The organism is Streptomyces sp. NPDC111656 (assembly GCF_055656965.1).
The window spans coordinates 288,358-343,761 of the sequence record NZ_JBVKCA010000007.1; the positions used below are offsets into that span (position 1 = coordinate 288,358).

54 protein-coding genes, 1 tRNA gene and 1 pseudogene (1 of these 56 only partly in view) are annotated in these 55,404 nt (G+C 67.9%); 30 read left to right on the forward strand and 26 right to left on the reverse strand.

Annotation, left to right across the window (positions count from 1 at the left end; all coding sequences use genetic code 11):
• Positions 1-350 precede the first annotated feature (350 nt).
• Positions 351-1,466, forward strand: a complete 1,116-nt coding sequence (locus tag ACZ7M3_RS22835; RefSeq protein ID WP_472065481.1) for an SRA domain-containing endonuclease — start codon at positions 351-353, stop codon at positions 1,464-1,466.
• Positions 1,467-1,484: 18 nt separating this feature from the next.
• Here ACZ7M3_RS22835 and ACZ7M3_RS22840 read toward each other — a convergent pair whose 3' ends face one another.
• Complete coding sequence (locus tag ACZ7M3_RS22840; RefSeq protein ID WP_472065482.1) at positions 1,485-2,330, reverse strand: DUF6602 domain-containing protein; 846 nt, start codon at positions 2,328-2,330, stop codon at positions 1,485-1,487.
• 243 nt (positions 2,331-2,573) lie between these two features.
• Here ACZ7M3_RS22840 and ACZ7M3_RS22845 point away from each other — a divergent pair, with 243 nt between their 5' ends.
• Positions 2,574-5,735 carry a DEAD/DEAH box helicase gene (locus tag ACZ7M3_RS22845; RefSeq protein ID WP_472065483.1) on the forward strand — a complete coding sequence of 1,054 codons (3,162 nt, stop codon included), beginning with the start codon at positions 2,574-2,576 and terminating at the stop codon, positions 5,733-5,735.
• Between the two features lie 3 nt (positions 5,736-5,738).
• On the opposite strand, the gene ACZ7M3_RS22850 is transcribed toward ACZ7M3_RS22845, so the two are convergent.
• On the reverse strand, positions 5,739-6,401 hold the full coding sequence (locus ACZ7M3_RS22850; protein ID WP_472065484.1) for an ATP-binding protein: 663 nt from the start codon (positions 6,399-6,401) through the stop codon (positions 5,739-5,741).
• A 213-nt stretch (positions 6,402-6,614) separates the two neighbouring features.
• Between ACZ7M3_RS22850 and ACZ7M3_RS22855 the strand changes: the two genes are divergently transcribed.
• The 7 genes from ACZ7M3_RS22855 (at position 6,615) to ACZ7M3_RS22885 (ending at position 13,245) form a co-directional block, all read left to right on the forward strand.
• Positions 6,615-7,460: a helix-turn-helix domain-containing protein gene (locus ACZ7M3_RS22855; protein WP_472065485.1), complete on the forward strand. Its 846-nt coding sequence runs from the start codon at positions 6,615-6,617 to the stop codon at positions 7,458-7,460.
• Positions 7,460-7,660, forward strand: coding sequence for a DUF397 domain-containing protein (locus ACZ7M3_RS22860; protein ID WP_472065486.1), 201 nt, complete (start codon positions 7,460-7,462; stop codon positions 7,658-7,660). Before ACZ7M3_RS22855 ends, ACZ7M3_RS22860 begins: the two co-directional genes overlap by 1 nt.
• Before the next feature lie 152 nt (positions 7,661-7,812).
• Complete coding sequence (locus ACZ7M3_RS22865) at positions 7,813-8,454, forward strand: HAD family hydrolase (protein WP_472065487.1); 642 nt, start codon at positions 7,813-7,815, stop codon at positions 8,452-8,454.
• Between the two features lie 106 nt (positions 8,455-8,560).
• Complete coding sequence (locus ACZ7M3_RS22870) at positions 8,561-9,748, forward strand: helix-turn-helix domain-containing protein (protein ID WP_472065488.1); 1,188 nt, start codon at positions 8,561-8,563, stop codon at positions 9,746-9,748.
• Between the two features lie 94 nt (positions 9,749-9,842).
• Positions 9,843-10,040: a hypothetical protein gene (locus ACZ7M3_RS22875; protein ID WP_355616933.1), complete on the forward strand. Its 198-nt coding sequence runs from the start codon at positions 9,843-9,845 to the stop codon at positions 10,038-10,040.
• Between the two features lie 663 nt (positions 10,041-10,703).
• Positions 10,704-11,309 (forward strand): DUF5753 domain-containing protein, encoded by a 606-nt coding sequence (locus tag ACZ7M3_RS22880; RefSeq protein ID WP_472065489.1) that lies wholly within the window; start codon positions 10,704-10,706, stop codon positions 11,307-11,309.
• 580 nt (positions 11,310-11,889) lie between these two features.
• On the forward strand, positions 11,890-13,245 hold the full coding sequence (locus ACZ7M3_RS22885; protein ID WP_472065490.1) for an HNH endonuclease signature motif containing protein: 1,356 nt from the start codon (positions 11,890-11,892) through the stop codon (positions 13,243-13,245).
• An 11-nt stretch (positions 13,246-13,256) separates the two neighbouring features.
• On the opposite strand, the gene ACZ7M3_RS22890 is transcribed toward ACZ7M3_RS22885, so the two are convergent.
• A complete protein-coding gene (locus ACZ7M3_RS22890) occupies positions 13,257-14,432 on the reverse strand; it encodes a hypothetical protein (RefSeq protein WP_472065491.1) in 1,176 nt (391 codons plus the stop codon).
• A gap of 169 nt (positions 14,433-14,601) precedes the next feature.
• Between ACZ7M3_RS22890 and ACZ7M3_RS22895 the strand changes: the two genes are divergently transcribed.
• The 3 genes from ACZ7M3_RS22895 (at position 14,602) to ACZ7M3_RS22905 (ending at position 19,641) form a co-directional block, all read left to right on the forward strand.
• A complete protein-coding gene (locus ACZ7M3_RS22895; RefSeq protein ID WP_472065492.1) occupies positions 14,602-14,805 on the forward strand; it encodes a hypothetical protein in 204 nt (67 codons plus the stop codon).
• Between the two features lie 322 nt (positions 14,806-15,127).
• Positions 15,128-19,240, forward strand: a complete 4,113-nt coding sequence (locus ACZ7M3_RS22900) for a discoidin domain-containing protein (RefSeq protein ID WP_472065493.1) — start codon at positions 15,128-15,130, stop codon at positions 19,238-19,240.
• A gap of 98 nt (positions 19,241-19,338) precedes the next feature.
• Complete coding sequence (locus tag ACZ7M3_RS22905) at positions 19,339-19,641, forward strand: hypothetical protein (RefSeq protein ID WP_261687074.1); 303 nt, start codon at positions 19,339-19,341, stop codon at positions 19,639-19,641.
• A gap of 70 nt (positions 19,642-19,711) precedes the next feature.
• Here ACZ7M3_RS22905 and ACZ7M3_RS22910 read toward each other — a convergent pair whose 3' ends face one another.
• Complete coding sequence (locus ACZ7M3_RS22910) at positions 19,712-20,737, reverse strand: GlxA family transcriptional regulator (protein WP_472065494.1); 1,026 nt, start codon at positions 20,735-20,737, stop codon at positions 19,712-19,714.
• Positions 20,738-20,951: 214 nt separating this feature from the next.
• Between ACZ7M3_RS22910 and ACZ7M3_RS22915 the strand changes: the two genes are divergently transcribed.
• Both ACZ7M3_RS22915 and ACZ7M3_RS22920 read left to right on the forward strand, forming a co-directional pair.
• Positions 20,952-21,494, forward strand: coding sequence for a DUF2269 family protein (locus ACZ7M3_RS22915; protein ID WP_472065495.1), 543 nt, complete (start codon positions 20,952-20,954; stop codon positions 21,492-21,494).
• Positions 21,495-21,510: 16 nt separating this feature from the next.
• Positions 21,511-22,041, forward strand: a complete 531-nt coding sequence (locus ACZ7M3_RS22920; RefSeq protein ID WP_472065496.1) for a levansucrase — start codon at positions 21,511-21,513, stop codon at positions 22,039-22,041.
• A 91-nt stretch (positions 22,042-22,132) separates the two neighbouring features.
• On the opposite strand, the gene ACZ7M3_RS22925 is transcribed toward ACZ7M3_RS22920, so the two are convergent.
• From ACZ7M3_RS22925 to ACZ7M3_RS22935, 3 genes are all read right to left on the reverse strand, one after another.
• Positions 22,133-22,657: a hypothetical protein gene (locus ACZ7M3_RS22925; protein ID WP_472065497.1), complete on the reverse strand. Its 525-nt coding sequence runs from the start codon at positions 22,655-22,657 to the stop codon at positions 22,133-22,135.
• A 112-nt stretch (positions 22,658-22,769) separates the two neighbouring features.
• Positions 22,770-24,263 (reverse strand): MFS transporter, encoded by a 1,494-nt coding sequence (locus tag ACZ7M3_RS22930; protein ID WP_472065498.1) that lies wholly within the window; start codon positions 24,261-24,263, stop codon positions 22,770-22,772.
• A 94-nt stretch (positions 24,264-24,357) separates the two neighbouring features.
• On the reverse strand, positions 24,358-25,785 hold the full coding sequence (locus tag ACZ7M3_RS22935; protein WP_472065499.1) for a DUF445 domain-containing protein: 1,428 nt from the start codon (positions 25,783-25,785) through the stop codon (positions 24,358-24,360).
• 296 nt (positions 25,786-26,081) lie between these two features.
• Between ACZ7M3_RS22935 and ACZ7M3_RS22940 the strand changes: the two genes are divergently transcribed.
• Complete coding sequence (locus ACZ7M3_RS22940) at positions 26,082-27,416, forward strand: SGNH/GDSL hydrolase family protein (RefSeq protein WP_472065500.1); 1,335 nt, start codon at positions 26,082-26,084, stop codon at positions 27,414-27,416.
• A 111-nt stretch (positions 27,417-27,527) separates the two neighbouring features.
• Here ACZ7M3_RS22940 and ACZ7M3_RS22945 read toward each other — a convergent pair whose 3' ends face one another.
• From ACZ7M3_RS22945 to ACZ7M3_RS22960, 4 genes are all read right to left on the reverse strand, one after another.
• Complete coding sequence (locus ACZ7M3_RS22945) at positions 27,528-28,433, reverse strand: DUF1707 SHOCT-like domain-containing protein (protein WP_472065501.1); 906 nt, start codon at positions 28,431-28,433, stop codon at positions 27,528-27,530.
• Between the two features lie 10 nt (positions 28,434-28,443).
• On the reverse strand, positions 28,444-29,445 hold the full coding sequence (locus ACZ7M3_RS22950; protein ID WP_472065502.1) for an ABC transporter ATP-binding protein: 1,002 nt from the start codon (positions 29,443-29,445) through the stop codon (positions 28,444-28,446).
• 6 nt (positions 29,446-29,451) lie between these two features.
• A complete protein-coding gene (locus tag ACZ7M3_RS22955) occupies positions 29,452-30,228 on the reverse strand; it encodes an ABC transporter permease (RefSeq protein ID WP_472065602.1) in 777 nt (258 codons plus the stop codon).
• A 115-nt stretch (positions 30,229-30,343) separates the two neighbouring features.
• A complete protein-coding gene (locus ACZ7M3_RS22960; protein ID WP_452971514.1) occupies positions 30,344-31,144 on the reverse strand; it encodes an ABC transporter permease in 801 nt (266 codons plus the stop codon).
• Between the two features lie 209 nt (positions 31,145-31,353).
• On the opposite strand from ACZ7M3_RS22960, the gene ACZ7M3_RS22965 reads away from it, so the two are divergent.
• Positions 31,354-33,837 carry a transglycosylase domain-containing protein gene (locus ACZ7M3_RS22965; protein WP_472065503.1) on the forward strand — a complete coding sequence of 828 codons (2,484 nt, stop codon included), beginning with the start codon at positions 31,354-31,356 and terminating at the stop codon, positions 33,835-33,837.
• Between the two features lie 32 nt (positions 33,838-33,869).
• Here ACZ7M3_RS22965 and bcp read toward each other — a convergent pair whose 3' ends face one another.
• On the reverse strand, positions 33,870-34,337 hold the full coding sequence (bcp, locus tag ACZ7M3_RS22970; RefSeq protein WP_067379715.1) for a thioredoxin-dependent thiol peroxidase: 468 nt from the start codon (positions 34,335-34,337) through the stop codon (positions 33,870-33,872).
• 145 nt (positions 34,338-34,482) lie between these two features.
• Here bcp and ACZ7M3_RS22975 point away from each other — a divergent pair, with 145 nt between their 5' ends.
• The 3 genes from ACZ7M3_RS22975 to sugE all read left to right on the forward strand — a co-directional run bounded on the left by ACZ7M3_RS22975 (position 34,483) and on the right by sugE (position 35,748).
• Positions 34,483-34,821, forward strand: coding sequence for a DUF3618 domain-containing protein (locus tag ACZ7M3_RS22975; protein WP_351297841.1), 339 nt, complete (start codon positions 34,483-34,485; stop codon positions 34,819-34,821).
• Between the two features lie 127 nt (positions 34,822-34,948).
• Positions 34,949-35,251 (forward strand): GroES family chaperonin, encoded by a 303-nt coding sequence (locus ACZ7M3_RS22980; protein WP_187285621.1) that lies wholly within the window; start codon positions 34,949-34,951, stop codon positions 35,249-35,251.
• Positions 35,252-35,427: 176 nt separating this feature from the next.
• Positions 35,428-35,748, forward strand: a complete 321-nt coding sequence (gene sugE / locus ACZ7M3_RS22985; RefSeq protein WP_095854410.1) for a quaternary ammonium compound efflux SMR transporter SugE — start codon at positions 35,428-35,430, stop codon at positions 35,746-35,748.
• Between the two features lie 19 nt (positions 35,749-35,767).
• Here the strand turns inward: sugE and ACZ7M3_RS22990 are convergent, their stop codons facing one another.
• Positions 35,768-36,253, reverse strand: a complete 486-nt coding sequence (locus ACZ7M3_RS22990; RefSeq protein ID WP_472065504.1) for a GNAT family N-acetyltransferase — start codon at positions 36,251-36,253, stop codon at positions 35,768-35,770.
• A gap of 182 nt (positions 36,254-36,435) precedes the next feature.
• On the opposite strand from ACZ7M3_RS22990, the pseudogene ACZ7M3_RS22995 reads away from it, so the two are divergent.
• The 3 genes and pseudogenes from ACZ7M3_RS22995 to ACZ7M3_RS23005 all read left to right on the forward strand — a co-directional run bounded on the left by ACZ7M3_RS22995 (position 36,436) and on the right by ACZ7M3_RS23005 (position 37,867).
• Positions 36,436-37,088: pseudogene (locus ACZ7M3_RS22995) on the forward strand (HNH endonuclease signature motif containing protein).
• A complete protein-coding gene (locus ACZ7M3_RS23000) occupies positions 37,085-37,747 on the forward strand; it encodes an HNH endonuclease signature motif containing protein (protein WP_472065505.1) in 663 nt (220 codons plus the stop codon). Before ACZ7M3_RS22995 ends, ACZ7M3_RS23000 begins: the two are co-directional and overlap by 4 nt.
• A 35-nt stretch (positions 37,748-37,782) precedes the next feature.
• Positions 37,783-37,867, forward strand: a tRNA-Leu gene (locus ACZ7M3_RS23005).
• 42 nt (positions 37,868-37,909) lie between these two features.
• On the opposite strand, the gene rdgB is transcribed toward ACZ7M3_RS23005, so the two are convergent.
• From rdgB to ACZ7M3_RS23025, 4 genes are all read right to left on the reverse strand, one after another.
• Positions 37,910-38,512 (reverse strand): RdgB/HAM1 family non-canonical purine NTP pyrophosphatase, encoded by a 603-nt coding sequence (gene rdgB / locus ACZ7M3_RS23010; RefSeq protein ID WP_472065506.1) that lies wholly within the window; start codon positions 38,510-38,512, stop codon positions 37,910-37,912.
• Positions 38,513-38,559: 47 nt separating this feature from the next.
• Positions 38,560-38,952 carry a hypothetical protein gene (locus tag ACZ7M3_RS23015; RefSeq protein WP_452971530.1) on the reverse strand — a complete coding sequence of 131 codons (393 nt, stop codon included), beginning with the start codon at positions 38,950-38,952 and terminating at the stop codon, positions 38,560-38,562.
• Positions 38,953-39,075: 123 nt separating this feature from the next.
• Positions 39,076-39,810 carry a ribonuclease PH gene (gene rph, locus ACZ7M3_RS23020; protein ID WP_095854406.1) on the reverse strand — a complete coding sequence of 245 codons (735 nt, stop codon included), beginning with the start codon at positions 39,808-39,810 and terminating at the stop codon, positions 39,076-39,078.
• A gap of 127 nt (positions 39,811-39,937) precedes the next feature.
• Complete coding sequence (locus tag ACZ7M3_RS23025; protein WP_030569190.1) at positions 39,938-40,171, reverse strand: PTS sugar transporter subunit IIB; 234 nt, start codon at positions 40,169-40,171, stop codon at positions 39,938-39,940.
• 174 nt (positions 40,172-40,345) lie between these two features.
• Between ACZ7M3_RS23025 and ACZ7M3_RS23030 the strand changes: the two genes are divergently transcribed.
• Positions 40,346-41,635 carry a PTS transporter subunit EIIC gene (locus ACZ7M3_RS23030; protein ID WP_472065507.1) on the forward strand — a complete coding sequence of 430 codons (1,290 nt, stop codon included), beginning with the start codon at positions 40,346-40,348 and terminating at the stop codon, positions 41,633-41,635.
• A gap of 231 nt (positions 41,636-41,866) precedes the next feature.
• Positions 41,867-43,117 (forward strand): PTS transporter subunit EIIC, encoded by a 1,251-nt coding sequence (locus ACZ7M3_RS23035; RefSeq protein ID WP_261687089.1) that lies wholly within the window; start codon positions 41,867-41,869, stop codon positions 43,115-43,117.
• A 77-nt stretch (positions 43,118-43,194) separates the two neighbouring features.
• Here ACZ7M3_RS23035 and ACZ7M3_RS23040 read toward each other — a convergent pair whose 3' ends face one another.
• Positions 43,195-43,893, reverse strand: a complete 699-nt coding sequence (locus ACZ7M3_RS23040) for an SDR family NAD(P)-dependent oxidoreductase (RefSeq protein ID WP_472065508.1) — start codon at positions 43,891-43,893, stop codon at positions 43,195-43,197.
• Between the two features lie 317 nt (positions 43,894-44,210).
• Between ACZ7M3_RS23040 and ACZ7M3_RS23045 the strand changes: the two genes are divergently transcribed.
• The 3 genes from ACZ7M3_RS23045 (at position 44,211) to ACZ7M3_RS23055 (ending at position 46,557) form a co-directional block, all read left to right on the forward strand.
• Positions 44,211-44,657, forward strand: a complete 447-nt coding sequence (locus ACZ7M3_RS23045; RefSeq protein WP_095854402.1) for an Rrf2 family transcriptional regulator — start codon at positions 44,211-44,213, stop codon at positions 44,655-44,657.
• Between the two features lie 230 nt (positions 44,658-44,887).
• Positions 44,888-45,304 (forward strand): nuclear transport factor 2 family protein, encoded by a 417-nt coding sequence (locus tag ACZ7M3_RS23050; protein WP_472065509.1) that lies wholly within the window; start codon positions 44,888-44,890, stop codon positions 45,302-45,304.
• Positions 45,305-45,492: 188 nt separating this feature from the next.
• The gene (locus tag ACZ7M3_RS23055) at positions 45,493-46,557 is read left to right on the forward strand and encodes an MBL fold metallo-hydrolase (RefSeq protein WP_472065510.1); all 1,065 of its coding nucleotides are present in this window, start codon (positions 45,493-45,495) and stop codon (positions 46,555-46,557) included.
• A gap of 60 nt (positions 46,558-46,617) precedes the next feature.
• On the opposite strand, the gene ACZ7M3_RS23060 is transcribed toward ACZ7M3_RS23055, so the two are convergent.
• Entirely contained in the window at positions 46,618-47,370 is a 753-nt protein-coding gene (locus tag ACZ7M3_RS23060) for an MBL fold metallo-hydrolase (protein WP_261687093.1), read from the reverse strand.
• A 260-nt stretch (positions 47,371-47,630) separates the two neighbouring features.
• Here ACZ7M3_RS23060 and ACZ7M3_RS23065 point away from each other — a divergent pair, with 260 nt between their 5' ends.
• Positions 47,631-48,122 carry a type II toxin-antitoxin system PemK/MazF family toxin gene (locus ACZ7M3_RS23065; protein ID WP_472065511.1) on the forward strand — a complete coding sequence of 164 codons (492 nt, stop codon included), beginning with the start codon at positions 47,631-47,633 and terminating at the stop codon, positions 48,120-48,122.
• 212 nt (positions 48,123-48,334) lie between these two features.
• Here the strand turns inward: ACZ7M3_RS23065 and ACZ7M3_RS23070 are convergent, their stop codons facing one another.
• From ACZ7M3_RS23070 to clpS, 7 genes are all read right to left on the reverse strand, one after another.
• Positions 48,335-49,285, reverse strand: coding sequence for a PLP-dependent cysteine synthase family protein (locus ACZ7M3_RS23070; protein WP_472065512.1), 951 nt, complete (start codon positions 49,283-49,285; stop codon positions 48,335-48,337).
• A gap of 17 nt (positions 49,286-49,302) precedes the next feature.
• Complete coding sequence (locus ACZ7M3_RS23075; RefSeq protein WP_381944211.1) at positions 49,303-49,581, reverse strand: MoaD/ThiS family protein; 279 nt, start codon at positions 49,579-49,581, stop codon at positions 49,303-49,305.
• A gap of 122 nt (positions 49,582-49,703) precedes the next feature.
• Complete coding sequence (locus ACZ7M3_RS23080; RefSeq protein ID WP_472065513.1) at positions 49,704-49,805, reverse strand: putative leader peptide; 102 nt, start codon at positions 49,803-49,805, stop codon at positions 49,704-49,706.
• Positions 49,806-49,952: 147 nt separating this feature from the next.
• A complete protein-coding gene (locus ACZ7M3_RS23085; protein ID WP_095854396.1) occupies positions 49,953-50,375 on the reverse strand; it encodes a M67 family metallopeptidase in 423 nt (140 codons plus the stop codon).
• 99 nt (positions 50,376-50,474) lie between these two features.
• Positions 50,475-51,935: an amino acid permease gene (locus ACZ7M3_RS23090; RefSeq protein ID WP_472065514.1), complete on the reverse strand. Its 1,461-nt coding sequence runs from the start codon at positions 51,933-51,935 to the stop codon at positions 50,475-50,477.
• A 425-nt stretch (positions 51,936-52,360) separates the two neighbouring features.
• The gene (locus tag ACZ7M3_RS23095; protein ID WP_067379761.1) at positions 52,361-52,966 is read right to left on the reverse strand and encodes a DUF2017 domain-containing protein; all 606 of its coding nucleotides are present in this window, start codon (positions 52,964-52,966) and stop codon (positions 52,361-52,363) included.
• A gap of 98 nt (positions 52,967-53,064) precedes the next feature.
• Positions 53,065-53,382, reverse strand: coding sequence for an ATP-dependent Clp protease adapter ClpS (clpS, locus tag ACZ7M3_RS23100; protein ID WP_351315667.1), 318 nt, complete (start codon positions 53,380-53,382; stop codon positions 53,065-53,067).
• Between the two features lie 119 nt (positions 53,383-53,501).
• Between clpS and ACZ7M3_RS23105 the strand changes: the two genes are divergently transcribed.
• Positions 53,502-54,830: a nicotinate phosphoribosyltransferase gene (locus ACZ7M3_RS23105; protein WP_472065515.1), complete on the forward strand. Its 1,329-nt coding sequence runs from the start codon at positions 53,502-53,504 to the stop codon at positions 54,828-54,830.
• A gap of 274 nt (positions 54,831-55,104) precedes the next feature.
• Positions 55,105-55,404 carry the 5' portion of an isochorismatase family protein gene (locus ACZ7M3_RS23110; protein WP_267061955.1) on the forward strand. It continues 285 nt past the right edge of the window, so 300 of the gene's 585 nt are visible here — the first part of the coding sequence; its start codon is at positions 55,105-55,107; its stop codon lies beyond the right edge, outside the window.

Below are 55,404 nucleotides of genomic sequence, written 5' to 3' on the forward strand. Positions count from 1 at the left end.
AGGCACGACTCCCAGTGATCACGGAGCGTCGAATTCACTGCTCCCCACAACGGAAGACCGCGCCTGCTGCGTCAGCGTTGCTCATGCCCGCCGGGCTGGGCCAACTCGCCGGATCCGGTCCGCTCCGGTGAACTGCCCGACCTGCTGGACTGGCTGCGCCGGCTGCCCGACTCACGCCGTCCGAGGGGCGGGCACCACCCGCTGCCGTACGTCCTGCCCCTGGCCGCCTGCGGGGTCTTGGCTGGAACGAAGCCACGCACCAACACCCGCGGAACCTTCCCCGAACTCGCCTGCTGGCTCAGCACCAACACAACTCAAGTCACCGCCTTGGTAGTTGTTAGAGTCATGACATGGAGACAAAAGTTGACACGATTGTTCCTGGAAATGTGCACACGCGAGCAGAGATCATCCAGGCGTTCGGAGGAAGCACGCAGGGCGGCATATGCCCCTCAGTCGAAAAGCGTAGCGTCAACCTCTACTCGGACCCCTCCGTCGGAGAGGCCAACGGCTACTACGACGGTTGGCTGGCAGAGGAAGACGACCTGGGGCCCATCTTCGAGTACACCGGGGCTGGAAAGTCTGGCAATCAGACGTTCGCCGGACTCGCTGGCACAGGCAACCGAGCCATCCTGCGCCACGCTGAACAGGGCCGCACACTACGAGTTTTCACTCAGGTCGGCCGGGTTCCCAAAAGCGACACCAAGACGCATCGGTACCTCGGGGAATTCACTCTGGACGCATTGGAACCTTATGTGTGGCGCAGAGTGCACGGCGAGGATGGAAAACAACGCAATGTCATTGTTTTTCGCCTTCGACCGGACGGGGAAGTCCAGCACTCTTCAAAGAACCTAATCCCACCCGCAAAAGAGACCACATGGGAACTCGTCCCATTCGAGGTAGTTACTGCAGCGACCCTTCAAACCGATCCTGCAACTACTGGGGTGCTGTCAACTTCCAAGCAGCGTAGAAAAAAATCCAGCTCTTCGCGAAAGGCTAACGAGAATGCCGCTACCAGCGGCTCGTTCGTCACTTCGGAGGCCTTCAATAAGAAGATGAGTCTTCGCGCGTCGGCCGCAGCCCACATCGTTGTGCGCCGGGAAGCCGAGTTGACGCGCACCTACATGGCCTATCTTAAATCTATGGGACGCAAGACTGGTGCCTTCCAGATTAAAGTCAAGGGTCTTACGTCCACTCTGAGGACAGATCTCTATGACGCAACGGAACACGTACTCTACGAAGCTAAGGGATCTAGCGCCCGCGAGGACGTAAGGATGGCTCTCGGTCAGATTCTGGACTACAGCCGCTATGTGCGGACTAAGGACCACACAGAGCCACCCAAGCGTGTCATCCTCCTCCCCGCAGAACCTGATCTGGATATGTTCGATCTGTGCGAATCGTGCGGGGTAGAAATAGTTTACAGATCAGAAAATGGAAGCTTCATCGGAGAATCCGTGCCAGCCGAATAAATCTTCGGAGCCTTCTGCTCATAAGCCTTCCAACATCTTAGGGGGCCTACCTGCGGGAGTCATGCGCCATCGACGTGAAATGACGCCAAGGCGAGCGGCTCCCGCATATGGTACGAGGTCGATCGGATTCATCCAGGCATCGGAAAAGTGAATGTTCAAGTGTAGTGCGAGAGCTAGGAGAATGTCCTGAGATGCATCAGCATCGATTTGCGCGAGTAGAGACCCCGGCTCGGGTGAACGTTCGATAAGATGATTGTCAGGGTTCTGCCATTGCAGATGCCCCTTACCTAGCACCCACACACTGTCAGGCCATTCGACTGGAGGCCGATTCTGACACCAGTCCATAAGATGGCTACCGATGGTCTCTAATTTCAGACTATCAAAAGCGACGATAATCCCAGAGGTTGGGAAAAAGTCGTAGACTTTCCCATACGCCGACGTTTTCCGCGGTATAAGGCCAGGCGTCGGACGATAGGAACCCTTCGACATGTGCCGCAGTTTGCTGATCTTGTTGCACGCGTCTACGAGTTGTTCCTTATCCAGTTTGGTCTTCACTTCAACGACGCCATAAACGCACTCATTTGGGAGGATTCGGTACCCGTTCAGAGTAGTGAAGGGTGGAGTTCCTCGATCCGCGAGAACGATGTCACATTGAGGAGAGGTCTCACCTGAGGCAGTGATGATTTCGGCATTATGCACCGTTTCCACGTGGGACGGTAAATAGCTAGCGAGAAACTCGCGAACCAGAGCTTCTCGGGAAGTTCCCGCTTCGCCGTTGTGGCTGAAATTCCTTGATTGCTCAAAATCTGCACGCATTCTCATGGCAACTGAGCCGAGTATTCTTCCAAGTTTCTCTTGAGGCATGAAATGATTCTAGGGTAGTCAACAGGTTTCTGCAGCCAAGAAAGGCAACCCAGCCGGGACCGGGGTCGGTCGGGTCCCTAGCGTCACCTAATCAACGATGGACACGGCACGGCTCTCGCGGCGATCGTGCTTCTGTCCGACGAAACACAGTTGGGTACGTCCAGTGGTCGGTCATAGCCTGCCCACTGTCAGCGGCATCTGTTACACATGGGCACAGCTGTCTGAGCGATCAAGGGAGCCAGAGTGTCCGAGTCGGGGGATCTGACGCAGCCTGCCGTGGGGGTGTACGAGGAGCTCATCACGGTGCGCTTCGAGCAAAAGTTGAAGGAGTTCGCGAGCCTCGGGTGGCATCCGACGAGCGACACGGTGGGAGCCGAGTCCGTTCCCCATGTTCTGGCAAGACACATCGCCCGGACGGTGCGCCGCGTTCTACAGAGTCTCCCTGCCGAGGAGCGGGTATACGCGGCGAACCACATCCTTGAGTCCATCAGCACCCTCGACGGAGCACGGGAGTGGGTGGATCTCGTGGCCACAGGTCCTCGCCAACTTCTCGCCCTGACAAGACAAGAGGCGCCCGGCGTCTTCGCTGTCCGTCCAGCCACCCCGCTGTCCGATACGGCTCTGATCACCAACTCCCCGGACGATCCGAGCCTCGGCTTTGAGCTTCGTGCTGAGCTCGCCACAGCCGACCGCGTGGACTTGCTCTGCGCCTTCGTTAAATGGCATGGGCTACGCATCATCGAGCAGTCGCTCAGAGCGGCTCATGAACGAAACGTTCCCATACGCGTCATCACGACGACCTACATCGGGGCAACCGAACGACGGGCGCTGGACAGGCTAGTGCGGGAGTTCAACGCCGAGGTCAAGGTCAACTACGAAACGCGGACGACACGTCTCCACGCCAAGGCGTGGCTCTTCCGTCGCAACAGTGGATACGACACTGCCTACGTCGGTAGCTCCAACCTCTCCAAAGCCGCATTGCTCGACGGCTTGGAGTGGAACGTCCGGCTGTCGTCCATCGCCACGCCTGACGTACTGCGGAAATTCGATGCCACCTTCGACGCCTACTGGAACGACCCGTCATTCGAGACGTACGACCCCGACGCTGACGGCACCAGGCTCCAGGAGGCGTTGGCCATTGCGGGCGGAACATCGTCCATCGCAGCCGCGGACCGCAGGATCACTCTGTCCGGCCTGGAGGTACGCCCGTACCCGCACCAGCGCGACATGCTGGAGCGCTTGGACGTGGAGCGAGAGGTACACGATCGGCACCGGAATCTCCTAGTTGCCGCGACGGGGACCGGGAAGACGGTAATGGCGGCGCTCGACTACAAGAACCTACGCAAGAAATACGGCCGGGATCTGCGCCTGCTGTTCGTCGCGCACCGCAAGGAAATCCTGCAACAGTCGATGCGGACTTACCAAGATGTCTTGGTGGACGCAAACTTCGGCGAGTCACTCCACAGCGGGGAGATCCCGGAGCGCTGGACCCACGTCTTTGCCAGCGTTCAGTCGCTTAACGCTAGAGCACTGGATCAGCTCGACGCCAGCCACTTCGACGTGATCGTAATCGATGAATTCCACCACGGCACATCACCGACGTACCGAAAGATTGTTGATCACTTCCGGCCGATGGAGCTGCTGGGGCTGACCGCGACGCCCGAGCGCATGGACGGCAGGAGCATCCAGGACGAGTTCTTCGGCGGCCGCATCGCTGCCGAGATGCGCCTGTGGGAGGCCCTGGAGAACGAGCTCCTCAGCCCTTTCCACTACTTCGGAATCAGCGACAACACCGACTTGAGTGCGGTGGAGTGGAAGCGCGGCGCCTATGACGACGCCGCCCTGAGCAACGTCCTGACCGGCAATGACGCGCGGGCGCGACTCATCGTGAAGGCCGTCGAGGAGAAGCTCGTCGAGCCTGGCGCCATGCGAGCGCTGGGCTTCTGCGTCTCGGTCGCGCATGCCCACTTCATGGCCGAGTACTTCCGCTCCGTTGGTCTGAACGCCGTGGCCCTCTCCGGCGAGATTCCGGCCGAACAGCGTAGGCAAGCCCTCGCTGACCTTAAGTCCGGCGCGCTGCAAGTGATCTTCTCCGTGGACCTCTTCAATGAGGGACTCGACATCCCCGACGTAGACACCCTGCTCCTCTTGCGCCCTACCTCCAGTGCAACCGTGTTCCTCCAACAACTCGGCCGAGGTCTTCGCCGAAGTGAGAACAAAGCGGTGCTCACGGTGCTCGACTTCATCGGACAGCACCGCAAGGAGTTCCGCTTCGAGAACCAGTTCCGGGCCCTGACGAACCTCACGCGCAAACGGCTCCTGGACAACATCGAGCATGACTTCCCGCAGCTTCCCTCCGGTTGCCAGATCATCCTTGAGGAGAAGGCCAAGAAGGCCGTCATCGACAACATCAAGGATCAGATCGGTGTCAACGTCACCGCCCTAGCCCGCGAAGTCGCGACCTACGCCGAGCCTCGGCTGAGCGCCTACCTCTATGAGAGCGGCCGCGAGTTGAAGGAGTTGTATCGCGGCAATGGCAACTCCTGGACGGGACTGCTCCGGCGTGCCGGAGTCCTCAAGGGCGAGCCTCCAGAGGGCGAAGCAGTTCTGCTTAAGCGCGTGCATGCCTTCATCCACGTTGACGACCCTCTGCGCGTCGATGCGTACACCCGCATCTTGGAGGATGACGCCCCTTCGTACGGCGAACTCGACGAGCGGGGGCAGGCCTACGCTCGGATGCTCTTCTTCCAGCTCTGGCCACTCGGAGGCGTCACCCGCAAAGGATTCATGGATTACGAGACTGGCTTCGCAACACTCCGAGACCAGCACGCCCTACGCAGCGAGCTTCGCCAGGTGCTTGAGTACAACCTCGCCCATACCGAGCACATCCCGATCCCGCTCCTTGGCATCGGCGGCCAGACCGGTCTGCCGTTGACCATCCACGCCTCCTACAGCAGAGAGGAGATCCTCCCCGCGCTCGGCCAGTCCTACATCGGCGGCTTCATGCCGGGAGATTTTCGCGAGGGCGTGAAGTGGTGCGAGTCCACAAAGACCGATGCCCTGATGATCACTCTGGACAAGGACGAAAAGGACTTCTCTCCCCAGACCCGCTACCACGACTACGCGTTGAGCGAGAACCTCTTCCACTGGGAGTCCCAGAACCAGACCTCGGCCACATCCGCCACTGGCCTGCGCTACCAACACCACACAGCGGAAGGCAGCCACGTCCTCCTATTCGTCCGCCGCTATAAGAGCACCGACATCGGCGGCGCCCAACCGTGGATGCTGCTCGGCCCGGCTGAGTACCTCGAACACAAGGGCAGCAAACCGATGGCGATTACGTGGAAGTTGGCACACGAAATCCCAGCGGACGTCTGGACGTACTCCGCCATTGCTGCTGGTTGATGCTCACTCCTCACCTCCTGTCTGCTCCGCCTCCGACTCGACGCGCATCTGGGCTCGGTCGAGGGCCTCATCGGCATCAAGGCCATGCACGCGAAGCCAGTGGAGAAGGTCGGCGATGACGTCAATCGCTGCCTCCTGCGCTACGGCCACGCTCAGCGGGCTTGGGCCCTGAGGGCCAGGTGTCTTCGCTGCGCCGTAGAAGGCGAGCATCGACCCTGTTCTTGCCACACGAGCACCCCCGCTGTGGCCATTGGGCGAGGTCAGCCCGGTGGACAGCTCGCACCAGGTGACCTTTCGGTCGGGGTGGAGTTGGACACCCCAGCGGTCGGCGGTGGCATCGACGAGAGCCATGCCCCGTCCGCCTTCAGAGTCGACTCCCGCCCGGATGAGGGTTGGCAGGGCACGGGTGTCGGGGTCCTGGACCTCAATGCGCAGGTAGGTGCCGGTCATGGAGACGGCGAGCGTGGTCGGGGTGCCGGCACCCACGTGCGTGATGACGTTGGAAACCAGCTCGGTGACGCACAGTTGTGCTGCCTCGGTGATCTCATACAGTCCCCAAAGGCCCAGAGAAAGCCGCATGATGCGGCGCAGAGCTGACACTCCCCTCGGCTCCGCTACGAACGGGATGTCCCACGACTTCCTCGGCACACAACCCGCACAGCCCATGCCTTAAGTCCTCTCCTCGCACGTCGAGTTGCACCTTGCAATCGATGCAACACTGAGAGTGACATTGGAACTCTCAAAATGGAACTCTCATCACGTGATTGAGGGGAGCGCCCAGGAGCGCAGCCACCCTTCGCGCGCCCCGGCGCACGCCGTGTTGCTGTCACGATCGGGCAGGCAGCAGGATCTGAGAGATCAACACGAAAGGTGTGGGGTATGCCAGTTGGGCCCACCACTCGCAGACGCCAGCTTGGCGCCGATTTGCGCCGCCTCCGTGAACGCAAGGGCCTGACCCTGGAGGACGCCGGCGCACGGGTAGGCATCTCAAAGGCGACGCTCAGCCGCTATGAGACCAAGGAAGGATCAGTCAAGTGGCCTGCCGTTGACGCACTGTGCCGTGAGTACGGCACGTCCGAGGAAGAACGCCTCGCACTCGTCGAACTCGCGAAGGGCGCCAAGATCCAAGGCTGGTGGAGGTCGCTCGCCGATCCCATCCCCGAGTCCATGAATCTCATGCTCACGCTTGAGGACGAGGTGGTGCGCGAAGACCACTACGCCTGCATGTACATCCCTGGCCTCCTCCAGACCCGCGCCTACGCCGAGGCCGTACACCGCGCCTCAGAGATGCAGTGTTCAGAGAGGGAGGTGCAGCACATGGTCGACATCCGTATGAAGCGACAAGAGCTCTTTCAGCGCGATGAACCGCCGCACATCTGGTGTGTGATCGACGAGGCGGCGCTTCGTCGCAGCGTCGGCGGACGCGAGGTCATGCACGAGCAGCTTCAGCATCTTCTGACCGTGTCGGAACTGCCCCACGTCACCGCGCAAGTACTCCCGTTCTCAACGGGAGCCCACGCAGCAGCAGTTGGCAGCTTCGCGGTCTTGCGCGGCCCATCGCCTGAGCTGGACGTGGTGTACGTAGACATCCTCGGCGGTGGGCTCTTCATGGAGAAGTCACAGGAACTGGGGCGCTATAGATTGGCGTTCGAGTACCTCAGCGCTCAGGCACTCGATCTCGAATCCTCCGCAGCGCTCGTCTACCGCATAAGCAAGGAGTCCTGATGCCCGGACCGCTGGCGCCCCACTGGTTCAAGTCGTCCTACAGCGGCGGCAGCGGCACCGAATGCGTCGAGTGCGCCCCTGGCGATGGCGGCACCCTCGTGCGCGACTCCAAGAAGCCCCACGCTCCAGTCGTTGCCATACGTAACCACGCCTGGCAGGCATTCGTACGGGCCGTGGGCGCGGGGCTGTTGGAGCGTTGAGGGCAGAGACGTTCGGCGGCTGTTAGGGCACTGCCGACTCCTCCATGGGCAGCAAAAGAGCGCCCGTGTTCGTGGCCCCAACATATGCCCCTATCGCCAACAGGGCGCTCAGGTCTCCTCGTACCAGAGCATGACGCCGTAGGCTTCCCGGGGTGATTGAGACCATCGTCCTCGATGTCGGCGAGACCATCACCCGCGACGACCGCTACTGGCACTCGTGGGCGGACTGGCTCGACATCCCCCGTCACACCCTCTCCGCCCTCGTGGGAGCCGTGGTCGCTCAAGGCCGCGACAACGCAGACGCCCTACGCCTCGCTCGCCCCGGCATCGACGTGGCGGCCGAGTACCACGCCCGTGAGGCAGCCGGCCGGGGTGAGTTCCTCGACGAGACGGATCTGTACGACGACGTCCGTCCCTCCCTGTCCGGACTGCGCAAGCTCGGCATCCGCGTCATCATCGCCGGAAACCAGACCTCCCGTGCGGGCGAGCTGTTGCGTGACCTCGACCTGCCCGTTGATCTCGTCGTCACCTCTGGGGACTGGGGTGTGGCAAAACCGCACTCAGAGTTCTTCGAGCGCGTGCTGGAAGTGGCTCAAGCCGCATCGGGAGAAACGGTGTACGTCGGCGATCACCCGGCCAATGACATCTTCCCGGCGAAGGCGGCCGGGCTCCGGACGGCGCACATCCGTCGCGGGCCGTGGGGCCATCTATGGGCTGACGAGCAGGAGTTGAGAACGGCGGCCGATTGGCGAATCGACAGCCTCACTCAGCTCACCACGATCATCGCCGGGTGAAGGCAAGGAAGCTGTCGCATCAGCCAGGACCGGCAGGACCGTCCATGAACACGTTGCGTGGCTCACCGGGTACGGTTCGTAGCAGACATCTCGAGCTGGAGCCGGTATGCCCGCACACGCCAACGGTCGAGTAGGCAAGCGGATCGCCTACTACCGCAGCGTTATGCGCCCGAAGATGACGCAGGAGCAACTCGCCGACGTCGCCTGCGTGGCACTCGGCACCATCCGCAAGATCGAGCGTGGCGAGCGCGGCGTCAGCGATGCCGTTCTCGAAGCCCTCGCTGCCGCTCTCGGTATCGATCCGAGCCGTCTGCGCGTCGACCGCGGCCCTGTGCACACCCGCGTGTACGAAGCGATGCCCACACTCTCCGCAGCGATCGCCACGTACGACGTCCCGGACGACGGTCCGACTCGCCCTTTCGATGAGCTTCGAGCTGCTGTCGCCCAAGCCGCTCGCTGGCGCCTTGCGGCCCAGTACACACGCATCGTCCGCGAACTCCCCGACCTGCTCGCCGAACTGTCTCGTGCCTACCACCAAGCCCCGGCCCACGAGAAGCACGGACCGGCCGCGCTGTTGGTCACCGCCTATCGAGCAGCGGACGCCGTCGCTTTCAAATTCGGTGCCCATGACCTGTCCGCGCGCTTGGTCGAGCTGATGCGGTGGGCTACCCCCGCCGCAGACGATCCGCTGCTCACCGCATCCGTCGCCTACGTACGAACAGAGACCTTCTTCGCCGCACGCGCCCATACCTCCGGGCTGCGCGCCCTCGAGCACGCTATCGACTCGGCGCCCGTCCCGAACACGGCGTCCGCCATTGCGGCAAGGGGCGCCCTCCATATGAGGGCTGCGGTCATCGCCGGGCGGGCGGGTGACGCCACGGCCTCGGAAACCCACCTTGACGAAGCTCGAACCCTCGCGGACCAAGTATCCGAGTCCATCTACCACGGCACGGCGTTCGGACCCGACTCCGTCCACATCCACGAGGTGTCCGTCGCCGTCAGCCTCGGAGACGACCACGTCAGCCGTGCTCTCACCGTCGCGCGTGATTGGAAGCCACCCGCCGATCTGCCAGCCGAGCGACGCTCCGGGTTCTACATCGAACTGAGCCGAGCCCAACTGTGGTCTGGGCTCGCAGACCATGCTTTCGAGTCCTTGAAGGTCGCCCGTCAGATCGCCCCGCAGCACACGCGGGAGCACCCATGGGTCCGTGAAGACGCTGCTACGTTGCGGCGGCTCAAGCGTGCTGACTCCGAGACGCTCACGAACTTCGCCGAGTGGTGCGCTGCCACCTGAGCTGCCAGTCGGCTACCCCTCACTGGGGTACTTGTGGCCCTTGCAGGCCCCCACCATCTGTGCGAGGCATTGGAACCAGCAGATGGGAACAGGGATGCCTGACGCAACCCCGCTCACGCCCATCCTCATCGAGGGCAGCATGGGGATCACTCGACTGCGCGCCGAGGCCCGCTTCGGCCGCAGAGCCATCGGCAAGAACTTACGCGTGGCTGCGCCCGGGGCGCTCCGCGCCAGCACGCACGTGTGGCAGATCGCGACCTGCGAACGACGAAGCGAAGCGGTTGCCGCGTGAACGCCCCCGTAACGCCCCAGCCGCCATGGCTACCGCCCGAAGGAACAATCTGGCACGTCGAGGCTGGCACCCACTTCGATGCCGTTCGGACAGGCCGCACTCTCGGCGCCGCTGCACTCGCTCTGCTCGGAGACGCATCGGGAGCAGTGATCTGCGATCCGTGGAGCCGCATCTACTACTTTCTGACCGAGCCGTCCTCGACGACCGGTTGGGATGTACGTGAGACAACCGCCTGCGGGTCCGCCACCTACGTCGTTGTCCCGCCCCTCAACTCCAGGGAAGTGGATCTGCACTGGGTTGTGAGGCCACCAGCCGATCGTCCATTCACGCCGCCAGAGCATCTGCGTCAGGCACTACAGACCGCAGTCGACGCGCAGTACGGCCCGCGAACGGAGTACTCGCGATGAGTGCGGAAGCAACCAGCGAAGTCGTCGATGCTTTCAGCGCCCTCGTTGATCACTGCCTGGCCTGCCGCGACTGTAGAGCGTCGCCTGACCAGACGTGCCCAGCAGCGCAGCTGCTGTACCGCGACTGGAAAGCGGTGTGGAAGAAGAGTCTTCGCTGTGATCTGCGGAAAGTGTGACCAGACGAATCGGGTCGGCGAGGAGTACGACAGACGCGACAAGGAATCGTCATCACTGTCATCGACTGAAGGGAGGGGCGGTGACCCATTCCGTCTCGTGGCAACAGCGCCTGTCCAGTGGTACCGAAAACATCCAGGACGAGGTGATCCGCTGGTACCAACAGACTCGGCATGGCAAGGGGTACGTCCCCACGATGATCTGGGGCACCATCCAGACCGAGGCCTACGCGACCGTGATCCTCCGCCGGGTCGTCGAATTCCTCGAGGTTCCGGACGATGTGCCGGCAGGGGTGGCCAAGCGGATGGAGCGGCAGCAGGTGCTGTACGACGGTGAGCACCACTACGACGTGATCCTCGGCGAACAGGCTCTATACACGAACATCGGTGGGCCGGAGGTGATGCGCGAGCAGATGGAACGGCTTCTCAGGGATATCGACCTGCCCTCGCTCTCCCTCGGCGTCCTCGCCGCCACCGCCGAGGTGAGCGTGGTCCCCATGCCCGGCTTCAGCATGTACGACGACGCGAGAGTTCACTACGAACTCGTCTCCACCGGTGTGGACGTCACCGAGCCGGATGAACTCGCCCTCCATGACAAGGCCTTCGATGCCCTGAGTAGCGCCGCCTGTTACGGCGACCACGCCAAGGATCTGATCACCAAGGCTCTGGTGTTCTGGAGCCACGACTGATCGATCCGTCGCCGCGGCGACGATCACGTTGGCTCACGTGACGTCGGCATCGAGGCACCCAAGGCCGCCCGGTTTTGCTGAGTGTGGCGGTTCCGGGGTGAGCGTCAAGAGCGCCCTTCGGGCGTCGGCTGCGCCGATTTCGCTTCGCTCCACTCTTGACCCTCACCCCTCCACCGCGGAGTGCTCTTGGCCGGGCGGCCCGAAAAGGGGCGGCGGGGGAAGCGGGGGTGGGGTTTCTTCGCGTTGCCGGGTGCCGGAAATTTGTGGCTTGGGGGACGCCTATGGCCTTCCGCGCACGCCGGGTTGGTATAGCGGCTTCCTGATGGTGGGTGGGACGAGAGCACGTCTGGGGTGGTCCGAGTGGACCAGGACGCCGGTCATCTTGGCCTCGCACCGGTTGCGATGACGCGCTGCGTGGGCTGGCGGCCGGTCGGCGACAGGCGGAGTTCCCGGTTCCGGTGGATCATTCTGACGGGTGAAATGCGGCAATGAGCTGGGGATATCACTCTCCGTGAGCGATAATGGAGGGGTCGGGCCGTTGGCGGGTGAGTGAGGTTCGGCGCTCTCATGGGGGACGGGGGTGAGCGCGGTGGCTGTTGCGGTGGAGTCCGAAGTCGATGTGTCGTCTGCGGTGACAGACGAGTGGATCGCCGAATTGCGGTCGTGCGCGCCTTCGGTGGAGACCCTGGGGCTGCTGGTCGAGTTGGCCGGTGAGCGGCTTTCGGCGCGGGGGCGGATTGATGCCCTGGCTGTGTTCGAGAGGCATCTTGCCTGGATGCAGGGGATGCAGGTCGAGGTGCTGGCGGCGATTGGGGAGTACGCGGATTCTGGGGCCGATGCTGCCTCAGCCGGTGAGGCGTTCGATGCTCGGCTGCTGCGGGAGTGGGACGCCGCGAGCGATGAAGTGGCTTGTGCCTTGCGGCTGGCCGGCGGCACCGCTTCGCGGCGGCTCGATGTGGCGCAGCAGCTTTGCGCTCGGTATCCGGCGACTCTGGAGTTGCTGAAGCGTGGGGAGATCTCCTATCTGCAGGCCGAAGCCGTCACGGAATTGTGTGCGGTTCTCGAGCCGGATACGGCTGGGCAGGTTGAGGCTGTCGTGGTCGCGAAGATGCCGGAGTTGGCCGTCGGGCAGACGCGGGCTTTGCTGCGTCGGCAGATTCATAAGGCCGATCCGGACGGGGCTGAGGCGCGGCATCGGCAGCGCAAGACGGATCGGGAGACTGTCCTTTATCCGCGAGAAGATGGGATGGCTCTTTTCGGCGCCGTCCTGCCTGCTGAGCAGGCTGCCGAGATGGGACAGGCCGTGGATGCGCATGCGGCCACGTTCGACAATGACGGGCGGACTCTGGCGCAGAAGCGTGCCGACGCGTTGTACGACCTTGTGGTCAACCGGAATGGTGTGGCGGGAGATTACGCGAGTCCGGTGCGTGGGCGGGCTGCTGCGGTCGTGCAGGTCACGGTGCCTCTTGATGTTCTGGTGGGGGTCGAGGACGGGCCTGCCGAGCTGAAGGGGTACGGGCCGATCACCGTGGGGCAGGCGCGTGAGATCGCTTTTGCTCCGGGGACGATCTGGCGGAGGCTTATTACCGATCCTGGCAGTGGGCTGCTCGTGAAGGTTGATCCGACCACCTATCGGCCCACGGCTGATGCCGAGCGGCAAGCTATCGCCCGCGACCAGTACTGCGCCTTTCCCAGTTGTCGGATGCCTGCGCATCGCTGCGATGTCGACCACGTCGAACCGTTCGATCACGAACGTCCTGAGGCAGGTGGGCTGACGGTTCCTGAGAATCTGCAGCCGTTGTGTCGGCGGCATCATCGGCTGAAGACCCACCATCCCGGGTGGAGGGTGACGCGGGATCCGCATACCGGGATTGCCAGTTGGACGAGTCCCACCGGGCATACGTACAGGAATGCGCCGCCCGTTTATCGGGAGTGAGTGAGGTTTCCTCACTGACCGACGGTGAAGAACAGAGTTCCGACTAGAACTGACAGGAGGATCTCGTAGCCGAGGACGATGCAGGCCAGAGCCAACACTCCCTTCTGCCACAGACGCGGTCCGCGGTAGGGAAGGAGCGGTGGCTGGTCCGAGGGTTGGAGCGCCGCTTCGGCCGGGGTCGTGCCAATCTCCGCGTGGGTGTGCCACCAGTGACGTAGCGTTTGGATCTTGGCTTCGAACTCCGAGTCCCAGAGCACGCGTCCGACACGCGGTACCGGCAATGGCGTTCGGCGACTGCTCGCTTCGAGGATGACTAGCCTCCGCCCGCCCCGGTGGCGCTCGACGGCGATCCCTTGAATCTCGTCCCAGGGAACGGTTCGGGGCCGCAGCCCTCGTATGACCAGGTGGTCGGCAGTGAGGATGACGCCTCTGCCGAAGCTCAGGAAGCCCGCGCCCAGCAGCAGCGAGATCGCGACGAGTGCGCCGAGCGTGCGGCCAAGGAGCGTCGAGTGATCAGCGTCGGACCCCTCGGCGAACCCCGCCATCACCGCATCAGCCGCAAGCCAGCCAAGGAGCAGAACCGTGGGCACCGACCGGCTTGGCGCAGGTCGCATGCCCAGTCGCTCGGGCAGCCGGCCGTAGGTATGCCCCCAGGCGCCGAGTTCACCAGCTGTGTCTTCGACTTGGGCCGCGCCGCCGTTGGCAAGCCACCAGCTTCGGATGGTCGCGACCTTGTCGTCGAACCGGCGGTCGCGGGACAGGAAACCGGAGCTGGGCATTCGTAGCGGGGTGCGGCGTCCATCCGCCTCGTAGAGGACCACCCGCCGTCCGCCGGTGAACGGCTCGACCGCGACCTCGGCCACGTTGGTCCACGGGATGGTCCGGCGGCGCAGGTTGTGGACGACGACCGCCTCAGGGGTCAGGGTTACCCCGACGTAGCAGCTCAGCACCCACAGTTCGAGCGTAACGAAGAACGGCAGCACCATGGCCAGGACCCACGACTCGAACGGCAGGCCGGGCAGCCCGGGCCGCTGGTCCGCCCACAGCAAGGGGTTCGACAACTGCATCAGCACGGCGGCGCCGAGGATCAGGCCCAGTGGCAGGGACTGCTGCCACGAAGCCCGATAACGGACTCGGCCGACCGTTCCCGACGATTCCGCTCCGCCATTGCGGGCTTCCTGGTTCACAGCTGTTCCACCCCTGCCGCACGAACAACGCGGGGCATCATGCCTGGCCAGGGACTGTTCGCGCAATGGCTGCCGACGGCCCCAGCCCGACAGAGCAACTGGAATCCAGGACGAGAACGTACCTTCTGCTCGTAGCGCCCATGGCGCTACTCCCGCTCCGGCCGTTCGCTTGGGAGCGCATCTGCCCGGTGTTGCGATCCGGGCGCATGGCCAGGTCGCACTGGAGCCCCGGCCGCGCCTGCGCGCACTGGGCGAGCGCACCGCCGCCGAGCTCAAGGAACGCTGGCGCGCGCTCAAGCGCGTCACGCTCAGCCCGAGCCGGATTGGCGACATAGCGCGGGCCGCCCTTGTCCTCAACGGTAACTGGAAATGATCTTCAGCGGGAAAGCCTCAGTGATCAACCGTTCTGGTTCGCTGGTTCGGCGGGAAGCTTCCAGTGGAGGCCGCGCCTTGGGTCGGCACGCCGGAAATTCCGCGACTTGCTTCATGACTCCCCCGCCCCTGGGGCGACTTGCGCTCAGTGGGCCGTGATCGCGTCGGAGCAACAGTGATCGTGTGCGAGGTCTTGACAGGAGGTTGGGCGCGCAGACACCTTTGGCAACGTTGTCAGACACTCTGGCAACGTTGTCATGCCAACGGCTTCGGCGCCTCCGCGTGTTCGTCGGTCGCGCTGTTTTCTGATGGGACTCACGTTCATGGCAGGTCAGTCACATGCGCCGCGGGATCCTTCCGGTCCTTCCCGGCGGTCGGTGGTCACTACGGGTTCGACTCTTCTCGCCGGGTTTGGTCTGAACGCTCTGTTCCCGGTGACGAGCACGGCCGCCGGGCGCGGCGACGCGCTCACCGCGGCGGCGCCGTCCGGTGAACTCGCCGCCTACCGCCCCATCAAGGTCTCCTCGACGGACTACGCGCCGACTCCGGGCGAGTTCGTGGTCGACCGTCTCGCGTCGCCCGGGGTCCGGGGAAGCGGATGGCGCGCGGCGGCGGGGGACGATCCGCAGTGGATCTCGGTGGATCTTCAGGCCGACTGCCAGGTGACGCGGGTTCGGCTCACCTTCGAGGCCGACGCGAGCGATCCGGTTTTCACGCCGCCCGCCACCGGTAACAAGGCCGAGGGCACCACCGGGAAGGAGATCCTGTCCAGTTACGCGCTCGCCTTCGTGGTCGAGACGTCCAGGGACGGCAGCTCCTGGACGAGCGTGTATCGCACGACCGCCGGTACGGGTGGGGTGGTGGACATCCCGCTGGCCCGGTCGGTGACGGCGCGGTGGGTGCGGATGACGGCTCAGCGGCGGTCCAGTCCCAACCCGCTCGGGCTGAACGGTTTCGAGGTGTACGGCACGGCCGGTGGGCGGCGTCCCGCGGTCACCGGCTGGACCGACTGGGGAACCCACCGCGGCGAGGCTCCCGGGCTGGCCGTCGCGGCGGACGGCACGGTTCCGCTGGAGTCCGGCTGGCGGCTGACCCTGGACGACTGGGCCGACGGCGAGGGCCCCGACCTGTCGAAGCCGACCGTGGACACCAGCGGCTGGCTGCCCGCGACCGTGCCCGGCACGGTCCTCGCGTCACTCGTCGATCAGGGGAAGCTCCCGGACCCGGTCGCCGGTCTGAACAATCTGCACATCCCTGAGGCGCTCTCCCGCCATTCCTGGTGGTACAAGCGTGACTTCGACCTCCCGTCCGGTCTGCGCACCGGGCATGGCCGCAGGGTCTGGCTGGAGTTCGACGGCATCAACCATCAGGCCGACATCTGGCTCAACGGCCACCAGGTGGGAGGGCTCACCTACCCGTTCGCCCGCTCGGCCCATGACGTGACGGAGTTGCTCGCCGAGAAGGGGACGAAGGTCAAGAACGCGCTGGCGGTGAAGATCACGCCGATGCCCGTCCCCGGCAGCCCGGGGGACAAGGGACCCGCCGGGGAGTCCTGGGTGGACGCGGGCGCGGGTCAGATGAACCTCAACTCGCCCACGTATCTGGCCGCTTCGGGGTGGGACTGGATGCCCGCCGTACGGGACCGGGTCTCGGGGATCTGGAACCATGTCCGGCTGAGATCCACGGGGCCCGTGGTCATCGGCGACCCCCGGGTGGACACGGTTCTGCCGGATCTGCCCGACACCTCCGTCGCCGAACTGACTATCACCGTCCCGGTCCATAACGCCGATGCGGTCGAGCACACCACGACCGTCTCCGCGTCCTTCGGTGACATACGTGTCTCCAAGGCCGTCACCGTCCCGGCGGGCCGGAGCGTCGACGTCACCTTCGCGCCGGACGCCTTCAGCCGGCTGCGGCTGCGCAACCCCGCGCTGTGGTGGCCCAACGGACTCGGCAGCCCCGCCCTTCACGACCTCACCCTGGCCGCCTCGGTCGACGGGACGGAGAGCGACCGGCGCACCACCCGCTTCGGTATCCGCCAGTTCGGCTACGAGTACGACGTGCCGCTGCCCTTCACCTCGTCCGGCGACGCCTGCACCCAGTCGCTGGAGGTCGGAAGGCAGCAGGCCCGCTATGTGCGGGTCAGGTGCCTGACCAGGGCCACCGACTGGGGCAACTCCCTGTGGACCCTGTCCCTGACCGACAGCGACAGGCCGGGCACCGACCTCGCCCTGCACGCGAGCGCCACCTCCTCCACGACGGACGGCGACGACCACGGCCCCCGCAACGTCACCGACGGTGACCCCGGCACCCGCTGGTCCTCGGCCTACCAGGATGATCAGTGGATCCGCGTGGACCTGGGCTCCCCGCAGTCCTTCGACGGCGTCGACCTCGTGTGGGAGCAGGCCTACGCCCGGACGTACGTGGTCCAGGTGTCCACGGACGACTCGACCTGGACGGACGTGAAGTCCGTCGACAACACCGCCGTACCGCTGCCGTTCAACACCGACCGGGCGAGCCTTCAGGTGGAGGACTTCACCGCCCGCACGGCCCGCTTCGTGCGGATCAACTGCGGTGTGCGCCACACCAGTTGGGGCAACTCCCTCTGGTCCCTGTCGGTGATCGACAGCTCCCGTCCGGGCACCGACCTGGCCCTGCACAAGGCGGCCACGGCCTCCACGGAGGAGTCCGACCATCCGGCCGCCGCCGCGACCGACGGCAGCCCCGACAGCCGGTGGTCGTCGCAGTACGAGGACCACCAGTGGATCCAGGTCGACCTGGGCTCCGCCCAGAGCTTCGACCGGGTGGCCATCCTGTGGGAGCAGGCCTACCCGAAGACGTACGTCATCCAGGTGTCGGCCGACGGTGACACCTGGACGGATGTGAAGTCCGTGGACAACACCCCGGTGCCGCTGAAGATCAGCGTGAACGGCGTACGGGTGCTGGCCCGGGGCGGCAACTGGGGCTGGGACGAACTGCTGCGGCGGATGCCGGCCGAGCGGATGGACGCGGCGGTGCGCATGCATCGCGACATGAACTTCACGATGATCCGCAACTGGGTCGGCAGCATCAACCGCGAGGAGTTCTACGCCAGTTGCGACGAACACGGCATCCTGGTGTGGAACGACTTCCCCAATGCCTGGGCCATGGACCCGCCGGACCATGACGCGTTCAACGCGATCGCGCGCGACACCGTACTGCGCTACCGCGTCCACCCCTGCGTGGTGGTGTGGTGCGGCGCCAACGAGGGCGACCCGCCGGCGGCCATCGACAAGGGCATGCGCGACGCCGTCGAGCAGCAGGCCCCCGGCATCCTCTACCAGAACAACTCCGCCGGAGGCATCATCACCGGCGGCGGCCCCTACAACTGGGTGGAGCCCGAGAAGTACTACGACCCGTCGACCTACGGCAGCAACAGCTTCGGATTCCACACCGAGATCGGCATGCCGGTCGTCTCCACCGCCGAGAGCATGCGCAACCTGGTGGGCGACGAGAAGGAGTGGCCGATCGGCGGAGCGTGGTACTACCACGACTGGAGCGAACACGGGAATCAGGCTCCGCAGCAGTACCGGGCGGCGATCGAAGCGCGCCTGGGCACCGCGACGGACCTCGACGACTTCGTCGGCAAGGCGCAGTTCGTCAACTACGAGAACGCCCGCAGCATGTTCGAGGCGTGGAACGCCCACCTGTGGGACGACGCCAGCGGCCTCATGCTGTGGATGTCCCACCCCGCCTGGCACAGCACCGTCTGGCAGACCTACGACTACGACTTCGACGTCAACGGCACCTACTACGGTGCCCGCACCGCCTGCGAGCCCCTGCACGTCCAGGCCGACCCGCTGAAGTGGCAGCTCCTCGTGGTGAATCACACGCGCCGCGCGGTCGAGGGCGCGACCGTCACCGCCCGGCTGCACGACCTCGCCGGTCGCCGGATCGGCGGGACCAGGAAAGCCGTGGTCGATGTCGCGTCGGCCTCCACCACCCCCGCCTTCGCCGTGGACTGGACCGACGACCTGCCCGATCTGCACCTGCTGCGCCTGACCCTCGAGGACCACACGGGTCGTACGGTCTCGACCAACACCTACTGGCGCCATCGGACCCCGGCCGCGATGAAGGCGCTCAACGACCTCCCGCGGGTCAGGCTCTCCGCCTCGATCACGCGCGTGTCGCACTCCGGTACCGGTACCCGGCGTGAACTGACCGCTGTCGTCAAGAACCGTGGGTCGGCCCTCGCCCCGATGGTCCGGCTGTCGCTGCTGGACGATCACAGCGGTGAGCGCGTCCTGCCGACGCTGTACAGCGACAACTACCTCTGGCTGCTGCCCGGCGAGTCGCGGACGGTCACCCTGTCCTGGCCGGCTCACGCCCTGCCGTCGAACCGTCCGGCGCTCAGCGTGTCCGCCTACAACAGTCCCCGCACGGTCGCCCGAGGGTAGGGCGGAGGCAGAGGTGAGGCAGGGCGGTCGTCGGGCGTCCGTTCGTGCGCGTTAGCCTCGGTTTGTTCGAAAGACGCAGGCAGGAGCGGGAGGCAGCAATGGCGAAGGTACCGGCCGCGGCGGTGGCCGCGGGTGGGCTCATCGGCGGGTACGGCGTGGCCCGGTGGACCAAGAAGCGGCAGCTCGGCGGGGTGGTGCTGGCCGCCGCCGGGGCCACGGCCGCGCAGCAGTGGCGTCGGCAGGCGGGCGGGAAGGCCGCCGGGGCGCTGACCGTCGCGTACGTCGCCGCCTTCGCCGGCTCCCACCCGCTGGCCAAGAAGGTGGGCGCCTGGCCCTCCGTGTTCGGCGTGGCCGGTGCCGTGGCCCTCGCCTCGTGGGCCGTGGCCGACCGGCGGGGTTGAGCAAGCGCAGAGCACCACGGGCCTGAGGGGCGGAGGGCCTGAGGGCCTGAGGGCCTGAGGGCCTGAGGGCCTACGAGGCCTCGGCAGCGGGCACGGGTTCCGGGACCGGGACCGGGGTGGGGACCGAGACCGGGACCGGGGCTGGTCCCGTGCTCTGGAACGCGCGGCGGTACGCGTACGGGCTCGTTCCCACCACCCGCTTGAACCGCTCCCGGAACGCCGTCGGTGAGCCGAACCCCGCCTGGGTCGCGATGCGTTCGACCGGGTACGTGGTCGTCTCCAGGAGGTACTGGGCGCGGCGGACCCGGGCGCGGTGCAGCCACTGGAGCGGTGTGGTGCCGGTCTGGTCGCGGAAGCGGCGGTTGAGCGTACGGGTGCTCATGCCGGCGTGGGCGGCGATGTCCTCCAGGGTCAGCTCACGCTCCGCGTTCTCCTCCAGCCAGGCGAGGAGGGGCTCCATCGTGGTGCCGGCCGGTACCGGGGGCTGGTCGTGGATGATGAACTGGGCCTGGCCGCCCTCCCGTTCGAGCGGCATGACCGACATCCGGGCCGCGTGCGCGGCGACCGCCGAACCGTGGTCGTTGCGGATCATGTGCAGGCACATGTCGAGGGCGGCGGACGCGCCCGCCGAGGTGAGGAACTGGCCGTTGTCGACGTAGAGGACGTTCGGGTCGACGGTCACGGCGGGGTACCTGGCCGCCAGGTCCTGCGCCGCGACCCAGTGGGTGGTGGCGCGCAGCCCGTCCAGCAGGCCGGTGGCGGCGAAGACGAAGGCGCCCACGCAGATCGAGGCGATCCGGGTGCCGTTCGCGGCCGCCGCGCGCAGCGCCTCCGTCACGCCCGGCGGGAGCGGGGCGGCCGGGTCGGCGACGCCGGGCAGGATGATCGTGTCGGCCTCGGCCAGCGCCTCCAGGCCGTAGGGGGCGCGGATCGTGAACGGGCCCGCGCTCACCTCCTCGTCCGCCGTCGGCGAGCAGACCCGGATCCGGTAGGGCTCCCGGCCGTCCGGCAGCCGGGCCCAGCCGAAGGTGTCGATCGGGGCGGAGAGGTCGAACGGGATGACCTGGTCGAGCGCCAGTACGGCCACGGTGTGCATGGCTAGAGAGTAGGCATACGACGGATTGTGGCCAAGGGGGGCTTGTCGCCCCGTAGGGTGCCTACAGCGTCGCAGGGCTGCGCTCGGGGCGCCGATTCCCTGTGACGCGGACGCGGCGGCTGGCGGGAATCCATTGGGCGCGCTGGCGAGAATCCGTTGGACCCTGGCAGAAGTGCCGCTTCTGTCAGATCGCACGCGCCCCTAGCGTCGGCCCGTGAACAAGTTCCTTCTCGCCGTGCACGTCCTCGCCGCGATCGTCGCCGTCGGGCCCGTCACCGTCGCCGCCAGCATGTTCCCGCCCAGCGCGCGCAAGGCGCTGGCCGAGCCCGGAGACGCCCAGGCCCTCTCCACCGTGCGGGTGCTGCACCGCATCTGCCGTCTGTACGCGACGGTCGGCGTCGCCGTGCCCGTGTTCGGGTTCGCCACGGCCAAGAACATGGGCGTGCTCGGCGACACCTGGCTGATCGTCTCGATCGCGCTGACGGCTCTGGCCGCCGTCGTCCTCGCCGCGCTGGTCCTGCCCCGGCAGACCGCGCTCATGGAGGGCGTGGAGGGCATGCAGGGCAAGGAGGGCATGGCGGAGTACATAGAACAAGGCGTGGGGGCAGGCGCGGAAGGTGCGGCGAACGCCGGAGCGAGCCGTGTCGGCCCGCGGGACACCGCCCGGCTCGCCATGTTCACCGGGCTCTTCAACCTTCTCTGGGCGACCGTCACGATCCTGATGATTGTCCGACCGGGGTCCACCACGGGCGCCTAGCCCTAGGATCCGGCTCATGCATGGACAGGTGTACGGACCGCACGATCCGTCGACGCCCTCGGCCCCGGCGGCCTACCTCGCCGCCCTGGAGGGCCGGCTGACGGCCGACGGGTGTGCCACCCGCTGGGAGGACTGGGCCGGGGTGCCCGTGCTGGTGGGGCGACGGTCGGACTTCCGGCTGCGCTGGATGGCGACGAAGTTGTATCTGTTCACCGTGGCCGCGGTGGTTCCGGAGATCACCCTGCCCGTCGTCGAGGGCTTCACCGAGCAGGTGACGAAGTACGCCAAGGACACCAAGGGCGGCCTGCCCGTCGGTCTGCAGAACGGGGTCGGCACGTTCCCCGTCCTGGTCAGCGACCGTGTCGACCCGGCCGCCGTGCGGTGGGCGGAGGAGCGCCAGCGCGTCCGGTTCGCCTGTATGACGCGGCCTGTCGTGGTCGACAGCTCCCGCCCGTACGTGGGGATGTACCGCGGCAAGCCGGCCCTCGGGCGCGTCTACGCCACGCACTTCATCGAGAAGGGCTCGCGGTACTTCTACGGTCCGTGAACCGTCCCTTCCACGGCCCGTGCATCGTCGTCACTTCAACGGTCCGTGAATCGTCACTCCAACGGTCCGTGCGTCCTCCCCCGCCGGGCGTTCACCACCACCGGGCGAGGCTGAGCGCCTCGTCCGACGAGTCCGACGAGTCCCAGGAGTCCCCGGAGCCCGCGGAGCCCCCGGAGCCCGAGGAACTCGCCCAGTCCGCCGCCCGGTACCGCCTCGCCACCGCCGTCGCGATCAGCACCCCCGCCGCGACAACCAGCGTGAAGAACGCCCAGGTGAGCGGCCAGACCGCCGCGTCCGGGGGCTCCGGGTGGGAGTGGAAGGAGAGGTACATGAGTGCTGCCGGTGGTCCCGCCACCAGCAGCAACGGCCAGGCCAGCGCGTCCCGGCGGCCGAGGTAGGCGGCCAGGAGCAGCAGAACCACGCCGAGCAGGACGGCGCCGAGGACGGTCACCGAGGTCGTCTCGGTGATCGACCCGGTCGCCCCGGGGCGGTTGCGCAGGTCCCAGGGGAGGCAGAGGAGGTACGCCGCGCCGGAGAGGGCGGCGCCGAGCACGCGCGTCAGCCAGCGTTCCGGCCAGGGGCGCGTTCGCAGAGGGCCTAACAGCTTCTCGGTCATGCGTACGAGGGTTGCCGCCCTGGCGGCGGCCCGACAGAGTACGCGTACTCAGGTTCCCGTACTCAGTTCCCGTACTCAGTTCCCGGACTCAGCCCAAACTCGGTTCCCTCACTCAAGAGTCGGCGGGTGCCACCGTCGACAGCGGAGGCGCGATGTCCTCCAGCGAGCGCCGTTCGGCGTTCACCGCCAGGAACGCGGCGACCAGGCCCGCCGCGCACATCAGGCCCGCGCCGATCTGGAAGGCCAGCACGGTGTCGCCGACCACGCCGGACTGGGTGAGGTCCGCGAAGACCAGCGGCCCGCTGATGCCTCCGGCCGCCGTGCCGATGGCGTAGAAGAAGGCGATGGCCATCGCGCGGGTCTCCATGGGGAAGATCTCGGAGACGGTGAGGTAGGCACTCGACGCGCCCGCCGAGGCGAAGAAGAGGGCCACGCACCAGCAGGCCGTCAGGGTCACCGCGCTCAGCGAGCCCCGGCCGAACAGCCAGGCCGTGCCGAACAGCAGCAGCCCGGAGAGCAGGTACGTCGACGAGATCATCCGGCGGCGGCCGACCGTGTCGAAGAGCTTGCCGAGCAGCAGCGGGCCGAGGAAGTTGCCGAGCGCGATCACGGCGAAGTAGTAGCCGGTGGCGCCCGCGGGGACGTCGTAGAACTTCGTCAGGATCGCGCCGAAGCCGAAGGTGATCGCGTTGTAGAGGAACGCCTGGCCGATGAAGAGGGACAGGCCCAGCGCGGCGCGTTTGCGGTAGGTCGCGAGGACCGTGCGGGCGATGGTGAGGAAGCCGATGGTCTTGCGCTGCTGGATGGTGATCTCCCCGGCGGGGGGCGGCAGTTCGCGGCCGCCGAGGTCGGCGCGGACCCGTTCCTCCACCGACGCCACCAGTTGCTCGGCCTCCTCCTGCCTGCCGTGGATCAGCAGCCACCGCGGGCTCTCCGGGACGTTGCGGCGTACGACGAGGATGACCAGGCCGAGGACCACGCCGAGGGCGAAGGTCAGCCGCCAGCCGATGTTCGCCGGGAAGAGGGCGGTGTCCAGCGCGACGATCGACAGCAGGGAGCCGCCGATCGCGCCCAGCCAGAAGCTGCCGTTGATGATCAGGTCGACCCGGCCGCGGTACTGGGAGGGGATCAGCTCGTCGATCGCGGAGTTGATGGCCGCGTACTCTCCGCCGATGCCGAAGCCCGTGAGGAAGCGGAAGGTGAAGAACCACCAGGGCTCGAAGGAGACGGCGGTCAGGGCCGTGGCCCCCAGATACACCGCCAGGGTGACCATGAACAGTTTCCTGCGGCCGAAGCGGTCGGTGAGGCGGCCGAAGAACAGCGCCCCCACGCACGCGCCGGCGACATAGAGGGCGGCCGCGGTGCCGGTGACCTGCGCGGAGGTGATCGGCAGGCCGCTGCCGGGCTCGGAGAGGCGTCCGGCGATGTTGCCGACGATCGTGACTTCCAGGCCGTCGAGGATCCACACCGTGCCGAGGCCGATCACCACGGTCCAGTGCCAGCGTGACCACGGGAGGCGGTCGAGACGGGCGGGAACGGCGGTGGTGACCCGGCCCCCGGCTTGATCCCGGCCTTCCCCCCGGCCCTTCTCCTCAACGGTGGACATGAGGCTCCCTCCTCGTCGAGCGACGCCTGCCCGGGTTCCCTCCGGAGCACGGCCTACGCCCGCCCGAGTGCGGTCACGCCCTCCCGAGAGGGATCTACGCCCCCACGATCCGCGACACCGTGTAGATCAGCAACCCGGCCAATGAGCCCACCACCGTGCCGTTGATCCGGATGAACTGCAGGTCACGGCCGATGTGGGCCTCGATCTTCCTGGTCGTGTGCTCGGCGTCCCAGCCGGCCACCGTGTCGGTGATGAGGGAGGTGATCTCGGTCCGGTAGGTCGTCACCACGTACACCGCCGCGCCCTCGACCCACCGGTCGACCTTGGCCTGGAGCTTGGGATCGGTGGCCATCCGGGCGCCCAGCGAGAGCAGGGAGGCCCGCACGCGCAGCCGCAGCTCACTGCGCTCGTCCTCGGCGGCGGACACGATCATGGATCGTACGGCCGTCCAGGCGGAGGCGATCAGGTCCTGGACCTCGCCGCGGCCGAGCACCTCGCCCTTCAGGCGCTCCACGCGCGCGCGGGTGTCGGTGTCGGACTGGAGGTCGCAGGCGAAGTCGGTGAGGAAGCGGTCGAGGGCGCCGCGGGCCGGGTGGGCGGGGGCGTCGCGCATCTCGGTGACGAAGCGGAGCAGCTCCTTGTAGACCCGCTCGCCGACCTTCTTGTCGACAAGGCGCGGGGTCCAGCCGGGCGCGCCGCCCTGGATCGCGTCCATGACCTGCTCGTCGTGGAGCACCAGCCAGTCGTGGGCGCGGATGCAGACCAGGTCCACGACCCGCTTGTGGCCGCCGTCCGCGACGATCTTCTCCAGCATCTTCCCTATGCCGGGCGCGATCTCCTGGGCGTCGGCGCGGCGGGTGATCGCCTCGCCGACCACCGCCTGCACGTCGGAGTCGCGCAGCACGGTCAGGGCGCCTCTGAGCGCGGCGGCGAGCTCGGCGGTGACCCGGTCGGCGTGCTCCGGTTCGGCGAGCCAGGCACCGAGACGGCTGCCGATGCCCACGGCGCGCAGGCGCTGTCGTACGACGTCGGAGGAGAGGAAGTTCTCGCCGACGAACTCGCCGAGCGAGACGCCCAGCTGGTCCTTCTTGGTGGGGATGATCGCGGTGTGCGGGATGGGCAGGCCGAGCGGGTGGCGGAAGAGGGCCGTGACCGCGAACCAGTCGGCGAGCGCGCCGACCATGCCGGCCTCGGCGGCGGCCGCGACATAGCCGGCCCAGGCTCCGGCGCCCTCGTGGGACGCCCATGTCGCGAGGACGTACACGAGGGCGACGAAGAGCAGCAGGCCGGTGGCCGTCAGTTTCATCTGGCGGACGCCGCGGCGCTTCTCCTCGTCGGCGGGGCTGAACGAGGTCATCGCACGGTTCGTCGGACCGGGGGCGGTCGTCGCGTGCCGCTCCCGGCCGGGGCCGGTCGTCGTGCGTTCGGCCTGGTCGACGGCGGTCGTCGCGTGGTGGCCGGGGGCGCCGGGCCGGGCGGACTGCCCTTCGGCGCCCGCGTCTTCCGGTTCTGTTCGTTCCATTCGCTCCACCCGTTCGCCGAGCCGTCCGAGGGCTCCGGACACATTGTCCCTTCCTGACCGACTCCCGGAACGGAACAGGAGTTCCCTGCGTCTGTTCGGACGGGGGGAACTCAGGGGAATCCTGGGGCCGTCGCCGGGAAATCTCGGGGGCTTCTCAGGGACACCTCGGGGGCGTCTCCGGGTCGTTCGAGGCCGCGGGAGGGGGGTCCCGTCGTTTTCCTCCTTACCCAGTACCCCATCATGTGATCATCACTTCGGAGCCTCGGGCTCCCCTCGCCCGAGGAGACACGCACCGCATGACCAAGCGTCATGGTTATGCCCTGCTGGCCGCCGTCATCGCCATGATCGTGGCCATATCCGGAGCCATATACGTGGGTGTCGCCGCCGACGACGGCACCGGCGGCACCCGCAACGCCACCGCCGACAACCGCGCCCCGCGCGACTCGGCCGCCCCCGCCTCCGCCGGCACCTGGGTCGGCACCTGGTCGGCCTCCCCCGCCGGAGCCGAGCCCGGCACCGAGACGAACGGCATGGCGGGCCGCTCCCTGCGCAACGTCGTGCACGCGGACGTCGGCGGCACCGAGGCGCGCATCACCCTGTCCAACCTCTACGGACAGCAGCCGCTGAACATCACGCACGCCTCGATCGCCGTCGCCGCGGCCGAGAACGACGCGGCGGCGGTGGCCGACACCATGCGCCGCCTCACCTTCTCCGGCAGCACCACCGTGACCGTCCCGGCCGGAGCGCAGATCATGAGTGACGCCGTGCGCGTGCGCATCCCGCGCGACTCCGACGTCCTCGTGACCACGTACTCCCCGACCCCGTCCGGCCCGGTCACCTACCACCCGCACGCACGGCAGATCTCCTACGCCGCCCAGGGCGACCGCACCGAGGACGTGACCGCCACCGCGTACACCGAGCAGACCCCGCACTGGCGCTACCTCACCGCACTCGACGTACTGAGCGACGAATCCGTCGGCACCGTCGTCGCCCTGGGCGACTCGATCACCGACGGCATCACCTCCACGGAGGGCGCCAACCACCGCTGGACGGACGTCCTCGCCGACCGGCTGCGCGCCGCGGCCGGCACCGGGGACGTACCTCGCTACAGCGTCGTCAACCAGGGCATCAGCGGCAACCAGGTCCTGGCCGAAGGGCTCGGCCGGCCCGCCGACAACCCGAGCGGCCTGAACCGTCTCGAACGCGACGTGCTCGGCCGTACGAACGTCAAGGCCGTCGTCATCGACCTCGGCGTCAACGACATCCTGCGCAACGAGGGCGAGGTCGATCCGGTGACCGTCACCGACGGGCTGCGGGAGATGGTGCGGCGGGCGCATGCGCGCGGGCTGCGGGTCGTCGGGGCGACGCTGATGCCCTTCGGCGGGCACCGCGGGTACTCGCGGTCGCGTGACGCCGTACGCCGGGCCGTCAACGCGGAGATCCGGGCGGGGAAGGTGTACGACGCCGTCGTCGACTTCGACGAGGCGTTGCGGGATCCGTACGATCCGCGGCGGCTGCGGGCCGATTACGACTCCGGGGACCATCTGCACCCCAGTGACAAGGGGTACGAGCGGATGGCGGAGGTGTTCGAGCTCGGGGACCTGAAGGGGGCGGCACCTGCGGAGCTGTAGGGTCCGGTTTCCTTTCGGCTGCGGCGCCGTTGTGGCTGGTCGCGCCCACGCGGCGGAGCCGCACAATGTCACAGCCCCGCTCCCCTGAGGGGCGCTTCACCCGGCCGGAATCTAGTAACCTCCGTGCCTCCGCCGATGCCGCTCGTCCCGGCGCTCCCGGTGGCGTTCCCGGCGCTCCTCCTGGCGCTCCCTACGTTCCTCGTGGCGTTCGCGGATGAGGTCGTGGGCGTCGTCCAGGGCGTCGAACATGTCGCCGAGGCCGTCCCGCCGTGAACCCTCCAGTTCCTTGCGGGCGCTCTTGCGCTCCAGCTTCTCCTGGCGGCGCTCCTCCTTCAGGCGCAGCCGCTCGGCACGGGTCAGCTTGCGCTCCACGCCGACGCCGCCCCAGAACGCGAAGCCCGTGACGATCACGCGCGGGGCGCCCAGGTCCCCGGCCCGCCCCTCCTCGCGGTGATCGAACCCGCCCATGATGCCGATGCCGCGCACGACGACCTCGACGCCGGGCGGCACGATGACGTTCACGCCGCCCATGACGGCGACGACGTTGACGACGACCTCGCGGTCCGCGAAGTTCGCCTCGCGCAGGTCGATCTCACCGCCGCCCATGAAGGCGAAGGAGTTGAAGCGCTTGGGCACCGTCCAGCGGCCCTTGCGCTCGAAGCCCGACAGGATCGCGACACCCCACGAGGACGAGCCCTCGCCGCCGACGATCCGCCCCGCCCAACTCCCGCTCTCCTCGGGCTGCTTGACCATCGAGACCGGGGCCACGGCGTGCACGCCCGGCAGATCGCGGGTGAGCGGCGCCAGCTCCCTGTACGTCCGCGCCTTGAACGTCGCTTCCAGCCGCTCCTCGAACTCCTCCATGTCGAGGCGACCCTCCGCGAGGGCGTCCCGCAGCTGTTCGGCGACTCGTTCACGATCGGCGTCGGAGGCCCGCAGCTCCGGGCTCGGGGATCCGGGGTCCGGCGGCGTCGGTCGCTGGTCGTCGCTTCCCCTGGAAGGCGCATCCTCGGTCATGGGACTCAGCCTACGAGAGAGCCTTCTCCGCGTACATGCGGCTGATGACCGCCTCGATGTCCGGCTCCCGCACCGAGAGGTCCACCAGGGGGAACTCGGCCGCGATCCGCGCCACCAGCTCCGCCGCCGACGCCGCCGCGGGGAAGGCGAGCCACTGCCGGGGCCCCTCCACCTTCACCACCCGCGCCGAGTCCACCTCGATCGGCGGGAGCTCCCGCTCCAGGTCGACCACGAGGGTCCGCTCGCTCTCCCCCACCTCGTGCAGCCCGGTCAGCGGACCGTCGTACATCAGCCGCCCGTGGTCGATGACCATCACCCGCCTGCACAGCTGCTCGATGTCGGTGAGGTCGTGCGTGGTCAGCAGCACCGTCGTGCCGCGCTCGGCGTTCAGGTCCCGCAGGAAGGAACGGACCTTGGCCTTGCTGATCACATCGAGGCCGATGGTGGGTTCGTCCAGGTAAAGGACCTCGGGGTCGTGCAGCAGCGCCGCCCCGATGTCGCCGCGCATCCGCTGCCCCAGCGAGAGCTGGCGCACCGGCACGTCCAACAGGGCTTCCAGGTCGAGGAGTTCGACACAGCGGTCGAGGTTCTCCCGGTAACGGGCGTCCGGGATCCGGTACATGCGGTGCATCAGCCGGTAGGAGTCGATCAGCGGAAGGTCCCACCACAGGGTCGTACGCTGCCCGAAGACGACCCCGATGCGCTGCGCGAGCCGGGTCCGCTCACGGGACGGGTCGATGCCCGCCACCCGCAGCCGGCCGGCGCTCGGGGTGAGGATGCCGGTGAGCATCTTGATGGTGGTCGACTTGCCCGCGCCGTTCGGGCCGATGTAGCCGACCACCTCACCGCGCGCCACGGTGAAGGAGAGGGAGTCCACGGCCCGTACCTGACGCCGTTCGCTGCGCAGGAAGCCGGTCTTCTTGCGGACGTCGAAGACCTTCTCGACGCCGTCGAGTTCGATGAAGTCGTCCACCGGATCCCTGACCGGGTCCGCCATCAGGCCTGTTTCCATGTCGGTTCAACTCCCCGTGCTGCGATACGAACGAAGTCCCGCCCGCCAGGCGAGGCCCGCCAGCGCGCAGCAGCCCGCCGCGATCAGGGGCGGGGTGAAGGCGATCCAGGTCGGCAGGTCGAGCGGATAGGGCCGGCCCAGCACGTACAGCCCGGGCAGCCAGTTCACGAAGGCCAGCGGGAGCACGAAGGTGGCCCCGCGCACCAGGTCCTTGGCGAAGACGGTCGGCGGGTACTGCAGGAGCGTGGTGCCGCCGTACGTGAAGGAGTTCTGCACCTCGGAGGCGTCCTGCGCGATGAACTGGAAGGCTCCGCCCGCCACGAACACGGCCCCGAAGATGGCGGCGCCGCAGAGCAGCATCAGCGGGACCATGAGCACTCTGAGCGGCGTCCAGTCGATGTCGAGCACGGCGATCGCGTACGCGAGGACCAGCAGCCCCTGGGTGACCCGGCCGAGACGGCGCAGCGCGAAGCGATCGGCGGCGACCTGGGCGAGTACGGGGACGGGGCGTACGAGGAGCGTGTCGAGGGTGCCGTCGCGCACCCGGCGCCCGAGCCGGTCCATCGAGCCGACCACCAGGTCCGTGATCCCGAAGGAGGTGGCCGAGACGCCGTACAGGAAGGCGACCTCGGGCAGGCTGTAGCCGCCGAGCCGGTCGACCCGCGAGAACATCAGCAGGACGGCCACGAAGTCGAGGGCGGTCGCCGCGAAGTTCCCGAAGGTGGTCATCACGAAGGAGGCGCGGTAGGCCATCGTGGAGCGGATCCACATCCCGGCGATCATCCGGTAGGCGCGGAATCCGTCCCGCACCCGGGCATACGTCCCCTGCGGCGCCCCCAGCACCGCCGAAGCCACCCGCTCCCCGGAACCCCGTGCGGTTTCCGGTACCTCCGCCGAGTCAGCCACCCTGCACCACCACCCTCCGTGTCGCCACCGACTGGATCAGTCGGCCCAGGGTCAGGAGCCCCAGCGCCCAGGACGCCTGGAAGGCGTACATGCCGAGGGGGTCCGCCGTGCCGAGCAGGACGTCCACGGGACCCTGGATCAGGGACGACCAGGGCAGGGCGCGTACGACCTCGCCCAGCGCGCCCGGGAAGACGTTCAGCGGCAGCAGCATCCCCGAGCAGAAGACACCCGCGATCATGGACATCTGCGCCACGCCCGCCCCGTCGAGCAGCCAGAACGCGGAAAGGGCCACCAGGTAGCGGAGCGAGAAGCTGACGACTGTTCCGAGCGCGACCGCGACCAGGAACGCGATCCAGGTCAGCGGGTTGGCCGGGAGCGCCAGTTCGAAGAAGAGCGCGCCGAACACCAGGGGCACCGCTCCGCGCCCCAGCAGATGGAACATGGCTCGCCCCGCGTCCTGGGACAGCCACCACAGCTGGAGGTCGGCGGGCCGGTACAGGTCGATCGCGATGTCACCCGTACGGATGCGCTCGATCAACTCGTCCTCGAAGCCGCCGCCCATCGTCGCCATCGTCATGAGCAGCGCCTGGGAGAGCCACACATAGGTGAGCGCCTGGGCCTGGTCATAGCCGCCGAGGTGCGGTTTCTCGTCCCACAGGGCCATGAAGACGTACGCCAGGATCAGCCCGAAGACGGTGTTGGTGAACACCCCCGCCGCTGTCGCCGTCCGATAAGTGGCGTAGCGCCGGAACCCGCCCACCGCGACGGCCGTGTACAACCGCCCTGTCCCCACGAGGATGTCCTCCTTGCGCCAAAAGGGCCGTTGTGGCCGAAGCGCAGGAGCCTAGCCCCGCCCGGCTTCGTCTGCCAGGCATTTTCAGGCGCGACACGTGCCGGGATCCGGGAACGGAACGCTTGGTGCGACAGTCTTCATCAGGGGGCGCACCAGGCGTATGAGGGCGTACGGGAACGTACGATGCGAAACAGGAGTCCGGCGAACAGATGAGTGACAAGCCGCAGCCGCAGCAGAGCAGCCAGGGCTGGGCCCCGAAGGAACCGGAACCGGCGCCTCGAGCGGCACCGGGCGGGCCGGGCAGCGACGGCACACCGAGCGATCCGGGTGGGACGGACACGCCGGGCAGGCCGGGGAAGAAGCCCAGACGGAAGCGGACGGGCTGGGGGCGGCTCATCCCGACCTGGCGGATGGTGCTCGGCACGTTCCTCGGCGCGATACTGCTCGTGATCGGCCTGTTCGCACTCGGCTACTACCTGGTCAAGATCCCGCCCGCGAACGCCGCCGCGACCAAGCAGAGCAACGTCTACCTGTACGCGGACGGCAGCCAACTCGCCCGCGACGGCGAGGTCAACCGCGAGAACGTGACGCTCACTCAGATCTCGAAGGACGCCCAGCACGCGGCGCTCGCCGCCGAGGACCGCGACTTCTACACCGAGTCGGCCGTGGACCCCAAGGCGATGATCCGCGCCGGCTGGAACACCGCCACCGGCAAGGGCAGGCAGTCCGGTTCGACGATCACCCAGCAGTACGTGAAGAACTACTACCTGGGCCAGGAGCAGACCGCCACGCGGAAGGTGAAGGAGTTCTTCATCTCCATCAAGCTCGACCGCCAGAAGAGCAAGGACGAGATCCTCGAGGGCTATCTCAACACCAGCTACTACGGCCGCAACGCGTACGGCATCCAGGCCGCCGCCCAGGCGTACTACGGCGTCGACGCCAAGAACCTGACGATCGGTCAGGGCGCCTACCTCGCCGCGCTCCTGAACGCGCCGAGCCAGTACGACGTGGTCGCGCACCCCGAGAACAAGTCCGCGGCCCTCGCCCGCTGGAACTACGTCCTCGACGGCATGGTCAAGAAGAACTGGCTGACCCGGGCGGACCGGGCCAAGGTCACGTTCCCGCAGCCCAAGCAGGAAGTGGTCGCGGCCGCCATGTCGGGCCAGCGCGGCTACCTGGTGCAGGCGGTCAAGGACTACCTCGTCTCGAACAAGATCATCGACGAGGACACCCTGACCACCGGCGGCTACCGCATCACGACCACGCTCCAGAAGTCCCGGCAGAACGCCTTCGTGAAGGCCGTCGACGATCAGGTGATGTCGAACCTCGACAAGAAGAACCGCAAGGTCGACCGGTACGTCCGCGCCGGCGGCGTCTCCATCGACCCGGCCACCGGCAAGGTCGTCGCGATGTACGGCGGCATCGACTACACCAAGCAGTACGTCAACAACGCGACACGCCGTGACTACCAGGTCGGCTCCACCTTCAAGCCGTTCGTCTTCACCTCTGCCGTGCAGAACGCCTCGCTGACACAGGACGGCCGCACGATCACCCCGAACACGGTCTACGACGGCACCAACAAGCGCCCCGTGGAGGGCTGGAACGGCGGCTCGTACGCGCCCGAGAACGAGGACAAGCTCTCGTACGGGCCCATCACGGTACGCACCGCCACCGACAAGTCCGTCAACGCCGTGTACGCGCAGATGGCCGTCGACGTCGGCCCCGGCAGGGTCAAGCAGACCGCCGAAGCCCTCGGCATCCCCTCCACTACCCCCGACCTGACCGGCACCCCGTCCATCGCGCTCGGTCCGTCCACGGCCAGCGTCCTCGACATGGCGGAGGCGTACGCGACACTCGCCAACCACGGCCGGCACGGCACGTACACGCTCGTCGAGAAGGTCACCAAGGACGGCACGTCGGCCGTGAGCCTGCCCAGGCAGGACACCGAGCAGGCGGTGCCCCGGGAGGCCGCCGACACCACCACGTCCATCCTGCAGAGCGTCGTCGAGGGCGGCACCGGTACCGCCGCGCTGGCCGCCGGCCGGCCCGCCGCGGGCAAGACCGGCACCGCGGAGGAGGACCAGGCGGCCTGGTTCGCGGGCTACACCCCCGACCTCGTCACCGTCGTCTCCGTCATGGGCCAGGACCCCGACACCGGCACCCACGAGTCGCTCTACGGCGCCCTCGGCCGGCCCCGTATCAACGGCGGCGGCTACCCGGCGCAGATCTGGGCGCAGTACACGAAGGCCGCGCTCAAGGGCAGCAGCGCGAAGGACTTCGACCTCCAGCTCCAGCCGGGCGCGGAGGAGCAGGAGCTCCCGAGCACCGACCCCACCGACGAGACCCCCGGCACCGGCGACGAGGACGACGGGGGCCGGACCACGGGCGGGACGGCCTCCCAGAGCCCGCCCTCGGATCAGACGCAGGGCCAGACCCAGGGGCAGACGGACGGCCAGACCCAGGGCCAGACGGAAGGTGAGACCCGAGGCCAGACGCAGGGCCAGACCGACGGCGGCACCACCGCCGGGGGTGGCACGACCGACGGGACGACCACCGGCGGCACGACGGACGCGGGCACCACCAGCGGTGGCGACACCGCGGCCCCGTCGGGCGGGAGCACGGACGGCGGCGGGACGGAGGGGGCGACCGCGGGAGCGGGGCCACTGAGCGGACTGACGTCACGCAGACAGTGACCCGCAACAGTGACCCGCGGGAACTCAGATCCTCAGATCCCCAGATCCTTGATGATCTTCGCCACGTGGCCGGTCGCCTTGACGTTGTACAGCGCCCGCTCGACCTTGCCCTCCTCGTCCACGATCACCGTGGAGCGGATGACGCCCACGACCGTCTTGCCGTACAGCTTCTTCTCGCCGAAGGCGCCGTACGCCTCCAGGACGGTCTTGTCGGGGTCGCCGACCAGGGTGACCTTCAGGGACTCCTTCTCGCGGAACTTGGCGAGCTTCTCGGGCTTGTCCGGGGAGACGCCGATGACGTCGTACCCGGCACCGGCCAGCACGTCGAGGTTGTCCGTGAAGTCGCAGGCCTGCTTCGTGCAGCCGGGGGTCAGGGCGGCCGGGTAGAAGTAGACGATCACCTTGCGGCCCTTGTGGTCGGCGAGGGAGACCTCGTTGCCGTCGGCGTCGGGCAGGGTGAAGGCGGGGGCGGTGTCGCCGGGCTGGAGTCGCTCGCTCATCGGTACCTCACGTGGCCGGGGTGAATGCTTGGGGAACTACGGGAACGAGCGTAATGGGGGTGCCGAGGGGTGAGCGGCGGCCCGAGCTGACAGACTGTCGGCGGCACAGAGACAAAGAGCGGAACACGACCACGGAGGCAGCGCGGTGTCGGATACGTCGAGAACGTCGGATACCAGGACTCCGGCGCAGATCGAGGCGGACATCAAGCGCCGCCGCGAAACACTCGCCGAGACGCTCGACGAGATCGGCGTGCGGGTCCACCCGAAGACGATCGTCGGGGACGCCAAGGCCAAGGTCGCCTCCCATATCGACCACACGCTCGGCCGCGCCTACGTCGGCGTCAACCGGGTCGTCGGCGATGCGAAGGGGCAGTTCGTCACGGAGGACGGCGCGCCACGCCTGGAGCGCATCGTGCCCCTCGCGCTCGTCACGGTCGGGGTCGTGGGCCTGCTCGTCGTGGGCTCACGGCGCCGCAAGCGCTGACCCGGCCCGACTCGACGCGACCCGGCCCGACCCGGCTGCGTACAGACGGCTCAAAGGCAGGTAGGTTCTGGACGTGAGCGCCAATCGGGACAAGCAGACCCCCCACCACGACAAGTTGCCCATCCGGATGCTGCACGACCGCGTACTGGTGCGGCAGGACGCCGCCGAGGGCGAGCGGCGTTCCGGCGGCGGCATCCTGATCCCCGCGACGGCGGCCGTCGGGCGGCGCCTCGCCTGGGCCGAGGTCGTCGCGGTCGGACAGAACGTACGGACGGTGGAACCCGGCGACCGTGTCCTCTACGACCCCGAGGACCGGGCCGAGGTCGAGGTGCGGGGCATCGCGTACGTGCTGATGCGCGAGCGCGATCTGCACGCCGTGGCGGCGGACCGCTTCGAGGGCTCCGAGGACTCGACCGGCTTGTATTTGTAGGGCACAGCCGGCCTGACGGGGCTGGTGACCATGGTCACCAGCCCCTTTTGCCTGTGCTTTGCTACCGTGGAAGGCGTTGGAAGGACCCCGACGAGACGCGCCGTACCGGGCGGAGAGCGAAAAGCTCCCAGGCAAAGACGACGCACCCCTGTTGATCACTCACGGAGGTGCCTCTCATGGCCTGGATCCTGCTGCTCGTCGCCGGTCTGCTCGAAGTCGGCTGGTCGATCGGCATGAAGTACACCGACGGCTTCACCCGCCTCGTCCCCAGCGTCCTCACCGGCGCGGGCATCATCGCGAGCATGGTCCTGCTCTCCTACGCCGCCAAGTCCCTCCCCATCGGCACCGCCTACGGCGTCTGGGTCGGCATCGGCGCGGCCGGCGCGGCGGTACTGGGCATGCTCGTCCTCGGCGAACCGGCGACCGCCGCCCGCATCTTCTTCGTCTGCCTGCTCCTGGTGGCGGTGGTGGGCCTGAAGGTGACGTCGGGGCACTGAGACACCCGCTCCCGCCACGTCAGAACGAGATCCACACATCGGGAGCCAGGTCCGGTCGCCCCGGTACCGGCCTGCGCTCCTGCATCCAGGCGTCGCCCGCGATGTCGGCGGCTACGCGGTGCCAGAAGCGCACGGCGCCCGGGTTGTCGTCCTGGAAAGCGACCTCCCAAGGTCCCGGATGCCGGGCGACGACCTCACGGACGGCACACATCCCGACCCCCGTCCGACGTGCCCCGCGCACCACGAAGAAGCTGCTGAGCACGCGGGTCGGACCGTCCAGCCCCCGCACGAAGACGAACCCGACGGGATGTTCCCCTCTCGTCACCAGATACGGCACCCGGTCGCCGTCCGCGAACGCCGCCTCCAGCCGCTCACTGCGGAACGACCCGTCCGGATGGGGCAACACGCCCCGGAACTCGGACAGATCGTGCTGGAACAGCGCCCAGAGACGGTCGAGTACGGAACGGTCGGTGGCGTGGGCGAGACGCACGCTCGTGTCGGACATGGTCCCCCTCCAAAGAATTCGGATCCCGGGCATGAAAAAAGCCTCCCGGGCGGACGCCATGTCCGAATCCGAAAGGCCTGACTACTCATCAGCACCCTACCAAAAGCCGGACGTGACCATCCGATAAACGGTTCGTTACTCCGTACGAGGCCACGAACACGCGGCCGGAACGGAGGGGAAACATGCCGGTCAGCCCGTACACCAAGGAGCGCTTGGAGGCGGCGGCGAGGTCGTCTCGGACGTTGTCGGAGGCGTTGACGAAACTGGGGGTGGATCCGAAGAGTTCGACGCGGCGGTACGTCCACGAGCGCATGAAGAAACTGGGGGTGGACATCGCGCACTTCGAGCGTGAAGGGGTGCGGTGGACGAGAGAGGTCCTTGAAGCGGCGGTTACCGCCTCGATGAACACGTGCGAAGTGCTGCGCCGCCTCGGGCTTGAAGTTGTCGGTGGGCATCATGCACACATCAGCCGTCGGATCAAGGCGTACGGCATCGACACCTCACACTTCCAGATGCCGACCCGACGTGGGGAGACCAGACAGCCTCGGACACCGGAGGCCTTGCTCGTCGAGCAGACGGCCGGTCATGCCCGGCGCATCCCGAGCGACCGACTCAAATGGGCGATGACGACCTGGGCGTGCCCGAGCGCTGCGCGCGCTGTGGCACGGAGCCAACCTGGCGAGGTCATTCACTCCCCCTGGAGGTCGACCACATCGATGGCAACTGGTGTGACAACCGCATCGAGAACCTCCGATTCCTCTGCCCCAACTGCCACTCCACAACGGACAGTTACCGCGGTCGCGGCAAGGGACGCACCAGGGGTGGCGCCTCATGAGCGGCGGTGTGCAGTACACCCGCGAGCGGATGACGCAAGCCGCCGAACAGTGCTCCGACATCGACGAGGTCATCGCCTTCTTCGGCACCCGGGCATACGGCTACCTCCGCCGCTACCTCACGAGGCGCTTCGCACACTTCGGGATCGACATCTCGCACTTCCGCCACTGCGGCAGCCACACCAAGCAGACCCGGCCCACGTCCGGCGAACTGCGGGTGGCGGTGACAGAGTCATTCTCCATTGCCGAGGTGCTTCGCCACCTCGGCCGCCCGGACAACGGCAGCCAGCGCGCGATGTTGCGCCAGTGGATCACCGAAGAATGCCTCACAACCACGCACTTCCTGGGTCAGGCACATCAGCGGGGAAGGCCGGGTACGACGCCCGTCAAGCGGCCGGAGGACATTCTGATCCGACACAGCGGGATGCACCGGACGAAGACTGCGCAGTTGCGTCGAGCTCTCCGCGAGATTGGCATATCTGAGCAATGTGCCGAGTGCGGCACTGGACCCGTGTGGCTCGGCAAACCCATGACGTTGGAGGTTGACCACATCAACGGAGACTGGAGCGACGATCGCCGGGGGAACCTCCGTTTGCTTTGCCCCAACTGCCACGCGACCACTGACACCTGGTGCCGAGGAGGCCGCCGACGCTCCGCATAGGCAATCGCCACTTGACCGGTACCATGGCGGCGTACGCGGCCGTGGCGAAACTGGCAGCACGCGCGGGCCTTAGAAGCCCGTGGGCGAAAGCCCGTGTGGGTTCGAGTCCCACCGGCCGCACACACAGAGGGGCCGTCCACCAAGGCGGCCCCTCTCCGTATCTCAGCCCAACAACTCCCGAACCACCGGCACCAGTCCCCGGAACGCCTTCCCCCGGTGGCTGATCGCGTTCTTCTCCTCGGCGGAGAGTTCGGCGCAGGTTCGGGTGTCGCCGTCCGGCTGGAGGATGGGGTCGTAGCCGAAGCCGTTGGTGCCGGTGGGGGTGTGGCGCAGGGTGCCCCTCAGTTGGCCCTCGACGACGCGCTCCGTGCCGTCCGGCAGGGCGAGCGCCGCCGCGCAGGCGAAGTGGGCGCCCCGGTGTTCGTCGGAGATGTCCGAGAGCTGGGCGAGGAGAAGGTCCAGGTTCGCTCGGTCGTCTCCGTGCCGTCCCGCCCAGCGGGCGGAGAAGATGCCGGGGGCGCCGTTCAGGACGTCCACGCAGAGGCCGGAGTCGTCGGCGACGGCGGGCAGGCCGGTGGCCTGGGCCAGGGCGTGTGCCTTGAGGAGGGCGTTCTCGGCGAAGGTGACGCCGGTTTCCTTGACGTCGGGAATGTCCGGATAGGCCTCCGCGCCGACGAGGTCGTGGGTGATACCTGCGTCGGCGAGGATCACCTTCAGCTCGGTGATCTTTCCGGCGTTACGGGTGGCGAGGATCAGGCGGGTCATGGCCATCAGTATCGCCGAGTCCCCTTCCCGGGCCCGCCCGGCGGTCGTTACGGCGTGCAGACCTTGGTCAGTTCTCCGGCCGCGTCGGTGACCGGGCTGACGTCGGGGGTGTCGTCACCGTTCTTGATGGCCGTACGGACGTTGCCGACGGCCTTGTTCAGGTCGTCGACCGCCTTGTTGACGTCGGCGTTGTCCGTCTTGTCGCCTATCTTGTCGAGGTTGTTCTCGATCGCGTTGAGGGACTCGTCGGTCTGTGTCGGGTCGTTCGCCGCGTTCTCCACCGCCTGCTGGAGGTTGGTGACGCTGTCGGCGATGGAGTCGGCGGTCTGGACACAGTCCAGGGCCTTGTTGACGGCATCGCAGCCCACCGCCGCCGGCAGGGCGACGAGTACGGCGGTAACGGCGAATGCGGCTGTGCGGCGTCGGTGGCGCGCGGCCATGGAACGGTCCCTCCCCGTGGACAAACATGTGGTCGACCCCGTGACGCGGTCGGCTCGGCCCGTGCGGGGCCGACGGGGGCGCACGGCTGGACCGTACGCCCGTACCCCTAAGAACGCGAAGGGTTATCCCGCGGTTGCCTCGAGGGCCGCCCGCTGGATCGCCGCGAGCTCGTCGCAGCCGGCGACGGCGAGGTCGAGCAGGGCGTTCAGCTCCTTGCGGTCGAAGGGCTCGGCCTCCGCGGTGCCTTGGACCTCGACGAAGCGTCCGTCGCCGGTGCAGACGACGTTCATGTCGGTGTCGGCCTTCACGTCCTCCTCGTAGCAGAGGTCCAGGAGGGGGATCCCGCCGACGATGCCGACCGAGACGGCGGAGACCGTGCCGGTCAGGGGCTTGCGTCCGGGCTTGACCAGCTTCTTGCCCTGCGCCCAGGTGATCGCGTCGGCCAGCGCCACGTACGCGCCGGTGATGGCCGCCGTACGCGTGCCGCCGTCGGCCTGGAGGACGTCGCAGTCGAGGACGATGGTGTTCTCGCCGAGCGCCTTGTAGTCGATGACGGCGCGCAGGGAGCGGCCGATGAGGCGGGAGATCTCGTGCGTACGGCCGCCGATCTTGCCGCGGACCGACTCGCGGTCTCCGCGGGTGTTCGTGGCGCGGGGCAGCATGGAGTACTCGGCGGTGACCCAGCCCTCTCCGCTGCCCTTGCGCCAGCGCGGGACGCCCTCGGTGACGGAGGCGGTGCAGAACACCTTGGTGTCGCCGAAGGAGACGAGGACGGAGCCCTCGGCGTGCTTGCTCCAGCCGCGCTGGATGGTGATGGGGCGCAGTTGTTCGGGGGTGCGGCCGTCGATTCGAGACATGACGTCGAGCCTAGTCCCATACGGCTGAGGGGCCGCCTCCGGTTGCGGAAGCGGCCCCTCAAGGGTGAGGTAGGGGGCTCAAGGGTGCCCCTTCGGTTCACATCGGTTCACATCGGTTCACATCGGTTCACATCATGTCTTCGATGTCCGCGGCGATGGGGTCGGCGTCGGTGCCGATGACGACCTGGATGGCGGTGCCCATCTTGACGACGCCGTGGGCGCCGGCGGCCTTCAGGGCGGCCTCGTCGACCTTGCTCGGGTCCACGACCTCGGTACGCAGGCGGGTGATGCAGCCCTCGACCTCTTCGATGTTGTCGATGCCGCCGAGCCCGGCGACGATCTTCTCAGCCTTCGTGGCCATGTCCTACTCCCTGATCAGAACCGCTTTGTCGCAGTAACCCACAGTTGGCCCATCTTTGCGAGCGGCCATGTCGCGCGTACCGAATGATGGCGTTCACGACAGCGCAACCGTTCGTCGACTGGTCTACACCAGTGGGCGTGCGGTCGCCAACCCGGCCCCGTCCGGAGGACGCCCATGAGTGCCGACAGCGCCCCCGCGCCCGCACGGGCCCGCTGGAACAAGCTGTTCCAGGGGCTGCAGAAGATGGGGCGCAGCCTCCAGCTGCCGATCGCCGTGCTGCCGGCCGCGGGCCTGCTCATCGGGCTCGGCCAGCCTGGTGTGTTCGGCGCCGAGGGGCTCGGCTGGGACAACGTCTCCAAGATCATGAGGGGTGCGGGCGGCGCGCTGCTCGACGGCTCGCTCGGGCTGCCGCTGCTGTTCTGCGTGGGCGTGGCCATCGGCATGGCGAAGAAGTCGGACGGGTCGACGGCGCTCGCGGCGGTCGCCGGTTTCCTCGTCTACTACAACGTGCTGCGCCAGTTCCCGGTGAGCTGCCCGGGCGGGGCGAAGGCTCTGACGAACATCGGCTGCCAGGCGGCCGATGCCTCCGTGGCGCCGTTCACGTACCAGAATCCGGGGGTCTTCGGCGGCATCGTCATGGGGCTGATGACCGCGTACGTCTGGCAGCGCTACCACCGCACGAGGCTGGTCGACTGGCTCGGGTTCTTCAACGGGCGGCGGCTGGTGCCGATCGTCATGGCGTTCGTGGCCATCGCGTTCGCCGTGCTGTGTCTGTGGGTCTGGCCGCCGGTGGGGCGGGGCCTCGAGCACTTCGGCGACTGGCTGGTGGGGCTGGGCTCCTGGGGTGCCGGTGTCTTCGGCGTGGCCAACCGGGCGCTGCTGGTGGTCGGTCTGCACCAGTTCCTGAACGTGCCCGTCTGGTTCCAGTTCGGCAGCTACACCGCGCCGGACGGGACGGTCGTGCACGGTGACATCACCATGTTCCTGGCGGGCGACCCGAACGCCGGTCAGTTCACGTCCGGCTTCTTCCCCATCATGATGTTCGCGCTGCCTGCGGCGGCCCTGGCCATCACGCACTGCGCCCGGCCCGAGCGCCGCAAGGAGGTCGGCGGGCTCATGCTGTCGGTCGCGCTGACCTCGTTCGTCACGGGCATCACGGAACCGCTCGAGTACTCCTTCCTGTTCGTCGCGCCCGTGCTGTACGTGATCCACGCGCTGCTGACGGGAGTGTCGATGGCGGTGACCTGGGGGTTGGGCGTGCATGACGGTTTCGGCTTCTCCGCCGGGGTCATCGACTACGTCATCAACTGGCATCTGGCGACCAGGCCGTGGGCGATCGTGCCGATCGGGCTGTGCTTCGCGGTCGTGTACTACGTGATCTTCCGGTTCGCGATCACGAAGTTCGATCTGAAGACTCCGGGCAGGGAGCCGGAGGAGGAGCACGAGGACACGACCAAGCCGTAGGCGGTTCGTTCACGGACCGTGGGCTCGCGCCTCTTTCGGGGCGCGGCTTCGTCGTGTCCGGAACCGATTCCTCCCCTTATGGCCCGGGCCACAAAATCCGTGGGTTCCTTATCTCACCTTCACCGTGCTACAACAGGTCTACACCACTGAGTGGTGTAGACCACGCGGATGCTGCCCGCCCCATTCTTTGCCCCTTCCCGTCCCCCGGCAGCACCGGCACATGGAGGAACTATGAGCACCGCCAGCGCAACGGCGGCACCCGCGAAGAAGCGGGGATCCGGTCTGTTCCAGGGCCTGCAGAAGGTCGGCCGCAGCTTGCAGCTCCCGATCGCCGTGCTGCCGGCGGCGGGCATCCTGCTCCGCCTCGGGCAGGCCGACGTGTTCGGCAAGGACGGCCTCGGCTGGAACAAGGTCGCGGCCGTGTTCATGACCGCCGGCGACGCCGTGTTCAGCAACCTGCCGCTGCTGTTCTGCGTCGGCATCGCCATCGGCTTCGCCAAGAAGGCCGACGGCTCCACGGCGCTGGCGGCGCTGGTCGGCTTCCTGGTCTACAAGAACGTACTCACCGCGTTCCCGATCACCGACGCCAAGGTCACCAAGGGCGCGGACGTCGCCGCAACGTACAACGACCCCAAGGTCCTCGGCGGCATCATCATGGGCCTGATAGCCGCCGTCACCTGGCAGCGGTTCCACCGCACCAAGCTTCCCGACTGGCTGGGCTTCTTCAACGGCCGCCGCCTGGTCCCGATCCTGATGGCCTTCATCGGCACGGCCGTCGGCGTGTTCTTCGGTCTGGTCTGGGAGCCGATCGGCAACGTCATCACCGACTTCGGCCAGTGGATGACCGGCCTCGGCGCCGTCGGCGCGGGCATCTTCGGCGCGATCAACCGCGCGCTGCTCCCGGTCGGCATGCACCAGTTCGTGAACACCGTGGCCTGGCAGGAGATCGGCTCCTACAAGGACTCCGCCGGTGCCGTGTGGCACGGTGACCTGCCGCGTTTCTTCCACGGTGACCCGACCGCCGGCCAGTTCATGACGGGCTTCTTCCCCATCATGATGTTCGCGCTCCCGGCCGCCGCCCTGGCGATCACGCATTGCGCGCGCCCCGAGCGACGCAAGGCGGTCGGCGGCATGATGATGTCGCTCGCGCTGACTTCCTTCGTCACGGGTATCACCGAGCCGATCGAGTTCGCGTTCATGTTCATCGCGCCGGTCCTGTACGTGATCCACGTGGTCCTGACCGCCCTGTCGATGGCCGTCACCTGGGCCCTGGGCGTCCACCACGGCTTCAGCTTCTCGGCCGGCGCCATCGACTACTTCCTGAACTGGAACCTGGCCACCAAACCCTGGATGATCATCCCGATCGGCCTGGTCTTCGCGGTGATCTACTACGCGGTCTTCCGCTTCGCGATCATCAAGTGGAACCTCCCCACGCCGGGCCGCGAGCCCGAAGAGGAGCTCGAGGACCTCACGAAGGCGTGAGGCCCGCCACGATGTGATGAAGGCCCCTGTGGCCCAGCGATCGCTGGGCCACAGGGGCCTTCGTCATGCCCGCGCCCTCATCGCAGCAGGCTGCCGCCGTCCACGGTCAGAACCTGGCCGGTCAGCGCCTCCGCGGCCTCGGAGGCCAGGAAACCCACGGTCGCCGCGACGTCCTCGGGGACGAGTGGACGGGGCAGCGCCTGTGTCGCCTCGGCCATGACGAACGCCTCGTCGGGCTGATACGCGGTCGCCGGGGTGCGGGTGAGTCCCGGAGCCACGGACGTCACGGCGATACCGTCCTTGCCCAGCCCGACGGCCAGGGTGCGTCCGAACGCGGTGAGAGCCCCTTTGCTGGTGATGTAGCCGAGCAGGTCGGCGCTGGGCGGCTTCCAGACGGTGTCGGAGGTGATGAGCACGATCCGGCCGAACCCGCGCTCCCGCATGCCGGGGGTGAAGGCCTGGGACAACAGCAGAACCGACTCGACGTTGACGGCCTGGATCCGTCGCCAGGTGGCGAGGTCGACGGTGTCGAGTTCCACCAGGTCGCTCGCGGCGGCCGAGTGGACGAGAACATCGACCCCGCCGTACGTCTCGAGGACTTCGGCGGCAGCCCTCCGTACGTCCTGTTCCACACCGAGATCGCACGCGATGTCGCCGGCGCGGTCCAGCACCACGACGCGGTGGCCCAGCCGGGCGAGTTCACGGACGATCGCCCCGCCGATCGCGCCGTCCCCGCCGGTCACCACCGCGACCCGTGAGGTCGAGACATCAGCCATGGTTCATCTCCTCGTTTCGCGCCGCCGGTCGGTGGACTGCGGTGGCCGCGAACGCGGCGCTCCACGCGACAGCTTGCTCCGGCAAGCAATTGCGCTCCGCGGTCGGCCCCCCGGCAAGTGCCGCTGTCGGCCACACGGCAAGTCACACATGCCACAGGCGCCGGAAACCGCCCGACCGCCGGACGCAGCGGCGACGGGCTCGGGCCCGCCGCCGCTGCGGCATAGTGGGACGTGATACCGCCACACGCCGCAGCGCCTCCCGGGTACGGGCCGGTGCGGACGCGTGTGCACCTGCCCTTACACACTTCGGGACCGCAATGCCTACCAGCAGCCGCTTCGTCGTCGCCGTCCACGCCTTGGTCGCCCTCGCGGTCAGCGGCGACAAGCCCCTGCGCTCCGAAGACCTCGCCTACTCGGCCCACACGAGTCCTGTCGTGATCCGGGGCCTGCTTTCCCGGCTGAGCAGCGCGGGTCTCACCAAGTCCCAGCTCGGGGCGGGCGGCGGCGCACTCCTGGCCAAGCCGGCCGAGGAGATGCGGCTGCTTGAGGTGTACGAGGCGGTGGAGGACACCCGGCTGTTCACCATGCACCGCACGCCGCCGCCGGCCGACTGCGCGGTCGGCAGCAACATCGTGGACGCCCTCCAGCCTGCCCTGATCCGCGCTCGCGAGGCATTCGAGGCGGAGCTGGACCACACCACGATCGCGGAACTCGCCGACGCGGTCGCCCGTCTCGGAAAGTTCACGATGCCGCTCGAATGGTGAACCCCCGACGGGGTGACCCGTGGCGTCAGCCTGGAGGGTGTGTCGCTGTGTCACTTACACAGTGATTAGTCTCGGGCACCCGCCGGGCCGACGGGGTGCCGAATCCCGCTCGCCCGAGTCATGAGTGCGCGTGCGCTGCTCCCCGACTCGGCGAACCCTGCGGCCCTTCACGGTCAGTCCCCCAGGCAGCCGCCTCTCCCGGCGGACGCCCTCCACGATCGGAGCGCAAGATGAGCAACACCCCCTCGGCTGTGGACCTGCTGCGGCGCAGCCTCGACACCTTCCTCGCAAAGGACATGAAGGCCTGGACGGACCTGTGCGCCGACGATGCCGTCGCCGAATTCCCGTTCGCCCCGGAGGGAGCGCCGGCGCGTATCGAGGGGCGCGAGGCCCTCTTCGACTACCTCCGCGGCTACCCCGACGTCATCGACGTGCGGGAGATCCCGGCGGTGCGCGTCTATCCGACCGACGACGAGAACGTGGCGATCGCGGAGTGGAGCGTGAAGGGCGGCGTGGTGTCCAACGGCAATCCCTACAACATGAGTTACGCGACCTTCGTGACCTTCCGCGACGGTCTCATCGTGAACTACCGGGAGTACTGGAACCCGCAGGTCTTCCTGAACGCGCTCGCCGGCACGAACTTCTGATTCCACAGCCGTAGTTGCAGGCCCCGGACGCCGCCGGCCGGCACAGGTCGACAGCAGCCGGCGCAAGTCGGCCCGCGGCGTCCACGAGACAGCCAGATTCCTTGCCCAAGCAATCAAATGCCTCTATGGTTGCTCCGTCAAGCAAGTCATGTGCCTTGCAGAGAACTTGCAGAGAAGAGGTCCGGAACATGGACACCCACGCCACCCGCCGAAGCCTCCTGGCGCGCGCCGCCGCCCTCGCCGCGGTGCCCGCGATCGGCTCCGTCGTCGCGGACACGGCACTGGGCTCACCGGCCGTCGCCGCCGACGCCACCGACCTGCCCGACTACGCCCCGGTCCCCCGGTCGTCGCTCGGCCCGGCGATCAACAGCCAGGGCTACTACGTCGGACGGATCAAACGGAACCTGTACTGGGTCACCGACGGAACCTACGTCTCGGCCTTCCTGACCACCCGCGACGGCGTGGTGCTCCTCGACGCGCCACCGTCGCTCGGCCACAACATCCAGCGCGCGATCGACGACGTGACCAAGCCCAGCGGGCTGACCAACAAGGTCACGCACCTGATCTATTCGCACCACCACTCCGACCACGCGGGCGGGTCGGGCATCTTCGGCCGACGGGTGACCCGGATCGGGCACTCCGAGACCCGCAGACTGCTCATACGGGACAACGACCCCAACAAGCCGGCCCCCGAGGAGACCTTCGACGACCACCGGGTGCTCCACATCGGCGGCGAGCGCATCGAACTCGCATGGCACGGCGCCAACCACACCCCGGACAACATCTACATCCACCTGCCCGACCACGACACGCTGATGCTCGTGGACATCGCCCTGCCCGGCTGGGTGCCGTTCGCGAACCTCAACATCAACGAGGACATCCCGGGCTCGCTGCTGGCGCCGGCCAAGGCCCTGAAGTACCCGTGGACCACCTTCATCGGAGGCCACCTCGGCCGGCTGGGGACGCGGCACGACCTCAAGATCCACCAGGCCTACATGGACGACCTCGACGCGGAGGTCCGCCGCGCACTCACGACGGTCGACGCGACGCCGTACTTCGTCAAGTACGGCAACAACACCTGGGCCGCGGTGAAGACCTACCTCGACGAGGTGATCGCGGTCGCCTCACGCCCGGTCGTGACCAAGTACACCGGGACCCTCGCCGCCGCCGACGTCTTCACCGAGAGCAACGCCTTCATGCTGATGGAGTCGATACGCCTCGACGGCGGCTTCGGGATGACGGTCCACGACTGACCGTTGTCCGATGCCCGGACCGATCCTGGGGCCGCCGGTACGGACCGCGTCCCCCAGGATCTAGATCTCGTACGTCACCCTCGGCACCGCCAGTTCCACCGGACCGTCGAAGACCTCGCGTGCGTCGGCGAGGTTGACCGCGGGGTCCGTCCACGGCGGGATGTGGGTGAGCAGCAGGCGACGGGCGCCGGCACGGTCGGCGCTCTCGCCCGCCTCGCGGCCGTTGAGGTGAAGGTCGGGGATCTTCTCCTTGCCGTGCGTGAACGCGGCCTCGCAGAGGAACAGGTCGGTGTCCCGGGCGAGTTCGTCCAGCGCGTCGGTGACGCCGGTGTCCCCGGAGTACGTCAGTGACTTCCCTCCGTGTTCGATGCGGATGGCGTACGCCTCCACGGGGTGGCGCACCCGCTCCGTGTGCACGGTGAACGGGCCGATCTCGAACGTGGCCGGTTTGACGGTGTGGAAGTCGAAGACCTCGCTCATCGAGGAGGCGGTGGGAGTGTCCGCGTACGCGGTGGTCAGTCGCTGTTCCGTGCCCTCGGGTCCGTAGACGGGGAGCGGGTCGCAGCGGCCGCCGTCGTGGCGGTAGTAACGCGCGACGAAGTACGCGCACATGTCGATGCAGTGGTCGGCGTGCAGATGGCTGAGGAAGATCGCGTCGAGGTCGTAGAGACCGCAGTGGCGCTGCAGCTCGCCAAGGGCACCATTGCCCATGTCGAGAAGCAGCCTGAAGCCGTCGGCCTCGACGAGGTAGCTCGAGCAGGCCGATTCCGCGGACGGGAACGACCCCGAGCAGCCGACGACGGTGAGCTTCATAAGAGCTGGAACCTCCGCGCTGACAGGAAGTGCAGAGAGTAGATGCGGGGTGCAGGTACTCGGGTGCAGATACGGGAACGGGGGTCGTGCGGTCCGTCGAGCGTAAGGCGCAAAAGGGCGGGTCGCTCCTCCACCAGGGGCTGTTGTGGGCGAACTCACCTGTGGTGTCACCGGTTCGGATGGATGGTCGACCGGAGGTCGGATGCCTCGGTTCCGCGGGCGGGGGGCGGGGCGGAGTGCGCGCCGGTACCTTCTTTGGTATGGACACGTCCTGGTGGCTCGCGTTGGCGGCCGTGGTGCTGCTCGCGCTGGTCGCGACGCTGGTGGACGGCTGGGGGCGCCGTGGACGCCGGGAGCGCCGCCCGGGCCGGGCCGCCGGTCGGACTCGGCCGCCCGGGCGGCCGCCGGCCGGGGGGCGGAAGCGGCCCCGTCCCCGGGTGCCTCGGCCGCGGCCGGCGGAGATCTGGTGGGCGAAGGTTCCCTACGAGGACGGGCCCGGGGAGAAGGACCGGCCGTGTCTGGTGCTGGCCGTACGGGGCGAACGGGTGACCGTCGCGAAGATCACGAGCAAGTACCACGACGAGCGGGCCGGGGTGATTCCGTTGCCGCCGGGTGCCGTCGGCGATGCCCATGGGCGGGCGAGCTTCCTGGAGACGGACGAGCTGCGCGAGGTGCCCTTGTGGGAGTTCCGGCGGCGGGTGGGGGTGGTGGATCCGGTCCTGTGGGACCAGGTCCGCTACCTGGCCGGCTGAGGCCGGGTGGTCTTTCGGCTGCGGGCCGGTGGGGGCTGGTCGCGCAGTTCCCCGCGCCCCTAGGACGGGGCTTCGCCCCGCGCCTTCAGCCCGTCCGGCGTTTGAGGACGAGGCCGTTCAGGCCGATACGGGGGTCTGGGGGCGGAGCCCCCAGGGATGGGACGGGTAGGGGCGGCGGGGGCGAGGAACTTCCGGGCCGCCGCCCGTGCCGCCTACGCCCAGAGCTGGCCCTGGAGGGTTTTGATGGCTTCTTCTGTGGTCGCGGCGGTGTAGACGCCCGTCGACAGGTACTTCCAGCCGCCGTCGGCGACGACGAAGACGATGTCGGCGGACTCCCCGGCGGCGAGCGCCTTCTTGCCGACGCCGATCGCGGCGTGCAGCGCGGCCCCGGTGGAGACGCCCGCGAAGATGCCCTCCTGCTGGAGGAGCTCACGGGTGCGGGTGACCGCGTCGGCGGAGCCGACCGAGAAGCGGGAGGTGAGGACCGACGCGTCGTACAGCTCGGGAACGAACCCCTCGTCCAGGTTGCGCAGGCCGTACACCAGGTCGTCGTAGCGCGGCTCCGCAGCGACGATCTTCACGTCCGGCTTGTTCTCCCGGAGGTAGCGGCCGACGCCCATCAGAGTGCCCGTCGTGCCGAGGCCGGCGACGAAGTGCGTGATGGAGGGGAGGTCCGCCAGGATTTCGGGGCCTGTCGTCGCGTAGTGGGCGCCCGCGTTGTCGGGGTTCCCGTACTGGTAGAGCATCACCCATTCGGGGTGCTCGGCCGACAGTTCCTTCGCGACGCGCACGGCGGTGTTGGAGCCGCCGGCCGCGGGGCTGGAGATGATCTCCGCGCCCCACATGGCCAGCAGGTCCCGCCGCTCCTGAGAGGTGTTCTCCGGCATCACGCACACCATGCGGTAGCCCTTGAGCTTCGCCGCCATGGCCAGCGAGATGCCGGTGTTCCCGCTCGTCGGCTCCAGGATCGTGCAGCCCGGCGTCAACCGGCCGTCCTTCTCCGCCTGTTCGACCATGTGGAGGGCCGGGCGGTCCTTGACCGAGCCCGTCGGGTTGCGGTCCTCCAGCTTCGCCCAGATCCGGACGTCGGTGGACGGCGAAAGGCGTGGCAGGCGCACCAGAGGGGTGTTGCCCACCGCGTCGAGCGGGGAGTCGTAGCGCATCAGCGATCAGCAGCCGATCAGACCATGCCGCCGGCCACGGCCGGCAGGATCGTCACGTTGTCGCCGTCGGTGAGCTTGGTGTTGATGCCGTCGAGAAAGCGGACGTCCTCGTCGTTCAGGTACACGTTGACGAAGCGGCGCAGCTGGCCCTCGTCGACGATCCGGGCCTGGATGCCCGCGTGCCGGGTCTCGAGGTCGGCGAAGAGCTCGGCGAGGGTCGCGCCGCCGCCCTCGACGGCCTTCTCGCCGCCGGTGTAGGTGCGGAGGATGGTGGGGATGCGGACCTCGATGGCCATGGTTGCGGGCTCCTGTCGGAAGGAAGAGTCAGGTCGGTGGGCGCGCGGCGGCGCGGGAAGGGCAGGGGGACGCCGGTGGCGGCCCCGCGGAGCCGTGGCTCACGGCCGTACGGCGGCAGGGTTCAGCGCGAACAGATGGCGCTCTGCAGCCTGCACAGGTCGACGTGCAGCCGCGCCACGAGCAGCATGCCCGGCGTCTTGTCGCTCACGTCCTGGGAAACCATGGGCTCATCGTATCGATTCCCGGTCCGGGTCCCGGAGTGTGATCTCAGATGGTGGATGAATTCTGCCCGAAGTCCGGGATCGGAGCGGTGCCGGAGCAGGATCGGAGCGGTGCCGGAGCAAAGGAACGGAGTGGCGTCGGGGCGGCGTCAGTACGCGTCCACGACCGTGACCTCCTCCTCCGTCACCTCTCCCTCGACGATCCGGTACGAGCGGAACTGGAAGGGACCCGCGTCGTCCGCGTCCGCCGTCGAGACGAGGACGTAGTGCGCGCCGGGCTCGTTGGCGTACGAGATGTCGGTGCGGGAGGGGTACGCCTCGGTCGCCGTGTGGGAGTGGTAGATGATCACCGGCTCCTCGTCGCGGTCGTCCATCTCGCGGTACAGCTTCAGCAGGTCGCCGGAGTCGAACTCGTAGAACGTGGGCGAGCGGGCGGCGTTGAGCATCGGGATGAAGCGCTCGGGGCGGCCCGAGCCCGCCGGACCCGCGACGACGCCGCACGCCTCGTCGGGGTGGTCCTGGCGCGCGTGCGCGACGATCTGGTCGACGAGGGCCTGGGTGATGGTCAGCATGTCGGTCAGGATAAGCAGAAGGGCCGCCCTGTACCGAGGCGTGGTACGGGGCGGCCCACATGCTGAACCGGGAAGGTCGGCCGTGCCGAACCGGGAAGGTCAGCCGACCTTCTCGAACTCCGGCTCGCGGCGCTCGGTGACCTGGGGGTTGCGTGCCTTGAGCACCCACCAGCCGATGGCCAGGGCCGCGGCCCAGCCGGCCATCACGTACAGACAGACGCGCGAGTCGGCGTCGTAGGCGATGAGGCCCGTGACGAACAGCAGGAAGACGACCGCGATCCAGCTGCACTTCGCTCCGCCCGGGGCCGGGAAGGAGGAGGCGGGCAGGCGTCCGGCGTCGACCGCGCGGCGGTAGAGGATGTGGCTGACCAGGATCATCAGCCAGGTCCAGATGCCGGCGGCGGTGGCCACGGAGGTGACGTAGCCGAAGGCCTTCTCCGGGACGACGTAGTTCAGGATCACGCCGATGCCCATGAAGAGCATGGAGACGGTGATGCCGAGCGCCGGGGTCTTGGTCGAGGAGAGCCTGCTGAAGACCTTGGGGGCCTCGCCGTTGTCCGCCAGGGTGCGCAGCATGCGGCCCGTGGAGTACATGCCGGAGTTGCAGGAGGACAGGGCGGCGGTCAGGACCACGAAGTTGACGATGCCGGCGCCGGCCGGGATGCCGATCTTCGCGAAGGCCTCGACGAAGGGGCTGACGCCCGGGGCGAACTCCGTCCACTTCACGACGCAGAGGATGACCGTGAGCGCGCCGACGTAGAAGAGCGCGATGCGCCAGGGGAGGGTGTTGATCGCCTTGGGGAGGGTCTTCTCCGGGTCCTCGGACTCGCCCGCCGTGACGCCCACGAGTTCGACGGCGAGGTAGGCGAACATGACGCCCTGGAGGGTCATCAGGGACGAGCCGATGCCCTTGGGGAAGAAGCCGTCGAACTGCCAGAGGTTGGCGACGGAGGCCGTGTCACCGGCCGAGCTGAAGCCGAAGGTGAGGACGCCGAGGCCGATCACGATCATGCCGATCAGGGCGGTGACCTTGACCATCGAGAACCAGAACTCGATCTCTCCGAAGAGCTTCACCGAGATCAGGTTCGCCACGAAGAGGACGATCAGGAAGACCAGCGCCGTCACCCATTGGGGGATGGACGGGAACCAGTAGTGGACGTAGATCGCGGCGGCGGTGAGTTCCGCCATGCCGGTGACCACCCACATCAGCCAGTACGTCCAGCCGGTGAAGTAGCCGAAGAACGGGCCGAGGAACTCGCGGGAGTACTCCGCGAAGGAGCCCGAGACCGGGCGGTACAGGAGCAGCTCGCCGAGCGCCCGCATGATGAAGAAGATGATCACGCCCGCGAGGGCGTACATGAAGATGAGGCTGGGCCCCGCCTTGGCGATGTTCGCCCCGGCGCCCAGGAAGAGGCCGACGCCGATGGCGCCGCCGATCGCGATCATCTGGACCTGGCGACTGCCGAGCCCGCGCTCGTACCCCTCTTCGGGGGCGTCGCCGCCCACGGCCTCACTGCCGAAACGCGGCTCGTCGGTCTTGTCGACCTGCGATGAGGTCATGTGTGGTGCGCCTTTCTCCATGCCGGTCCGAGCCAGTCACTTGGCTTCGGATCGGGTTCCGATCCCCCCGGATGTGATGGAGCTGTGCCTGGCCGGCGGTCGCCGGCTCGGTGGCGCACCCGACCGGACATGGGTGGTGTCCTGTCGGGCGGTCGTGAAGATTTATCACGGCCGCAACATGGGCAGCCTGCGGGTGATGTAAGGCATGCCACAGGGAGAAGCGGACAAACAGAACTCACCTGTACATAGCAGGCCACTACGGTGACGGGATCGTTATCCGGATCTGAGCGTCCTCTGAGCGAACACCGATTGAACCCTGAACCAACCCCTGATCAGGGCATACGACCGTTTCCCCGCTCGGCACCCCATCAGGGCGTCGCGGCGTCCGATCGGGGCATCTCGACGGACGGTCAGGACATCGACGATCAGGACATCAGCGTCTCGACGAGCGTCTCCTGGAGACCGCCCAGCCACAGGTACGCCATCACCATCGGCTTGCGCGGGTCCTCGTCCGGAAGGCGGTAGAGGAGGTCGGTGTCCTCCTCGTCGACGACGTCGAGCCGGGCCCCGATCGCCAGGCGCAGGTCGTTGAGGGCGCGCAGCCACTGCTCGGACTCCCCGGGGGAGAGTTTGAGGACCGCGCCGCCGTCGCCCGCCGTGGTGAGGGCGTCCAGCGAGCGGATCACCGCGAGGGCGTTCTCGCGCTTGCCGGCGCGCAGGTCGTTCTCGGTGAAGCGGCGGAACTCGGAGGAGTACGCCCGCTGCTCCTCCGCCTGTTCCGGCGAGGACGCCTCGACGTCGGGGCCGCTGTAGGCGTCCGGGAAGAGTCGCTGGAGCACGGGGTCGGAGGGCGGCTCGCTGGGGCCCTCCGCGAACAGTTCGGCGAGCGGGTCGTCGGGGGCGTTCTCCGCGGGGCCGGGCCCGATGAGCTCCAGGAGCTGTACGGCGAGGGAGCGGATGATGGAGATCTCGACCTCGTCGAGCGCGACGGCCGCGCCGCCGCCGGGGAGCGGTTCGAAGTGTCCTGGCATGGAGTGAGTTCGCTACTTCCGGTCCTGCTCGCGGTTTACAGGGAGGGCTCGGGCTGCTGCCGGTCCGACGGCCGCCGGTCCGACGACTTCCGGCCCCGCTACTTCCGGTCCTGCTGAAGGGTGGCCCACAGACCGTAGCCGTGCATGGCCTGTACGTCGCGCTCCATCTCCTCGCGCGTGCCGCTGGAGACGACCGCCCGGCCCTTGTGATGGACGTCGAGCATGAGCTTGGTGGCCTTGTCCTTGGTGTAGCCGAAGTACGACTGGAAGACATACGTCACATAGCTCATGAGGTTGACCGGGTCGTTGTGCACGATGGTGACCCAGGGGACGTCGGGCTCGGGTACGGCGAAGACCTCCTCCGCCGACTCGGTCTTTTCGATCTCTAGGGGTGCGGGAGCGGTCACACGGCCCATGCTGCCACCAGAGAGGGGGGCCCGCACAAATGGACCCCCGGAATACAACGGGATACAACCGGAATACAACGGCCGCCATAAATCGTCAGAGTGACGAGATGGGGGTACCATCCAGGCTTATGAACACAGCGGACCTTGGGCTGCCGGTGGACGTTCCCTCGACGGCGCTCTTCACGGACCAGTACGAGCTGACGATGCTGCAGGCCGCACTGGCCGCGGGGACCGCCGAGCGACGCTCGGTCTTCGAGGTCTTCACGCGGCGGCTGCCGGAGGGGCGGCGCTACGGCGTCGTGGCCGGCACCGGGCGGGTTCTCGACGCCGTCGAGAACTTCCGCTTCGACGCCGACGTCCTCGGCTTCCTGCGCGAGAACGCCATCGTGGACGAGCCGACCCTGGAGTGGCTCGCCTCGTATCGCTTCGGCGGGGACATCTGGGGCTATCCCGAGGGCGAGGTGTACTTCCCGGGCTCGCCGATCCTGCGGGTCGAGGGGTCCTTCGCGGAGTGCGTGCTCCTGGAGACGGTGATCCTCTCCATCCTCAACCACGACTCGGCGATCGCGGCCGCCGCGTCCCGGATGGCCTCCGCCGCCGGGGGCCGGCCGCTGATCGAGATGGGCGCCCGGCGGACGCACGAGCTGGCCGCGGTGGCGGCGGCGCGGGCCGCGTACGTCGGGGGCTTCGCGACCACCTCCGACCTGGCGGCGGGCTTCCGCTACGGCATCCCGACCGTCGGCACCTCCGCACACGCCTTCACCCTCCTGCACGACCGGGAGCGGGACGCCTTCCAGGCCCAGGTGAACTCGCTGGGCCGGGGGACGACGCTGCTCGTGGACACGTACGACGTCGCGGAGGCGGTACGGATGGCGGTCGAGGTCGCCGGGCCGGAGCTCGGTGCCGTACGGATCGACTCCGGGGACCTGCTGCTGGTCGCGCACCGGGTGCGGCAGCAGCTGGACGAGCTGGGCGCGAGGGACACGCGCATCATCGTGACCTCGGACCTGGACGAGTACGCGATCGCCTCGCTGGCGGCGGCGCCCGTGGACGCGTACGGCGTCGGTACGCAGTTGGTGACGGGTTCCGGCCATCCCACCTGCTCGATGGTCTACAAGCTGGTCGCCCGCGCCGAGTCGGCGGACCCGAAGGCTCCGCTGGAGGCCGTGGCCAAGAGGTCCACCGGCGGCAAGACCTCGATCGGCGGGCGCAAGTGGGCCGCGCGCCGGCTCGACGAGCGGGGGGTCGCCGAGGCCGAGGTGATCGGCACCGGGGCGGTCCCCGTGGCGCTCGCCGACCGACAACTGCTGGTGGAGCTGGTCAAGGGCGGGCAGGTCCTCTCCCGCGAGCCCCTCGACGCCGTACGCGACCGGCACGCGGCCTCCCTCGCCAACCTGCCGTTGTCGGCGACACAGCTCTCGCGCGGGGAACCGGTCATTCCGACGGAGTACATCTGATACGACCCCCGCGGTGTGCGCGGGGTGCGCCGGAGCGCGCGCGGGCGGCGCTCCGGCCGGCTCCGGCCACCCTTGGGGAAACACGAATGAACGGGCGGTCAGCGGGAATGCAACGGCAACACGCACACCGCACCGGCCGCCGCGACAGGCCGTAACCGATTGCCCCCTCCCGCGCCGCACGTGAAGTCTCTAGGCTCGGCTCCACAGGCCGGTCCCGCACACCCCCTGTCACATTCCCCGATCCCATAGTCGACACCGTCGAAGGACACCGACCATGCGCCGCGCCTTGATCGTCGTAGACGTGCAGAACGACTTCTGCGAGGGGGGCAGCCTCGCGGTGGCCGGAGGCGCCGATGTGGCCGCCGCCATCACGGAGCTGATCGGGCAGGCGCCCGCCGGCTACCGGCATGTCGTCGCCACGCGTGACCTCCACATCGCTCCCGGTGGCCACTTCGCCGACAACCCCGACTTCGTCCACTCCTGGCCCGCGCACTGTGTGGCCGGCACGGAGGGGGTCGGGTTCCACCCGAACTTCGCTCCGGCGGTCGCCTCCGGCGCGGTCGACGCCGTCTTC

Bases quoted from the DNA above. Each gene is read 5' to 3' on its own strand.
- ACZ7M3_RS22835 (WP_472065481.1), top strand. From the start codon at position 351: ATGGAGACAAAAGTTGACACGATTGTTCCTGGAAATGTGCACACGCGA.
- ACZ7M3_RS22840 (WP_472065482.1), bottom strand. From the start codon at position 2,330: ATGCCTCAAGAGAAACTTGGAAGAATACTCGGCTCAGTTGCCATGAGA.
- ACZ7M3_RS22850 (WP_472065484.1), bottom strand. From the start codon at position 6,401: ATGGGCTGTGCGGGTTGTGTGCCGAGGAAGTCGTGGGACATCCCGTTC.
- ACZ7M3_RS22855 (WP_472065485.1), top strand. From the start codon at position 6,615: ATGCCAGTTGGGCCCACCACTCGCAGACGCCAGCTTGGCGCCGATTTG.
- ACZ7M3_RS22860 (WP_472065486.1), top strand. From the start codon at position 7,460: ATGCCCGGACCGCTGGCGCCCCACTGGTTCAAGTCGTCCTACAGCGGC.
- ACZ7M3_RS22870 (WP_472065488.1), top strand. From the start codon at position 8,561: ATGCCCGCACACGCCAACGGTCGAGTAGGCAAGCGGATCGCCTACTAC.
- ACZ7M3_RS22875 (WP_355616933.1), top strand. From the start codon at position 9,843: ATGCCTGACGCAACCCCGCTCACGCCCATCCTCATCGAGGGCAGCATG.
- ACZ7M3_RS22900 (WP_472065493.1), top strand. From the start codon at position 15,128: ATGGCAGGTCAGTCACATGCGCCGCGGGATCCTTCCGGTCCTTCCCGG.
- ACZ7M3_RS22905 (WP_261687074.1), top strand. From the start codon at position 19,339: ATGGCGAAGGTACCGGCCGCGGCGGTGGCCGCGGGTGGGCTCATCGGC.
- ACZ7M3_RS22910 (WP_472065494.1), bottom strand. From the start codon at position 20,737: ATGCACACCGTGGCCGTACTGGCGCTCGACCAGGTCATCCCGTTCGAC.
- ACZ7M3_RS22920 (WP_472065496.1), top strand. From the start codon at position 21,511: ATGCATGGACAGGTGTACGGACCGCACGATCCGTCGACGCCCTCGGCC.
- ACZ7M3_RS22925 (WP_472065497.1), bottom strand. From the start codon at position 22,657: ATGACCGAGAAGCTGTTAGGCCCTCTGCGAACGCGCCCCTGGCCGGAA.
- ACZ7M3_RS22930 (WP_472065498.1), bottom strand. From the start codon at position 24,263: ATGTCCACCGTTGAGGAGAAGGGCCGGGGGGAAGGCCGGGATCAAGCC.
- ACZ7M3_RS22935 (WP_472065499.1), bottom strand. From the start codon at position 25,785: ATGGAACGAACAGAACCGGAAGACGCGGGCGCCGAAGGGCAGTCCGCC.
- ACZ7M3_RS22940 (WP_472065500.1), top strand. From the start codon at position 26,082: ATGACCAAGCGTCATGGTTATGCCCTGCTGGCCGCCGTCATCGCCATG.
- ACZ7M3_RS22945 (WP_472065501.1), bottom strand. From the start codon at position 28,433: ATGACCGAGGATGCGCCTTCCAGGGGAAGCGACGACCAGCGACCGACG.
- ACZ7M3_RS22950 (WP_472065502.1), bottom strand. From the start codon at position 29,445: ATGGAAACAGGCCTGATGGCGGACCCGGTCAGGGATCCGGTGGACGAC.
- ACZ7M3_RS22955 (WP_472065602.1), bottom strand. From the start codon at position 30,228: ATGATCGCCGGGATGTGGATCCGCTCCACGATGGCCTACCGCGCCTCC.
- ACZ7M3_RS22965 (WP_472065503.1), top strand. From the start codon at position 31,354: ATGAGTGACAAGCCGCAGCCGCAGCAGAGCAGCCAGGGCTGGGCCCCG.
- bcp (WP_067379715.1), bottom strand. From the start codon at position 34,337: ATGAGCGAGCGACTCCAGCCCGGCGACACCGCCCCCGCCTTCACCCTG.
- ACZ7M3_RS22980 (WP_187285621.1), top strand. From the start codon at position 34,949: ATGCTGCACGACCGCGTACTGGTGCGGCAGGACGCCGCCGAGGGCGAG.
- sugE (WP_095854410.1), top strand. From the start codon at position 35,428: ATGGCCTGGATCCTGCTGCTCGTCGCCGGTCTGCTCGAAGTCGGCTGG.
- ACZ7M3_RS22990 (WP_472065504.1), bottom strand. From the start codon at position 36,253: ATGTCCGACACGAGCGTGCGTCTCGCCCACGCCACCGACCGTTCCGTA.
- ACZ7M3_RS23000 (WP_472065505.1), top strand. From the start codon at position 37,085: ATGAGCGGCGGTGTGCAGTACACCCGCGAGCGGATGACGCAAGCCGCC.
- rdgB (WP_472065506.1), bottom strand. From the start codon at position 38,512: ATGACCCGCCTGATCCTCGCCACCCGTAACGCCGGAAAGATCACCGAG.
- ACZ7M3_RS23015 (WP_452971530.1), bottom strand. From the start codon at position 38,952: ATGGCCGCGCGCCACCGACGCCGCACAGCCGCATTCGCCGTTACCGCC.
- rph (WP_095854406.1), bottom strand. From the start codon at position 39,810: ATGTCTCGAATCGACGGCCGCACCCCCGAACAACTGCGCCCCATCACC.
- ACZ7M3_RS23025 (WP_030569190.1), bottom strand. From the start codon at position 40,171: ATGGCCACGAAGGCTGAGAAGATCGTCGCCGGGCTCGGCGGCATCGAC.
- ACZ7M3_RS23030 (WP_472065507.1), top strand. From the start codon at position 40,346: ATGAGTGCCGACAGCGCCCCCGCGCCCGCACGGGCCCGCTGGAACAAG.
- ACZ7M3_RS23035 (WP_261687089.1), top strand. From the start codon at position 41,867: ATGAGCACCGCCAGCGCAACGGCGGCACCCGCGAAGAAGCGGGGATCC.
- ACZ7M3_RS23040 (WP_472065508.1), bottom strand. From the start codon at position 43,893: ATGGCTGATGTCTCGACCTCACGGGTCGCGGTGGTGACCGGCGGGGAC.
- ACZ7M3_RS23045 (WP_095854402.1), top strand. From the start codon at position 44,211: ATGCCTACCAGCAGCCGCTTCGTCGTCGCCGTCCACGCCTTGGTCGCC.
- ACZ7M3_RS23050 (WP_472065509.1), top strand. From the start codon at position 44,888: ATGAGCAACACCCCCTCGGCTGTGGACCTGCTGCGGCGCAGCCTCGAC.
- ACZ7M3_RS23055 (WP_472065510.1), top strand. From the start codon at position 45,493: ATGGACACCCACGCCACCCGCCGAAGCCTCCTGGCGCGCGCCGCCGCC.
- ACZ7M3_RS23060 (WP_261687093.1), bottom strand. From the start codon at position 47,370: ATGAAGCTCACCGTCGTCGGCTGCTCGGGGTCGTTCCCGTCCGCGGAA.
- ACZ7M3_RS23065 (WP_472065511.1), top strand. From the start codon at position 47,631: ATGGACACGTCCTGGTGGCTCGCGTTGGCGGCCGTGGTGCTGCTCGCG.
- ACZ7M3_RS23070 (WP_472065512.1), bottom strand. From the start codon at position 49,285: ATGCGCTACGACTCCCCGCTCGACGCGGTGGGCAACACCCCTCTGGTG.
- ACZ7M3_RS23075 (WP_381944211.1), bottom strand. From the start codon at position 49,581: ATGGCCATCGAGGTCCGCATCCCCACCATCCTCCGCACCTACACCGGC.
- ACZ7M3_RS23080 (WP_472065513.1), bottom strand. From the start codon at position 49,805: ATGGTTTCCCAGGACGTGAGCGACAAGACGCCGGGCATGCTGCTCGTG.
- ACZ7M3_RS23085 (WP_095854396.1), bottom strand. From the start codon at position 50,375: ATGCTGACCATCACCCAGGCCCTCGTCGACCAGATCGTCGCGCACGCG.
- ACZ7M3_RS23090 (WP_472065514.1), bottom strand. From the start codon at position 51,935: ATGACCTCATCGCAGGTCGACAAGACCGACGAGCCGCGTTTCGGCAGT.
- ACZ7M3_RS23095 (WP_067379761.1), bottom strand. From the start codon at position 52,966: ATGCCAGGACACTTCGAACCGCTCCCCGGCGGCGGCGCGGCCGTCGCG.
- clpS (WP_351315667.1), bottom strand. From the start codon at position 53,382: ATGGGCCGTGTGACCGCTCCCGCACCCCTAGAGATCGAAAAGACCGAG.
- ACZ7M3_RS23105 (WP_472065515.1), top strand. From the start codon at position 53,502: ATGAACACAGCGGACCTTGGGCTGCCGGTGGACGTTCCCTCGACGGCG.